The organism is Providencia sp. PROV252 (genome assembly GCF_033676005.1).
GTDB lineage: Bacteria > Pseudomonadota > Gammaproteobacteria > Enterobacterales > Enterobacteriaceae > Providencia > Providencia vermicola.
Map to the genome: position 1 here is coordinate 865070 of NZ_CP096294.1, position 57671 is coordinate 922740.

The following is a 57671-nucleotide window of genomic DNA, read 5'->3' on the forward strand; positions in this document are numbered from 1 at the left end:
TTGAAATATTATTTTGTTATTTTATTCAAATTGGTTATACTTTTTTCAATTCCCACATCAAAAAAAGATTCTCCAATTTCAAGTTTTTTAAATATGTTATTAAACATTGCCTTATAGGTCATAATTATGATGTTCTTACGCTACTTAGTTAGCTTTATATTTGTTTTTTCTTTAATCGGCTGTGAAGGGAATAACACGAAGCCAGGTGAAAAAACACTGAATAGTAAAACTAGCCATAACAACCAAACTGTTGATTCAGGAAAAATCGAAGGGCGTGTTGTGATTGTGCAGAGCTCTGTTATACCTGCAGGTGCGGTTATGACTGTTACGCTTGCAGATACTTCAATAACGGATTTGCCTGCGCTTATTTTGTCTCAAAAATACTATGATTCATTCAATAATCGCCCGACCATACCTTTTGAGTTAACTTATCATAAAAATGAGGTAAGGCCTGAAGGTAAACTGACTGTGAATGCAACGGTTAATGCTGATGGAAAGCTGCTTTATATCACGGATTCTGTGGTTGAAGTGATTAATAATGGTGTCACCAAAAATATTGAATTATTAATGGTGCCTGCCAATTAACGTTATTTTTATCGCACCTAATTTTTCGATTTTACGGTTAATAGGTTGTCTTTTTTGTGTAATAAATCAGCACTTAGCCGCAGTATTCTTGCTATTTAAACGGCGATCGAGCATAATGCATTTGCTTCGAAAGAAGCATTCAATGGGGGCTCTGTTGGTTCTCCCGCAACGCTAACTTGTTAACTTGGTCAGGTCCGGAAGGAAGCAGCCATAGCAGGGGTCGTGTGTGCCGGGATGTCGCTGGCAGGGCTCCCACCCAAAATTTCATTTCTTACTTTATCCTTTAATATTATTTAAATACATTCAACCCAGTGCTAATAACTAATAAAGTTACCTTTAATTTATTTAACATTTAAATTTTATATAAGTGTTAAGGTGGTTTTGTGTTTTTAAATAATGCCTAATATATAAATAGAACAAAGTTAAAAATATCGCATTAATTGTTAAAATGAGTTGCTTTTTAAGTTTGAGAGGAAAATAAACAGCGTAAAAGGGGTATTAGCATTAAAATAATGCCAATAATTGTGTTTGAATAATAATGAGTTCAGCCGATAAATGTTGTTACCGGCTATAACCATTTACTATCTGTGCGTGTTTCTAAGATATTATCTAACAAATTTCCAAACAGAAGCTGGAATTTTATCGTAGAGTTTATTCATTGTCAGTTCAGCAAGGCGATGATCTGCTGCTGAGTAGAACAATTCCAATTCATCATCAGATAATTCATACTTGTTTTTTTCAATCACTCGCTCAAGTGTTTCAATTGTTGTGCATTTTCTTAAACGCATCAGATAATCAGATTTGGTCATAACGCCCTTTCTTTTATGAGAAATAACTCGGTAATATACAATATGATAGTTAGACTAAAGATAAATAAAGCCTTTAAGTTTTGCTGGTTAGACATTTTAGATCGTCATCCAGCACAGCGACAAGGTTTTGATTCATTGTTTCCCAATCAATAATTTCACTCAATGTGATGACAGGGCTACCAAATAAATCGTAAGTCTCATCGAGATATTCTTCGATTAATGAAATAACAAGATTTTCTTTTGGATATTTGATTTTAAATCGCCAAACAAATGCTGCGATGTGCTCTATGAGTTCATTAAGCGCCGCGCTTTGGTCAGAGCTTAAGTCATTAATCCAATGTGTATTTGTTTGTTGTAAACTTAAAATAGCGTCCCGATTCAGACTATTACATAAGTATTTAAGTTCTGCTATATCATGTCTTTTGGGTGAGTATTCATCCATAATCACCTCCGCAGGCGAATCTGACGTTTGCTATGTATCTTTTTATATCAATAATACAGCCATAATAACTAATTAAAAGCACTTATGTTCAATGTAAAAACATGGGTTGTTAATATATTGAAAAATATAAGGTTATTATAAAAACATTGAATGTTTGAAGGTTTATACTATTAACATAAGTAATATTCAAATACAGACTAGCAGTGAAAACCGCCTCAGTGTAAGAGCAATAATATCACTATTATGACATAAGTCACCCTCTATTAACCACTTTTTTCTACTTTAGAGGGGATACGGGATTTTCTGACTAAACACAATTTTATAGTGTATTTAAATCACCCGTGTATTTTAAATACAATCAGAGATGAAAGTTGACATAAGACATCTTATAAAAAGTATTACTCCATTCAGAGTATTTAAATAGTTTTATTCAACCTATTAGATGAGGTATTTAAAAACCTTCACAAAATGAAGTAAAGGTTTTTAAATTAGGTTGCAACTTAGAGATAGAGATTTAATGTAACGCCAGGTTTCAGGTCTGCCATTTTGACTCCAGAGTTCCAAGTCATTAAATCATTCAGCTTGATCCCGTGGCGTTTTGCAATACTGTAATAAGAATCACCCTTGCGAACTTTGTACACTGTGCTTTTACGACTATTAGCGACTGGTGCGGCACCTGAAACTTTGAGCATTTGGCCTGGTTTAATCACGCTAGCTGTTTTAAGGCCATTTAGCTTCTGAATGTTTTTCGCTGTCGTATTGAATTTTTGAGCAATACTGGCGATAGATTCACCTTTGCGGACTTTATACGTGGTGACCTTGGCACGATTTTGGCGAGCCGTTGAAATCGCTGTTGGTTGTGTTATTGCTTTAATTTGTTGATTTTGCACAGTGGCAAGGCGAATTGTTTCTAAAACCTCTTGGTCTGTTAGTGAGGTTTTAAATTGCTCTGCTTTTGCAGTAGGCAACATAATATAGTGTGGCCCTGTGGGAGATGTAATCCCTCGGGTATAACCAGAGTTGTAGGTTTTGACGGATTCAACTGTTAACCCTGCCAGCTCAGCCGCTTGGGATAAGGTAATTTGTTGACCGACATCCACTTGTGTTAGTGCTCTATTTTTATTGCTTGTCGGTAAATTAACTTGATACTGCTCTGGATTTTTTAATACTTTACTTAGTGCTAAAATTTTAGGGACATACTGTTTAGTTTCTTTCGGTAATGATAGTGACCAAAAGTCAGTTGGAAGGCCAGCTGCTTCGTTCTTTTTAATCGCGTTTTGCACACAACCTTCACCGCAGTTATAAGCCGCTAAAGTGAGTGCCCAATCATGGCCGAACATCACATTTAGGTTCTCGAGTAAATCAAATGCAGCATTGGTAGATGAAAGAACATCTCTGCGCTCATCAACCCATTGAGTTTGTTTTAACCCATAAGAGCGGGCTGTGATTGGCACTATTTGCCACAAGCCAGCGGCTTGTGCTGGGGAGGTCGCTTTGGGATTAAATGAACTTTCAATAATTGGGATTAAAGCGAGTTCCATCGGGAGGTTACGTTCATTAATTTCGTCTACGATGAGGTACATATAAGGCTCAGCCCTTAATGCCACATCGTAGACAAAACTTTGTTTATTCATATAACTGTTGGCCATTTCCCTAATTTGTGGGTTATCAGGGATGTCCATTTTTAATTCATCACTAATATAGCCCCATAAGTCATAATCAACTTTAGATTGTTGTCGACTAGCCGCTTGGTTATGTGAAGCAATGGTTTCAATTGTATGATTTACTGTGGGTTTATTCTGCTTAACTTTTTTCGGGGTAGTTTGGCATCCAGCCAGCAGAACAATGGCGATAAGCGTCGCGATTATCTTCATTTTTTCTATTGTTCTTCATTTTAATGTTTAAAAGTCGAACAATAATACTTACCCCACCCCGATATGACAATCAATAAACTTCAATATTGGTCTTTTAATTGACGTAACAGGGTAAAAACGGCCCTCAAAGGTGGATTTTGCATATTAATTTGCAATTTTTTCTGTAATTGCTGATTATCACACTGAAGAAAAATATTTATCTTTTTCTCTGTTTTCAATGTGGTAGGTACTGTAGGTTGATGTTTGTCACGCATTTGCGTTATCTTTTGTAAATATTGTGTAATTGCTTCATTTTCAGGCCAAATATGATGCGCAAACTTTAGATTTGATAAAGTATATTCGTGGGCGCAACAAATGAGAGTGTCATCGGGCAGGGCAGCAATTTTCTGAATAGATTGATACATTTGTTCTGGCGTACCTTCAAAAATACGGCCGCAGCCTGCGGAAAATAAAGTATCACCGCAGAATAAATAAGGTGCTTGATAGAAACCAATATGGTCAGTGGTATGCCCAGATAAAGAGATAACCTGGAAGTTGAAGTGATTGACGACGACGTTATCGCCATCTGCAACTAATTCAGTAGCGCCTTTATCTGCGGTTTCTTTTGAACCAAATACAGGTAACGTTGTAAATTTGTTTAAAATATCTTCCACACCACCGGTATGATCATTATGGTGATGGGTTAATAAGATGGCGACAGGGGTTAAGTGCCTCTGGGTGATTATTTCGAGCACAGCCTCTGCCTCCGCAGGGTCAACGATGATACACTGTTTTTGGTTATCTGCTAAAACCCAAATATAGTTATCATTTAAAGCGGGGACTCGAATTAACTCCATAATGACCTCGAAAACTGTTTAATAGGGGAATGTCATGAAGCCTGCGCGTATTGATAAAAAAATTCAAATGCCCGTTAGTTGGTCTGATATTCCTTTTGGCGAACAATACCAGCAAGCCCTGGAAAACCAGCTTCGTCCTTGGTGGCCGAAAATGTTTGGTTTTCATCTCCTTAAGTTAGGGCATTTAAGCACTGAAATCCATACCGAAGAATGTCTAATCTCCCATCAATTCAATGTGGGGGAGAACGACCCCCGCTTTAACCTTATTGCGCAGCCCGATGCTTTACCTTTTACAGCAAAGTCGATTGATGCTTGTTTAGTCTCACATTGTTTAGCATATAGCCATGATCCACATTGGCTATTGAGAGAGGTTGACCGCGTATTAATCGATGATGGTTGGCTGATTTTTACAGGGTTTAATCCATTTAGCCTCGCAGGGTTAGCAAAGTTAGTTCCTGTTTTACGTAAAAGACAGCCTTATTGTAGCCGTTTCTTTCCATCGGTTAGGGTATTTGATTGGCTGAGTCTATTAAATTATGAAGTGTTATATCATCGGAATTGCCACGTAATTCCATGGATGAGCCCGCAGCGGTGGATCAATAAAAGCGGTGGTGGAATTGGTGTGCTTAGTGTCATCGTGGCGAGAAAACGAACATACCCGCTCACGCCAACACCATTAAAATTCAAACAACCGAAAATGAAAATTGGCACCGCATTAGGGGCAGCAAAAGAGTTAAGTAAACGCACGAAAAAGCCAAGTGCTTAGTCTTTTGCGGGTTGATATCCAGTGTCTTCTTTTGTTGGAGATGATGCAGCTTCGCGTGCTAACTCATCACATTTTTCATTTTCAGGGTGGCCTGCATGGCCTTTCACCCAGCGCCAATCAATCGTGTGGGGTTGGATTGCTTCATCAAGACGTTTCCATAAGTCCACATTAACGACTGGGGATTTATCGGCTTTTCGCCATTGCTTACGTTTCCAGCCATGGATCCATTGAGTAATACCTTGGCGAACATATTGGCTATCTGTGGTTAGGATGATATCACATGGTCTTTTGAGGGACTCAAGGGCAACAATGGCAGCAAGCAGCTCCATGCGATTGTTAGTCGTCATAAAATAGCCGTCACTGAGCGTTTTTTCATGTTGTTGATAACGAAGGACAACACCGTATCCACCTGGTCCTGGATTACCCAAACAGGAACCATCCGTGAAAATTTCTACCTGCTTTGTCATTTCTGGTACACTCTATAATATTCATTCACCTCTAGTTTGACACAAAATACCATTATGAGCACGGCGATAACCCGACAAATTGTCCTCGATACTGAAACAACAGGTATGAATAAGCTTGGTGTTCATTATGAAGGCCATAACATTATTGAAATTGGCGCGGTTGAAGTCATTAACCGACGCTTAACTGGTCGTAATTTCCATGTTTATATCAAACCGAATCGTTTAGTGGATCCTGAAGCTTTTGAGGTTCATGGGATCAGTGATGAATTTTTACAAGATAAACCCGTCTTTGCTGACATTGCTGATGAGTTTCTTGAATTTATTCGAGGGGCAGAATTAGTTATTCACAATGCGCCCTTCGATATCGGTTTTATGGATTATGAGTTCCGTAAACTCAATAGAGGGATCCCACCCACAGCCGATTTTTGTACTATCACGGATAGTTTGGTGTTGGCACGAAAGTTATTTCCAGGTAAGCGCAATAACTTAGATGCCTTATGTGACCGTTATTTAATTGATAACTCTAAACGTACGTTGCACGGCGCTTTACTCGATGCTGAAATTTTATCAGACGTGTATCTTGCGATGACGGGGGGGCAAACGTCGTTATCATTCTCGATGGATGCCGAATCAGCAAATAATGAGCAAGCATATGAAATTCAACGTATTGAACGACCTTCAAGTGGTTTAACTGTGTTATATGCTTCTGATGAAGAACTTATTGCTCATGAAGCTCGCCTTGATATTGTTGATAAGAAAGGTGGAAAACCTTGCCTTTGGCGGCAGTCTGATGAAGAAGAAACTTTGCATTAGTTTTGAGTGGTTTTTGCTAAGCGTAATAAAGGTGCGGTGATTTATCCTATTATTTGGGCTAAAAACTGTTCAACTGCGCGATTTTTCAAGAAAAAGTATTGACTGCTTAATGAAGTGTTCGTAATATGCATGGCGTTCCCAACAGGGAACATTCGGAGCGGTAGTTCAGTTGGTTAGAATACCTGCCTGTCACGCAGGGGGTCGCGGGTTCGAGTCCCGTCCGTTCCGCCAAACATTGAAGCCCTGAGCATTTGCTCGGGGCTTTTTTTTATCTTTTTTATGCGAATTCTACTTTGCATTTTATCGTAATTTGCCCTTCACATAAATTTTGTTTCATTAATTCATATCGTAACAAATTGGTGTTATACGCATAGAATGCGTTTATTGTTTTTGTATATGACGATTTTGCAACGCATACTGCTAGTAAGGCTCATATTTTTGATTTCGAACAGTAACACATTTTATTTCATTATTAATATAATGACGGTAATTAGGTGCTTTTTTATGCGTTATTGTGACGATTAAAAAATGTTTTTTTTTATATCATTGATGAACTATTTCAGTTTGAAATGTTATTCTAACAATCATTCTCATTTTTATAATGCTTAGAAAAGTTGAAAAGTAAAGAGTACATTTTCCTTTCCCAAAGATAAACTTGGCGTACTCGATCTTAACACTAGATATTGAATTTTTTTTAGGTGAAAAACCTTAATACTCGTATTTGGTGTTAAATCTCCATTCAAATAATACATTCCATGCCAATTTGTAACAAAATGAAAATGCCTATTAAATTAGGTGTCTCTAATATATATTTAAAAAAATAAGTAATTATATCTATAACTTAATTCGCGCATATTAAAAACAAAATAACAACATTTAAAATTAATCTATTAATCACATAGTTACTTATTAATTTAATACTCTGATTACGTGTTTTTTGTTGTTTTTAGATAGGGAAATGTTGCAGAAAAAATATTTTGATAGCCGTGGGCTATTAGTTTTTTGTTTTTTAATAGTTTTAAACATTTTTACACGATTTTGTATCCATTTATATTATTAAGAACAAATTAGTTACGAATAATTAATTTTTGAATTATTTAATCAAAAATATAAATATATTAATAATTAGCTTTTATAGAGTTATACGAATTATTTCACCGTTGGGAAAGTTTTGGAAATGCTTATGGAATCAAATAAGTTAAGTTATTATGCTGGTTTTTTCTTACGAAAATCTAGACGAGAAAAAAATCTAACTGGTAAGCAATTAGCAAAGTTAATGCGTGTAAGTCAGCAACAAATTTCTCGTTATGAAACAGGTAAAACACCGTTAACCTTAGATCAATTACATCAGCTATTATCTCTACTCGATAAAAGTTGGGTTGACCTTATTCTCTTTGTTCAAAATGAAAAAGAGAATGAGAATAATTTAAAAAACGAAATAGAAGAAAAGGAAAGCTATTCATTAGGTCGGTATTTAATGGATTTTGTATCTAGTAAAGAATAATAATTATATTACGTTAATTAAAGAACAGTGGTCAGATTATATTTTATAAAAAACACAAGAAAGTGTTTTTTATACTATGTAATTTTCTATTTGTTATATTTTGAATATTAATTAGAGAGAACAATATGTTTAATAAAAAAATGGCATCTGTATTATTATCTGGGATTATTGCTGCTTCTTTTGCTACTGTTGCAAATGCAGATACGCGTACTGCTCAAGCGACAGCAACATGGCAAGCAACTGCAATTAAAGACACAACAAGTATGTTAGTTGTTACCCCACTTAAAAGTTTGACTTTTAATTACGCTGAAGGACAAAAAAGCTTTAACCAGCAAAACGGTGCATTTGATATTGCTATCCAAGGCCAAGCAGGTGCAACTGATTTTAAATTAACATCAAAAATTATTGCAAATACCTTAGCAAGAACAACTGATGATTCTACATTAGAAGTTGGTGTTAAATGGAATGGTGCAGATTTAGACTCGACTACTGATACAACTTTAATTGATGTCGCACAAGGTATCACTTCAGGTTTAGACAACTTAGCTGCAAATGGCTCTTGGGATGTTTCAGACCGTTCAACAGACCGCGGTGAGTTTACTTTCGTTATTGCTAACGCGAAAGCAGCTGGTGTAGACGCAGAATTTAAAGATTTAGCTGATGGTGTTTGGGATGGTGATGTAAAAATTCAGTTTACAGCAAACTGGGAAGGTAGCTTCACTACTCCATAAGTTAGATCGTTAATTAAATAATAAATTTTATATTACGATAAAGAGAATATAAGGATGTTGATCTTTATCGTTTTCTATTTGAGTTTTTATAATGAATAAAATCACATTTACAGTTATTTTATTATCCATGTTACCGTTAAAAAATAGTTTTGCCGTTAACGTTGGTAATATTACGGAAATTATTTCTTCAGGTGAAGAAACCTTAGCAAAAGAAATTGAAAATACTGTTGATGCGGCAAGATTGGTTAACTTAAGTATTGAAAAGATAGACTCTCCACTTGAGGGTGGAAAGGTTATCCCTATTAACGATCCTAACGAAATACTGTCAACACCAGCGAACATTATACTTCCAGGCAAATCACGAGATATTTTTAAAATTATCTATCAAGGCCCGAAAGACGAACAGGAACGTTACTACCGGTTAAACTGGACAGATGACCCAATTAGTGAAAGCGGAATGACTAAAAGTACCAAGTCAGCGTCTGCAACGACATCCGCAACAATAAGTACAATTTTAGTCGTAGCACCAAGGATTGAAAGTTTTAAATATAATTATGATAAAAATAAAATAGCTAATTTAGGGAATAGCTCTTTTCGGGTTGTTGCATCAGGCCCTTGCTTAACCGAAAAGTTAAAATATGGCGCAGAAGGTATTTGTCGTGAACGTTATTATCTCTTACCTAATTTAGCCGTTAACCTTCAGTTGGTTGATATAAATAATAAAAAAACAAGTATTGGTATTTGGCACAAAGGGGAGTTTATTGTTGTCAAATAATTAGGGTTAGGTCTTAATTATGCGTAAAAGTGTTATCGCGTTATCAATAATGAGCTTTATTTTTTCAAGTACTCTTTATGCTAAAGATATTAAGCGAATTAAAATTGGTGGGTATGTTATTCCTCCTGCTTTTGTTTTGGCTTTAGAGGAAGGAATGTCGGTGCCTGTGTTTCTACGTTTAAAATCAGATGATGGGAAAAATCAAAGTGAAGATAAAATTGCAGATGCCATCATCATTATAGCTGAAGGGAAGATTAAACTTGCCAATATTCATTTTATCGACACAAATAAAGGCCCCAAAATACAACCTTTGCTGATTGAAAGTTTAGAACAAAAAAAAGATGTTTTCTTTAATGAGCTTAATAATATTGTCGTTGATAAAAATGCAGTGCTGCAATTGAATATTGCTTCGTTTAATTTATCTCTCGATGTTAATAAAGAAGCGATTGCCGCTAATGAAAAAGTCAGACAGTTTGCATTAGGTGATTCTTCCGTTGACACTTTTTCGACGGTTGCGAACTATGATCTCGGTATTTTTGAAAGTCAGGTAAAAAAAGGAAAAAATTCATCAAGCAGCTATTTTAACTTAGACACGTTATTTGCGATTGCAGAGCACCATATAAACGTGAATGCATCAGCATACAGTATTGGTAAATCGAACTCTGATATTGAGCTTTATCGGGCAATGTATGAGCGTGACTTTAATGGCCTACGTTTTGCCATCGGGTTAATGAGTACGTGGAACTTGCAGTCTATTGCGAGTTTAACAACCTTAAATCGCAGTAAAATATATGCGGCATCTATTGGAAATAATGCTTCAAGTGTCGTAGTCAATAAAAAATACTCCCTGACACCAATTTATGTCTTTTTAAATAGTCCAGGCGAAGTACGAATTTATCGTGATGAAAAATTATTAAATATCCAGAACTTTCCAATGGGAAGTTATGAAGTGGATACCAGTATTTTGCCCTTTGGTATTTATGACGTAATGATTGAAACTGTTGTTGATGGCAAAATTGTGACATCACAGCGTCAAACAATTAATAAGTCATTTAGTTCAAGTGGTGCTGATTTTGACAAGCTTAGCTGGGAAGTTTATGGCGGATATATCGATTTTGATAAAAAACGTTATGTCAGAGGGAAACAAGCAGAACGCCAACCATTAGAAAAAAGTTATTTGTTCGGGGCGTCTGTTGCAAAAAATTTCCCAGTGTTGTCTGGGATAAATTTTCAAATGTCGAACTACGGTTATGACAATTATTTAATTAATGAAAGCAGTATTAACCTTTCATTGAACCAATATGTCTCAATTTCTTGGCAAGGTATGGTGGAGAATCATGGCAGCTTTAGGAATATTGCGACAGTATCAACCAGTGTGCCAGACGGCTATGGCTCTGTTTGGGCTTCGAAAGAAAAAGCGGTTATTAAAGGTGACCTGCCTATTTATGATTCAAATAGCGAATCTTATGGTGCGACGTTGAACCTTGATAAGCTTGTTGACCGAGCAGGGTCATTTACCATTAGCAGTACAACAGATAAACGTATTGGTAGTGATTCAATTAACTATGAATATTCAAATACACTATTTTCAGGCCGCTATGGCACGATTGGATTAAGAACAGGCGTCCAGCGTTACCATTATGATGACCAAAAAAGCCTGAATGAAAAATTTATCAGTCTTGATTTTTCATTACCGTTATCAACATGGTTAAGTACAGGTCTATCTTCAAGTAATGGCAATATGAAAGCCAATATTTATGCAAATAAACGTTTCGAAGATTCTGTTATTACCGATATCGGGGGATCTGTTTCTAAATTAGTGCGCGATAAAAATAATGGAGAGTCTGATTTCTCAACGATGGGTTATGCCTCCTACGAAACGAAATATAACTCAGGGATGCTAACGGTTAATCGACCTGATAATCAAAGATTGAATGGTAACTTTACATCTCGTGGTTCGTTAGCCTATAGCGATGGAACCATTATGCCCAGCGGGCAACAAGGGAAGTCGGGCGTCATCATTAATTCGGATATTTATGGGGCAGGGAGTATGACCGCTCGAGTTAATGGGCAAAGTTACCCAATTAGTGGAAAAAATACGTTTATCCCTTTATCACCTTATTCAGACTATGACATTCAATTAATGAATGATGAGAAGTCTAAAGACAGTTTTGACATTGTGTCTGGGCGAAATAAGTCTGTCACTTTATACCCTGGGAATATTGCTATCTATAAACCAGAAGTTAGGCAGTTAGTAACGGTATTTGGCCGTTTGAAATCCCCTAATGGTGAATTTATTAAATATGCGTCTATTCGTAATCATATTGGTCGTACGAAAACGGATCACAATGGTGAGTTTTCAATGGATGTTGATGTGCGATATCCCGTTATTTCTCTTTTACAAGAGGATGAGCAAACTATATGCGAAGCTGATTTAAATTTAGAAGGTGCTCGAGGCGCGTTGTGGCTAGGCGATGTGACTTGCGACCCGCAGCGTACAGTCGCATTAAGGCAATGAGAATTTTATGATGATTAAACCGATTTCTTTTCTGTCTCTTAGTAGCATGATATTCAGTGCTTTATTCAGTTCAACGGTGGGTGCCGTTGCACTGAGTAATTCCATTGTTTTTGTTGAGAATGGTGTGGATGATGAATATTTTGTCACACCGAGGTCGTTAGACCCCCGCTTTACTGGCGCAAATAAATTTTCTCGTTATTCAGCAAAAAACCAAGAAAGTTTAGGGTATATGGGCTACACCAATACTTCGATTCGAGCAAATCAGAATGTGGATATTTGGTTTGAAAATTCCCCTATTGATGGCCCATTTATCGGCAACCGTTGTATGCGTAATTATTGCAACCGAGATACAGGTTATTGGCCTGCACAATACGTTGGTCGAAATGGTGCATATAAAATTGTGCAGGACAATACATTGGGAGAAGGGGCATACGCGCGAGGTATTTTTAGCGAATCAACCTATCAATATTTTAGACAGATGGCTGTTGGGGCGGTTGAAACCTACAGTTATCGTGCATGCATGACCGACTTGGATTATGACCCAGCGAAAGGGGAAAGTTGCCAAAGTGTTGGCGGGCGAATTATTGCATCCCACGAATTTACGATTACTAAATCTGCCCATATTAAGCTCAGCTCTACTGGGGCAATGCAAGAGGTTTACATTGACAGCAATGGGAACCCAAGCTTAGGCCCTGGCGAACAATTTTGCCGAATTGGCGTTGTCGCTAATGTCAATGGCTTGATTTGCCAAGTTGTAAAACACGAGACATCAGGGGATGTTTTTGCCAATGTTATATTGAGTTTAAAAGTTAACTCAACGCTGATCCCATTTACTGTTGCGGGCGCATCAATAAAAATTGGGCCTGATGATGGCTCGAATATTTGGCGTAATTATAATTCAACATATGCTGCCAATACGTATTTTAAAAGTTCGAATCAGTATGTTTCTATCTTTTTTTCCAATACGTTCTTTAAGCAGTTAATAACGAATAATGTGGATTTTACCAATAGCCAAGACTTTTTTACCTTTTCGTTTACTAACCCCGCAGCGGCGCCGCAGTCAGGGTATTATGAATTTACGCCATCAAACCAGCTAGTGATAAAACCACGCGATTATAGTATCAGTATTGTGCCTGCGGATTATATTCCAAACCCGTCAAAGACAGGAAAGATTGGCCCAGAAGAACCGCCGATTGAGTTTAACTATATTGTGACGACCAGTGGGCCTCGGCAGGCTGACTCTATTACCGCAAGAGTAGAAGGCCCAACGGTAAATGTGAATGGTCAAAACTTTTGTCTGTTCAGTTCAGACGATGATAAATTCCGCGTGCCATTCTCGGCTTATTTATCATTTAAAAATGCTTCAGGTACAGAGGAATCTTATCGTTCAAGTTGTGATGGCACAGAAATATCGATGAATGACGCCTTATGGGCAGAAACGCCGTGGGATATCCCTAACCAAGATTTAGGCTCCTTCTATCGAACCTATCTAGATTTACGTTTTCCGATGAATGACTCTAATTCGTTGTTTACTTTGGATGGCATTGATTGGTTAGGAACGGTATCGGCCAGTGGAACCGTTGTTGTGAAAGCGATTTGGACGGGGCCTGATGTGCATCTATAAGCATGAATTGATGGTGTTATTGAAAAATAGTATGAGAAGAATAAACACAAAAAAAATTTTCGGCTTTGTATTATTTGGGGCGATATTTTCATTCTTTGGTCAGGCGCATGCACTGTATTTGAGCTCAGATATTTCAGCACTTGAGCCGAATAAAAGTTTTTTTTCGAAGGCCTACATCAATGATACAAAAAAGGTGAATTTATATACATTTAGTGCCTATCAAATAGATAAACCAGATATTCAAGAGCAGGGAAAGCCAATAGAAGATGGCGAAATTATTTTTACGCCCTTAAAGAAAATCTTATTACCTGGCGAGCAAGAGTATTTTAAAATTTTTTATCGAGGTAAAGAAGATAATCAAGAACGGTATTATAAAATTGTAATTAGTGAAACATCACTTGATGTCGAAAACGATCTCGCACAAAAACAACAATCGTTATTTTATCCAACAGTGAGTTTAGAAACTTACTTTGTCGTTAGACCGAAAAATATTAATTTCCAATATGCTATGGATGCTAATGAGGGAGTGTTAAAAAATACAGGGAATACTTATTTCAGGGTATTGGTTCACGAAAGCTGTGAGGTAAAAGATGATGAGCAGCCATTGGTTCTCAATCTGTTACCACAACAAGAGTTTCGCCATAATATTCTAAAGAAAAAAAGCCGTAAGTATATTGTTATATTTGATAAATACCATTCTATAGGCAACTGCGATTAGCCTGTTTAAAGTTTCATATTATATGATTAGCCAGTAATGCTTATTGTTACTGGTTTTTTTTTAATTCAGGTTACACATTGTTTTTTGATAATAGCTAACATATTTCATTTTAATGCTCAGCATGAAGATTATGTGAGAATTAATTTTTATCTAATCATTAGATTCTCATTTGAATTTAATATCGTGTGCTTTTCTTTATCTGATAATTCAGGAGGAAAATAATTATGGCATTAAATAGTGAATTAAAAAATTATTTAGAATCTACGATTAATACCGTAAATTTACCTGAAACCCCTTATTTTAAAGCATTATGTGCAGGTGAATTATCTCAAGAGCAATTTGTAGAAACGCAAAATGAGTTCGCGACAATGGTTTTTTTCTTTAGTCGCCCAATGGCACAAATTATCGCAAACGTTCCTGATGCAATACCGCGTATTGCCATTGTCGAAAATCTTTGGGAAGAACATGGGCAAGGAATTAAAGAAAATGTTCATGGTAATACGATCTTAACATTAATCTCTCGTCTTGGTGGTGATACTGCCAAAATCAATATTCACCAGCCGCCATTGAATGCGCGTATTTTTAACGAAACAATCCGTAGTGTTTCTTCGTTCTCAGATTACCGCTTTGCATCAGCGGTATATGCAGGTATTGAGCGTACATTTGTTGATGCATCAACTCTCATTTATGAAGCAATCAAGAACCATGGTTGGCTTGAGGAGAGCCAAATTACCCACTATGGATTACATAAAGAAATTGATATTGAACATGCTGAAGATTTTTTGAAAGTGGTCAATGAAAATTGGCTTGAACCAGAGGCTCAAGATTTAATTAAAGAGGGGATTAAATTTGGGAGTCATTTACTGACAAACGCTTATACAAGCTTCTATTACAGTTTATCGTAATCCGAGAGCTATTTTCTGCAATTTTATTTTCAAATAAGGTGCGAATTATCGCACCTTATTTGCTATTTTTGTTATTGGAAGGCGTGTTTTTACGTAAACTCAAACAAAAATATTCGGGCATATTGAGGCACTTTTTTGCTTAAAACTTTGTCAATTATCACTAATGTGGCAGCTAAATGTGCTAGATGCATAAATCACCTTGATCCCAGACAGTGAACTCAGGTTTAATAAGGTTAGTCACTTGCGCAAAAATGTAAGCCTTAAGGGATATTTTGCGCAATGGAATGGATTCAGCTTTGCGGCAGTTCAATTTATTAGCGATCTGCTGCCATGAACATAGCAAATATTGCGGTATGGGTAGAATTGGGTTACTTTCAATCGCTCTATTCGTGAAATGCTCAATTTCTTGTTGATACGCTATGGTCCTTAGAAAAAGGAACATGGGGTGATGTATCGGTAAATTGGTGTTTTTCGTTATAGCGAAATCAAAGTAGCACTATCCGTATTGCGTTGTAAAAATTGGTTTAAGTACGTTTTTATCCTACCTGGAGTATACTGATGACGACTCGTAAAACCCTTGCTAATGCTATCCGCTTTCTAAGTATGGATGCGGTTCAAAAAGCAAAATCAGGGCATCCTGGCGCGCCAATGGGCATGGCTGATATTGCTGAAGTACTGTGGCGTGACCATATGAATCATAACCCAGCAAACCCACACTGGGCGGATCGTGACCGTTTTGTGCTGTCAAACGGCCATGGTTCAATGCTGATTTATAGCTTGCTGCACCTCACTGGTTATGACTTATCTATCGAAGAGTTAAAAAACTTCCGCCAATTACATTCTAAAACACCGGGCCACCCAGAATATGGCTATACTCCAGGTGTTGAAACAACAACGGGTCCTTTAGGTCAAGGTATCGCAAACGCAGTCGGCTTTGCGATTGCAGAGCGCACATTAGCGGCGCAATTCAACCGTCCTGGCCATGATGTTGTTGATCACCACACTTATGTCTTCATGGGTGATGGTTGTATGATGGAAGGTATCTCGCACGAAGCATGTTCTTTAGCGGGTACACTGAAATTAAATAAACTGATCGCATTCTATGATGACAACGGCATCTCTATTGATGGTGAAGTTGAAGGTTGGTTTACTGATGATACCGCTGCGCGCTTTGAGTCTTATGGCTGGCATGTTATTCGTGACATCGATGGTCACGATGCATCGCAAATCAATGCTGCCGTCAATGAAGCGAAAAAAGCAGATAAACCAACGCTGATTATGTGCAAAACCATCATTGGTTTTGGCTCACCAAATAAAGCGGGTTCTGAATCTGTTCACGGTGCGCCATTAGGTGATGCTGAAATTGCAGCAACACGTGAAGCACTGGGCTGGAAATTCGGTCCTTTCGAAATTCCACAAGATATCTATGACGCTTGGGATGCGCGTAAAGCAGGCGAAGCGAAACAAAAAGCGTGGGATGAGAAATTTGCAGCTTATGCGGCGAACTTCCCTGAACTAGCGGCTGAATTTACCCGTCGTATGAACGGTGAATTACCTGCAAACTTTGATGCAGAAGCGAAAAAATTCGTTGAAACACTGCAACAAAACCCTGCCAATATTGCTAGCCGTAAAGCATCACAAAATGCATTGGAAGCTTTCGGTAAAGTATTACCTGAGTTTATGGGCGGTTCTGCTGACTTAGCACCAAGTAACTTAACCATGTGGTCAGGCTCTAAAGCACTGAACGTAGACCCTGCGGGTAACTACATCCATTACGGTGTACGTGAATTTGGTATGTCTGCTATCATGAATGGTATCGCATTACATGGCGGTTTCATTCCTTACGGTGCAACCTTCCTGATGTTCGTTGAATACGCGCGTAATGCTGTGCGTATGGCTGCGCTGATGAAAATTCGTAGCATCTTTGTTTACACTCACGACTCTATCGGTCTGGGTGAAGATGGCCCAACTCACCAACCTGTTGAGCAACTGGCAAGCCTGCGTGTGACGCCAAACGTCAGCACATGGCGTCCGTGCGACCAAGTTGAGTCTGCGGTTGCATGGAAATATGCAGTTGAGCGTAAAGATGGCCCAAGTGCACTGATTTTCTCTCGTCAGAACTTAGAGCAGCAACCTCGCACCGCTGAGCAATTAGCGAATATCGAGAAAGGGGCTTACATTCTGAAAGATAGCGCAGGCACCCCTGAGCTTATCTTTATCGCAACAGGTTCTGAAGTTGAGTTGGCAGTGAAAGCCGCAGACCAACTAACTGCCGAAGGCCGCAAAGTTCGCGTTGTTTCAATGCCATCTACGGATGCATTTGATAAACAAGATGCTGCGTACCGTGAAGCTGTTTTACCTGCAAATGTTAGCGCTCGTGTGGCTATCGAAGCGGGTATTGCAGACTACTGGTTCAAATACACGGGTTTAAACGGTGCTATCATCGGTATGCATACCTTCGGTGAATCTGCGCCAGCGGAAGAACTGTACAAAGAGTTCGGCATCACCGTAGAAAAAGCAGTTGAAGCAGCGAAATCTCTTCTGAAATAAGTAAGTTAATGATGGGGTATTCATGCGTTGAATGCCCTGTATGTGCTTATTTTGCTGAACAACGCCTAGCTAATCGTTAGGCGTTGTTTTTTTGTGCACTAATCAATGATTTTCTATTGCGTTCTGTTACTTTATCCCTTAATCTAACCTTAGATTAGCTGAACCGTTTCAGTGAAATGAAATTCAATGAAAAAATTTTTAAAAAGTGTAGGTTACAGCACACTTTTAACCTTTAACTGCTAAAATGAGCAGTAGAGTTGGTGTGAGTCAGTTATCCTTAGCAACCGTGTGATTTTGCTCATATACAAGGTATGGAATGGCAATCAGGGTGGCAATAAATGGCTTTGGTCGAATAGGTCGAAGTGTTTTAAGAGCGTTATATGAATCGAGCCGTCGGGCAGAGATCGTCGTTGTTGCAATTAACGAACTTGCTGAACCAGAAGGTATCGCGCATTTGCTGAAGTATGATTCCAGCCATGGGCGTTTTGCGTGGGATGTGAGACTTAATGGCTCACTCTTGCAAGTCGGCGATGATAATATCCGCTTATTTCACCAAACCGATATCCGTGATTTGCCGTGGAAAGAACTCGGTATTGATATTGTCCTTGATTGCAGTGGGGCATATGGCTCCCGTGATGATGGCTTAATGCACATCGCGGCAGGCGCCAAAAAAGTGCTGTTCTCTCACCCAGGTACTGATGACCTTGATGCCACTGTTGTCTATGGCGTTAACCACGAAAGCTTAACGGCTTCAGACAATATCGTGTCAAACGCATCTTGCACCACTAACTGCATTATCCCGATTATTAAATTGCTTGATGAGGCATTTACGATTGAGTCAGGAACCGTTACGACGATCCACGCATCAATGAATGACCAACCCGTTATCGATGCCTATCATAAAGATTTACGAAGAACGCGCGCTGCCAGCCAATCTATTATTCCAGTTGATACGAAATTAGCGGCGGGAATTACGCGAATTTTTCCGAAGTTCAAAGATCATTTTGAAGCCATCTCTGTCCGTGTACCGACAACCAATGTGACAGCGATTGATTTGAGTGTTACCGTACATGACGATGTCTGTGTTGAAAAAGTGAACCAACTACTGAGAAGCGCCGCACAGGGGCATTTTCGTGGTATAGTGGACTACACAGAACTGCCGTTAGTCTCGATGGATTTTAATCATGATCCACACAGTGCTATTATTGATGGTACGCAAACGCGAGTTAGCGGAAAACATTTAATAAAAACCCTAGTTTGGTGTGATAACGAATGGGGGTTTGCTAACCGGATGCTAGATACAACGCTAGCGATGGCAGCAACAGGTTTAAACTAATTGGCTACTGACAGACAGCAGGGCATGATAACCTTTTCGCCTCTGCCCAGTAGTTGATGGAAACTTTATAGAGAATCAACAAGAGGATTCACCATGTCTGTAATTAAGATGACCGATTTAGACTTAGCGGGTAAACGCGTTTTTATTCGTTCTGACTTAAACGTTCCTGTCAAAGATGGCAAAGTTACTTCTGATGCACGTATCCGTGCTTCATTACCAACAATCGAAGCTGCTCTGAAGCAAGGCGCTAAAGTCATGGTCACTTCTCACCTCGGTCGCCCGACTGAAGGCGAGTACAACGAAGAGTTTTCACTGCAACCTGTTGTTGACTATCTGGCAGATAAAATCGATTACCCTGTTCGTTTAGTCAAAGACTATTTAAATGGCATTGATATTGCCGCTGGTGAGTTAGTCGTTCTGGAAAACGTTCGCTTTAACAAAGGCGAGAAAAAAGACGACGAAACACTGTCAAAACAATACGCTGCATTATGTGATGTGTATGTGATGGATGCATTTGGTACGGCTCACCGTGCTCAAGCGTCAACTCATGGCGTGGCAAAATTCTCACCCGTTGCATGTGCAGGTCCATTATTAAGCAATGAGTTAGAAGCATTAGGTAAAGCACTGGGTAACCCAGCGCGCCCAATGGTGGCGATTGTTGGAGGTTCTAAAGTCTCCACAAAACTGACCGTGTTAGATTCACTGTCTAAAATCGCTGACCAACTAATTGTGGGTGGGGGTATTGCAAATACCTTTATCGCAGCAGAAGGCAACAATGTTGGTCGTTCATTATATGAAGATGACTTAATTCCTGAAGCGAAAAAATTACTGGCTAACTGCCAAATTCCAGTACCGACAGATGTTCGCGTTGCTACTGAGTTCTCTGAAACCGCAGAAGCGACACTGAAATCAAGTACTGAAATCAAAGACGACGAGCAAATTCTGGACTTAGGCGATGAATCAGCGCAGCGTCTGGCTGAAATTCTAAAAAATGCCAAAACCATTCTGTGGAATGGCCCAGTTGGTGTATTTGAATTCCCTAACTTCCGTAAAGGAACTGAGATCGTTGCAAAAGCCATCGCAGACAGTGATGCATTCTCCATCGCGGGTGGTGGTGATACATTAGCGGCTATCGATTTATTCGGTATTGCAGACAAAATTTCATATATCTCTACGGGTGGCGGTGCTTTCCTTGAGTTCGTTGAAGGTAAAAAGCTCCCTGCCGTTGTGATGCTAGAAGAACGTGCTAAAGCGTAATTAATTGTTCATACACAACAGGCAGCGTAGGCTGCCTGTTTACCACAGGACCTTTTCACATGTCTAAAATTTTTGATTTTGTTAAACCGGGTGTTATCACGGGTGATGATGTACAGAAAGTTTTCGCAGTTGCCAAAGAAAATAACTTTGCATTGCCAGCGGTGAACTGTGTTGGTACGGATTCAATTAACGCCGTACTCGAAGCGGCCGCGAAAGTGCGTGCGCCTGTTATTGTTCAGTTTTCAAACGGCGGTGCAGCATTTATCGCAGGTAAAGGTTTGAAGGCAGAAGGTCAACAAGCAGCGGTTTTAGGCGCGATCTCTGGTGCTTATCATGTGCATCAAATGGCTGAGCACTATGGTGTGCCAGTTATTCTGCATACTGACCACTGTGCGAAAAAATTACTGCCATGGATCGACGGCTTGTTAGATGCAGGTGAAAAACACTATGCGAAAACAGGTAAACCACTGTTCTCTTCTCACATGATTGACCTGTCAGAAGAAACGCTGGAAGAAAATATCGAAATCTGTGCTAAATACTTAGCGCGTATGGCTAAAATCGATATGACGTTGGAAATCGAATTAGGCTGTACGGGTGGTGAAGAAGATGGTGTTGATAACACAGGTATGGACAGCTCTGAACTGTATACTCAACCAGAAGATGTTGCATACGCATACGAGAAACTCAATGCAGTAAGCCCACGTTTCACTATCGCAGCATCTTTCGGTAACGTTCACGGTGTTTATAAGCCAGGTAACGTTCAATTAACGCCAAAAATTCTGCGCAACTCACAAGACTACGTTTCAGAAAAATATAACCTGCCACACAACAGCTTAGACTTCGTATTCCACGGTGGTTCTGGCTCAAGTGCTGCTGAAATCAAAGAAGCAGTTAGCTACGGTGTTATCAAAATGAACATCGATACTGATACTCAGTGGGCAACTTGGGATGGTATTTTACAGTACTACAAAAAGAACGAAGGCTATCTGCAAGGTCAGTTAGGTAACCCAGAAGGTGCAGATAAACCTAACAAAAAATACTACGACCCGCGTGTATGGCTGCGTAAAGCACAAGATTCAATGGTTGTTCGTTTAGAACAAGCTTTCAAAGAACTGAACTGTGTTGATGTTCTGTAATTAATACAGACTCAGTTTTGAATTGAAAATCCCCCAGTAAGGTGACTTGCTGGGGGATTTTTTATGGTTTTTCACTGGCCTGTGAAAGTAATTTTAAAAATAATGCTTCACTTTGTGCCAGTGGTTTGCTTGATTCGGTTATCGCACAAATACGGTTTTGGAAAACAGGGGAATTAGCTACTTCAACGAGGGCATGACGTGCATTAATATGAGAGGCATAGTTTTCTGGCAAAATTCCAACATAGTGTCCAGAAGCGATAAATGCTGCAACAGCTTCTAAACCTGCTGCATCAGGGCCCTTATTAAACTCTCCAGAAGCTAGAACACTTTCAGTGAACGGATGTGGGCGATAAACCAATGCCAAATTATGCTTATTTTTAGCACTACTTTCTGAAGTATACAGTTTATGCTTTTCAATAAATAAAAATTGATAGTTGAAGCGGCTATTTTCATGAAATTGACCACGTATACCAATTTGAATTGTCCGATCACTCAAAGCTCGATTTAATTGATTATGATTGAGCACAATGAGTTCTAGCTTTACATGTGGTGCCGCTTCAGTGAATTTAGCAATAGCAGAAGAAAGGTGACATTGTGGGTTAGTCAGTATATGTTCAACAACACCAATAACCAGCACGCCTGATAAGATCCCTTGTAGTTCATCGACTTCTGTTTTTATATTATCGAGTGCCTTAAGTGCAGTGTTGGCTTTTTTAATCACTAATAGCCCTGATTCTGTCAGCTTAAAGCCGGATGGTCCTCGTTCACAAAGTTGAACACTTAGTTTTTCTTCGATTTCACGTATATGCCGACTGATAGATGCTTTGGACATGTTGAGTTTTTTTTCAGCAATCGAAAAACCGCCAGCTTCGGCAACAGAAATAAAAACACGTAATGATTTTAAATCTTTTTCTGTTAGTTTTTTATTATGCATATTTTTACCTATTGCGTGAATTCAATCACTTATTGCTAATCTATCTCAATTTTTAACTAGATACAAATAGCCTAAATTTACTGTTTTATTTTAATGATTAAAATTGTTTTTATTAATTTTAAAAGGTTTCATTTTATGAAACCAAGGGGTCAAAAATATCACTTTTATTATTAAAAAACATGTATATCTTAAAGTTGTAGTTGTTAATAAATTATTACTAAGGTGGCGCCAAAATAATAATTAATCCAAATATATATAAATACAAAAGGATTCTAATTTATGGTCACAGATGAAATGTTAACAATAAAATTAGATATGATTACATTTACAGCATTAGGTGCTTTGTTGTTAATTGCTAGTAATATAATCATAAAGAAGTTTCCATTTTTTATGAAGTATTCAATACCTAGTCCTGTTATTGGTGGGTTTTTATTTTCTATCATGATGTGGTTAGCGTATCAATTTAATATTGTAGAATTAGGATTTGATAATACATTATATGATTTAGCTATGTATGTATTTTTTGTCACTATCGGACTCATGACAGGAGTCAAATTATTAATCAGTGGTGGGAAAATATTACTTATTTATATGGTTATTTGCTGGGGGCTAGCATTTGCCCAAAACGGTGTCAGCATTGGGTTATCCTACATATTAGATATAGAGCCTTTGGTTGCAATGATGGCAGGACAAGCCTCAATGCAGGGAGGGCACGGGATGGCGGCTTCATTAGCACCACTCGTTGAGTCATTTGGTTATGACCAAGCGCTTAATGTTGGGTTGGCTGCATCAACATTTGGCTTAATTGCAGGTTCGATATTAGGCGGGCCAGTCGGTAATTGGCTAATCCAAAGAAATAAATTGAAAATTGAAACAGACCATGTTGATTTAAATAATTTAGCTGCAGTTGATGCCCAGGAAGATAAAATTAGCGCACAGAAATGTATTGTCGCTGGTGCAGCCATTTTAACTATTCTTGCAATAGGAATGCCAACTGCTAAATGGATAAGTGAAATTACAGGGTTTACAATACCAGGGCATATTTTTAGTTTATTTGTAGGTGTTGTTTTTCATTCAATTAATGAAAGAAAACCGATTATAAAAATATCAAAAAATACGGTAGCTCTAATTTCAACTATTTCATTAGAAATGTTTTTAGTGATGGCAATGATGAAATTAAAATTATGGGAGCTTTATGAGCTAGCTCTGCCATTAACGATCATATTAATATCTCAGGTTATTGCTACCATTCTTGTTGCTGTATTTATCGTATATCGTGCATTGGGTAAAAATTATGATGCGGCAGTGATGTCTGCTGGTTTTATTGGTCATGGATTAGGTGCAACACCAAATGGCTTAGTTGTTATGGATGCTATCTGTAATAAATATGGCCTATTTTCAAGGAAAGCATTCATTATTATTCCTATTGCAGGAACAGTATTAACTGACATTGTCGGTGTCCCTCTATTTGTATTTTTAGCCAATACATTTGGCGGCTAATAAAAATAAAGAATAAATTTAAAGTTTAATAAGGAAAAAGTAGATGAAAAAATTAACGACAGCGCCACATGTTGGCCATAAAACATTTTTATATTCTGAACTTGCGACCGATTTAAATAATATCGAAGCCGATATTGCGATACTTGGAATGCCATTTAGCTCTGCCTATAGCGCTCATGCTTTTACAAATGATCAATCAAGAGCACCACAATATTTACGTGATATGAGTGACCGAATTGTTCGGCATCCAGATCATTATGACTTTGATATTGATGGCCCACTATTGCAGGGACGTAAAGATATTAAATTCGTTGATTGCGGTGACGTTATCCCTGATTTATCTCAACCACTGGGTGAACATCATGAAAGAGCCGCAGAAGCAATCAGGCAATTATTAAGGGTGAATGCGTTGCCGATTATTTTAGGTGGTGACCACGGTATAACTACGCCGATTTTACAGGGATTTGATGAAGTTGGCCCAGTCACTTTAGTTCATATTGATGCTCATTTAGATTGGCGTGAAGAAGTTAATGGTGTAAATACAGGTTTGTCTAGTCCAATTCGTCGTGCATCGGAAATGAAACATATCGGTGAAATTTTTCAGATAGGTTTACGTGCTCAAGGGAGTGGACGTCCCGCAGATTATCAAGCAGCTAAAGATCATGGTGCTCATGTTATTCCTGCCTATGAACTGCATGAAGTAGGAATGCAGGCAATTTTAGACCGTATCCCAGATAACTCAAATTACTATATCAGTATTGATGCAGATGGTATCGACCCAAGCATTATGCCAGGTGTAGATGGCCCTGCACCAGGTGGAGTAACTTACTTACAAGCGCGTAGCTTAATTCACGGTTTAGTGAAAAAAGGTCGGGTTGTGGGTATGGATATCGTTGAAATCACGCCTGCAAAAGATATCCCCTCTAAACTAACAGGCGTTACTGCTGGGCGCTTTGTGGTGAATTTAATAGGGGCATCTATTCGAGCAGGGTATTTTGATAAAAAATAACGGAGTTAATTAATGCTGAACTAACAATAAAGTGGGAGATATTTCCCACTTTATTGATTATCTGTTGGCGTCCCCTGATGAAACCTCAGTTGCCATTTATTTGCTGAATTCTTTAACCATATCGATGAACGATTGGTTTGCCTTATTTTTTCCCCTTGTTGTAATTCATAACTCATATAAGCCATCAATACCGTGTGCTCACTCAATAATGTGCAGTGATAGCCTTCTGAATAAATCGTTTTTGGGGCCTCATCAATCAAAGAGGCTAAGGTATCGGGTTTATCTGTTGTGCCACCAGAACGGCCAAATTCAAAAAAATCAGGGTGTAGGATATCTTGAAGAAAATCGATATTTTGTCGATTAGCGGAAAAATGCAGTTTTTTTTCTAACTCAATCAGGATATTAAATAACGTTTCCACGATTAGCGTTGCTCCAGTTGTTGTGCTAATTTTTCAGCAAGTTCCGTGAGGGTATCTGAGGCATTGCGATGAAAGTGCATCGCAATTTCCATTTCTTGAGCAGCAGGGAAACCTTCCTCTTCCGTTAAAATGCGGTGCTGTGGCAACTTAGCACGCTGGGGCAGTAAACTGATCCCTAAGCCATCCGTAATGGCGCTTTGAATGCCTGCCAGGCTTGAACAAGTATAAGTGATGTGCCAAGGGCGTTGCTCGTTATCTAATAACTTAAACATATCATTGCGATACAAGCCATTTTCAGGGAAAACGATAAGCGGGACAGAATCACTATTGAGTGATTGACGTTGATTGCTTGTTAGCCAGCATAACGGTTCAGGCCAGCTGTAATCACTCTTAAATTCCCCTTTTTTCTGTTTAACGATGATTAAGTCTAATTCCCCATGTTGATAGCGCTGATGTAGCTGGCGGCTTAAACCGCTTGTGACTTCTAAGCGCACATTGGGGTTTGCTTGCATAAAGGCGGCAAGGGTAGGGGTAACTTGCCCTGACGCCAGATCTTCAGGAAAACCAAGACGAAGCGTGTGGATCACCGCACTGCCCGTGATCTTCATAAAAAATGTGTCGTTTAATGCTAAGATTTTTTTCGCATAGCTCAGTAGGATTTCACCTGTTTCGGTCAACGTTAAGATGCGGTGGCCTCGAACAAACAATGGCTGCCCCACTAGAGTTTCTAAGCGTTGAATTTGCTGACTCAATGTAGATTGCGTTGAATTTAAATGCTGTGAAGCCACAGTGAAATTCCCTGTTTCGGCAACGGCGACAAAGGTGTTCAATAGGACTAAATTGAGCAATGGATTCATTTATTTAATACCTATCATTTGGTTATTTAATTTCTAAATAGCATACTTTTTGAGTAGATTAAATAGATGAGAAGGAGATAAATCATGAAAACAACATTGTTACGTGTTAAGTGGTTGGTTTATTTACTGGGTATTCTTTCAATTTCATTGATCTTTATGGTGAAAGGAATGGCAACATCACAATCTAATATACTGGTTAGCGCGGCTGAGCAAGGCAATTTATACCAAGTTCAAACGCTAATTGAGCAAGGAGCTAACATCGAGCAACGGGATTTGCGCCAACGTACTCCATTAATGGCAGCTACTCATGAAAACCGTGTGGATGTGGCGCGCTACTTAATTGAGCATGGCGCAGATGTGAATGCGAAGGATAATATGCAAGATTCACCGTACCTTTATGCAGGAGCGCGTGGGCTGCAAGATATTTTATTATTAACCCTGAAAAATGGGGCTGATTTAAACAGTACCAACCGTTATGGCGGTACGGCGTTGATCCCTGCGTCAGAACGTGGCCATATCGACACGGTTAAAACCTTGATTGATGCGGGTGTGGACGTAAACCATATTAATCGCCTCGGGTGGACGGCATTGATTGAAGCGATTATTTTGGGGGATGGTAGCGACAAGTACGTGCAAATTGTCACGCTGTTGATTGAAGGCGGGGCGGATGTCAACTTAGCGGATGGCTCAGGGATATCGCCTTTAACGTTAGCAAAAAGTAAAGGCTACCGTAACTTGATTGAAATCCTTGAAAAAGCAGGAGCGAAATAATGTCGGATAGGCAATTTTTACAGCAGGCGGTTTCGCTTGCTGAAGAAAATGTGCAGGCGGGTGGTCGCCCATTTGGTGCTGTTGTTGTTAGAGAAGGTAAAGTAGTGGCAACAGGGGTAAATCAAATGCTTGAATTACACGACCCCACCGCGCACGCGGAATTAATGGCATTACGCCAAGCGGGGAAGGCATTGAACCGCGTTAAACTGGATGATTGTATTGTTTATGCCAGTGGGCAACCCTGCCCAATGTGCCTTGCTGCAATGCGCATGGCGGGGGTTTCTCGCGTGGTATATGGTTATTCAAACCAAGATGCAGAGCCCTTTGGCTTATCAACCGCGGAAATTGCCAAGGCGTTACGTGTGGCACCTGAGCAACAATTGGGTTTTAAATTTGAGCAATTGAGGCCAAATGATGCACCGCGCTCAGCGCTGTACCAAATGTGGTGGGAACAGCAAAAATAATGGGTAAAACAGCGTCGTACTCCCTCGCGTTAGTGGTCACTATTGTGTTAGTTGGGCTGAATTTACGGCCCTTTATGACAGGTCCTGGCCCTGTCATCGACAATATTATTCACACGACAGGAATGAGCTACCAAAGCATTTCGCTTCTGACGTTATTGCCCATGTTATTGATGGGGATTGGTGCATTGGTTGTCCCCGCATTAAACCAACGAATAGGCGAGCGAAGTGGAATTGCTTTGGCGATGTTATTGCTATTTTTCGGTTCTTTTTTCCGTTATTTTGCCGAAAATGGTCACATATTATTGTTTACAGCATTTTTGTGTGGTGCCGGTGCCGCTTATATTCAAGCGGTTTTTCCTGGTTTTATTAAAGCGCATTTTCCACAAAAAATGGCCATGATGACGGGGCTCTATTCTGCAACGTTAATGGCGGGCGGTGCGATAGGCGCACAGTTAACCCCTATTTTAGAAAGTGTAACAGGCCATTGGCAAAGTGCGTTGGCATGGCTAGCACTCCCTGCGCTGATCGCGTTAATTGCTATCCTATTAAATATTCGCACGATGAATAAAACTAGCGTTGGTCACGTTTCCGTATTCGCTTTCTTTAAAAAGCCACGGGCCTGGTTATTAATGGCGGGGTTTGGGTTAATCAATGCGGGTTATGGAACAGTTGTCACGTGGTTAGCGCCTTTTTTCCAAGAACAGGGAATGAGTGCTGCACAAAGTGGCTCTTTTGTTGCCATGCTGACGGTGTTTCAGGCCTTATCAGCTCTGATGATCCCTGTACTCGCTTCTCACAATATCGATCGTCGTTTCTGGCTTATTACGACGTTAAGTTGCCAAGCCATCGGGTTTATTGGGTTAATGTTGTTTGCCCTTGATGTGCCTTTCTTATGGATAGCACTATTAGGTGTTGGGTTAGGGGGCTGTTTTGCGCTTAGCATAATTACAGCACTGGATCATATTCCCCATCCAGTTAGCGCGGGGGCATTAACGGCATTAATGCAAGCGGGCGGGTTTATTATCGCTGCATTTGGCCCACTACTCGCGGCATGGTTACACCAGTTAAGCCAAAGTTTCACTTGGGTGTGGGGAATGCATGTTATTTTTGTGCTAGTGACATTGCTGCTTTATTTACGTTTAAACCCGAAAGGATATAGCCAACTATTTGCTTTAAAATAAAAAATTCCCGTTATTTTATTACGAACGATGGTTATTGTTGTTTTGGTGTTTTTTGCCCAGATAGCGACATAGTTGTTTATTCAATATGAACGACTATGCCGCAACGTATTGGAAAAACATTCACTCAAACCCACTCAACATAGGAAGAACACTGTGTTGGGGCGTTTCTTCGTGTTCGCAGAGGGGGTTCTGATTAACCGCGATTTTGGCATTTCATGGATGCTTCGTTATCTCACCAAATCAACTCAAAAAATAATAGCCTATGGATATAGTGAAATTAACCTAAAGTTATCTTACTCTATTTTTATATAATGAGTTAGCTATTGAAATAATAAAATTAATTTTAATTATTAATAATCATATTATTTTTAATTAACGTTATATTTTTTATATTATTTTTATTTTCTTTTTTATTTTTTAATATGTATTCAAAAGGTATCTGGTTTTTCATGGCCTTATTTGTTTTTATTAGTTTTATCGAATCATGTTTATGGTAAGGTGATGAATTATGGAAAATTTTGATTCAATAGATATCTCTCATCAGGTTTTAAAAGAATTATTAAAATATCGCCGTTGCTTTTCTCAATCAAATGAGTGTGATGAATATGAGGAAAGAAAGGTATCTGAAATTCAAATTCCAAGGATCCGTGCATTTATTGAAAAAAGGCAGCCTATTGAATTTATTTTACCTGCTTTTCCGACTAAATCACCCAACCCTAAGAAGGTATTAGGAAAGATACCAGATATGGCAGAAAAGTTATCGCTTGTTTTTTTGAATTCGCTTTGCCAGAAAATAAAAGATATTTACTCATTAGGTGCTAAGATTATTATCTGTTCTGATGGGCATGTGTTTAGTGATCTTATTTGTGTTGATGATAATGACATTACGCTTTATCAAAAAGAATTTAATAAATTATTATCTAAACTAGATGGGGAGAGTCTATATTTATATTCCCTTAGTAGTGTTAAAGAATTAACTCAATATTCTCAAGATTATACCCAATTAAGGTCGTTATTAATTGAAAATTACGCAACCTCTATTGATGAAATAAAAGGAGAACTCAAGCAGACGAATGGTGGTATTCAATTATATCAAGCTATTACGCGTTTTTTATATGAAGATAGCTTTCTTCCCGATTACACGGGGTCGAAAGCAGCTCTGCAAAGGAATGCTAAACAGCGTGCTGTAGGCGTTATTCAACGTAGTCGAGCATGGGGGAATTTGTTATCAACAAAGTTCCCATCTGCGATCCGTCTTTCCATTCATCCGCAACCCGCGGATAGTATTAAAATGGGTATTCATTTAATGCCAACCAGAGATAATTGGTTAACACCATGGCACGGTGTTGCCGTTAATATAAATGGCCGATTTATATTAATGAAAAATGAAACAGCAAAGAAAATGAACGGAAAACTTGTTGAGGTTGACGGTTCACCCAGCCATTACGTAATTGAATCTATTTAATCGAAGTTTATTTGTATTAATAAAAATAAATATATAGGTAAATAATAACGTGAGGTTTTATGAATATAAGCTCAATAAATTGTCATGTTAAATTAATTAATCCTTTTGGGGTGTTATTAACACCATGTTTTTTACATCAAAACATTACAGCATTGCCAATAAGCCTATTACGTCACTTAGCTCGTCAATATTCACTGGTTATACTGCGGGGGTTTCAGTCAGGTTTTACAGATGAAAATAAACTGATTGAATATTCAGAATGTTGGGGGGATATTATGAAATGGTCTTTTGGAAGTGTATTAGATATTCAGGAGCGCTCGAACCCTTCAGACCATGTTTTAGATAATGGCTACATACCGTTGCATTGGGATGGGATGTATCGAGAAACTATTCCAGAATTCCAAATTTTTCATTGCATACATGCCCCAGTGATATCTCAAGGGGGGCGAACAACGTTTGTTAATACAGAAAAGCTCCTTAATGAATCCAGTTTTGAAGAGGTTCAATTATGGAAAGACACCATTATTAGCTATAAAACAAAACAGGTTACCCACTATGGGGGCGAGGTTGTGTCACCCCTTGTTTGCTTACACCCAAATAACAATAAGTGGGTGATGCGCTACAACGAACCTATGAAAATTGATGATGATAAATATGCAGATCATCACTCTTTAACAATTAAAGGAATGTCTAGAGAAAACCAAACCCTGTTTGAAAAAGAACTAAATAGCAGGTTATATGATCCCCGGTATTATTATGCGCATAGCTGGGAAGAAGGGGATGTGGCTATTTGTGATAACTTCACGTTATTACATGGTCGAGAGGCTTTTATTTCTAAAGCACCTCGCCAACTTCAGCGGGTTCATATTCATGGTGTACCTGTTTGTAAAAATGCTCATTTTTATTCTTTTACAGATTAAAAAATTATTCGGTAATCACTTATGCCACAGATAATATTAGCGGCGATTGCGACGCCAGGACACGTATACCCGCTTTTAACTTTAGCGAAAGGGCTTATTGGCCAAGGAAATGAAATTACTATTTTTACGGGGTCTTTTTTTCGGCAACAAGTGGAGGCGAGCGGGGCAAACTTTGTTTGTTTTGACAGTATGGTCGATATAGACCATCGTGATTTAGAACATCATTTTCCTGAACGGGGCTTATATCCCGCAGGTAATACCCAAATGGCACAAGGCTTAATACAATTTTTTGCACAACCTATTCCAGTCTTATCAAAGCAATTAATGCAATTAATTCAAGAAAAACAAGCTAACTTATTAGTTATCGATAATACCTTTTATGCTGCTTTACCATTGTTGCAACAAGCGCTTGTTAAGCGCATACCTGTTGTGGCTATTGGGGTAACGCCATTAGCTTGGCCCTCTGTCGATAGTGTGTTTTGGGGCGCTAGAATACCCCCTGAAATATTACCGGCAGAAATTACACGAGAGCAGCTAATTAATGAAGAAATACATTTATTAATTGAAAGTGTTAGAGAGAAATTTTCTCAGATGGTGACAGCAGCAGGCGGGTTACCATTGAAAACAGATCAAAATGAAGCATTGATATGCGGTGTAGATTGTTATTTGCAGCTTGCAACATCAGTATTTGAATTTTTTGATACAAGTTTACCGAGTCACGTTAAATTTATTGGGTCATTAGCGATAAAAGCGAGAGAAGATCATATACAAATTAATTGGAAAAACGAAAACCAGCCTTTAATTATCGTGACACAAGGCACATTAGCGAATGTTGATTTTAACCAATTACTCAGGCCAACGCTGAGGGCATTAGCAAACTTACCTGTACGTGTATTAGCTATTACAGGGGGGCGTAAGGTTGATTTGTCAGAGGTTCCACTTCCCGATAACGCTTATCTTGTTGATTATATTAATTTTGAAGACTGGCTACCCAAAGCATCAATCTTAATTACTAATGGAGGGTATGGTTCAGTGACATCTGCCATACGCCATGGTGTTCCAATGATAATGGCTGGGATAGGCGATGGTAAATTAGAAGCGATAGCCCGAGTCCTTAGGTCTCGTTGTGGAATTAGTTTGCAAACAGATATGCCGAGTGATGAACAAATATTAAATGCGGTCACTGAGATGTTATCAACGTCATTATGGCATCAACAAGCAAAAATTATGCAAGAGGCGAATCAGCAGTATAATACTTTAGAATTAGCACTACATTATATCAATAAGCTTTTATATTAATAATTAAGCTACTGTAAAAATTCATTCATAATGTTAGAGAGATAACTTAATTTTATAAAACGACAAACTAAGTTATCTCTATTAGTTATTAGCTAATAAAATTTATCTATATTTGCTATAGTTTCATTATTCTCTTGTTCAAGAAAATAGTTTAAATCACATTGCAGGATATTGGCGAATATACAAAGTCGACGAATGGTGAAATTTTGAACGCCGCGCTCGTAACGGGATATTTGCTGTTGACTTAAACCCGATTTTTGACCTAAATTGTCGCCGGTTAAACCCATTTGTAAACGACGTCTGCGCATTTTTTGCCCAATATAAAAATTTGAAATATCTGTATGGTATTTTGTCATAATGTAGCTCTAATCAAGTAATAATGAATCAAATTAGTGTGAAACTATTGGTATAAACTAAATAATTATTTAAGGTTTGTTAATTCGATATTGTTATTGGAGTGAATGTAATCATCGCCATTAAATAAAACCATTCCCGCAATAAAAACACTAAGCCCAATAATTGATATCATAATACTGAATAAGGCGGATAAATTTTTGTTAATATAAAAAAGTGATTGTTCTTTTAGTGAAAATGCTGAATCGGAAAAAGATAAAAATAATATGATAATACCCCAATGTAATACCGATAAAAGAAAAGGGTATTCAACATTGTTGTGGATTACAATAGGGAATATAGCAATGATCATCGCTAATGAATAACCATTGCCATTTTTTTTATATTTAATAAAAGATTGGAAAATAACGTAAATACTCCCTGTTATCAGTAGAGACATAAAAACCAAGTTAATGTGGCTACCTTTCATAATCCAAAGAAAAATTTCATTATGTGAATGTGGAACGATGTATTGTTCTGGACTTAAAAAGGGTAATGGTGTTCTGCCATAACTATCCTTAGGGATTATAGAAGGATCCCATATATCATCGGGTTGCTCCAAAAAGAGAGTAATCGAAAATCGTAGCATTTGTTTTAAATGAAACTGATTAATCACCTCAGTATTGATAAACTGAGGGCATAATTTAATGAGGTAAATACCAATAAACATAGCTACAGCCATGATAAAGTAGCTAGCAATCACTCTAAGCTGATTTTTTTTATAGAAAAAACAAATGAATATGAAAATTGCCACAATAAAACTTAACCATGTCGTGACGGACTGAAGTGTTACGAGAGTTAAAGTAAATAAAAAAATTGAGCAGCCTAAGGCAATCGCCCTCATTTTCTCATATTTAGGATTTGCTAAGGCAAATTGCGGCAAGATAAGTGTCATCATCGCGAGTAAGCATGATGCAGTTACACTCACTGACAATATATTAATTTGTTGCGATAAGCCATTTGACCGCATATCGCTTGCAAAATAGAAAATATCCGGTTGAGTAAAAAATTGGTAGCCCGTCAAAAATGCTTGAATGGCTGAAAATACAATATTGCAATAAATACAAAATGATTGTACCCGCCACCTATCTTTTATTTGGAGCCCAGTGATATAAAATAATACACCAATGGTAATACCGGACCAGTACCAAAAAATTAAATCACTATCTATTTCTGTTGAATAAGCTAAACCCAGTGCTAAAAAAATTAATGCAATAAAAAAACAAATCGCAGGTACGGTAATAACAATTCTATTTTTGCGATAAAAAACAGTAAATGAAACAGTTGAAATCAACATGGCAATAGCAAGCCAACTAATGATGTTTTGCGGGAGTGATTGGCGTAAACTCCCTAAACTATCAATATAAATTAGGCTGGCTAAATGCCAAATAATAAATATACCAATAAATAATGAGCGAGATATCATAATCATAGTGCATTACCACGGTATTAAATAAAGGTAGCGATTAACCAAGCATTGCCTTTGTAGTCTCCAGGTTCAGCGTCTGAACCTGAAAGCTGACTTTCAATGCGAATATTTTTGACCTTATCAATAGTGGTTTCAATTTCTTTCCCACTTTGGTTGGTTTGCTCATCATAAAGCGTGACTTCAGAGTAAATTGTATTATTGCCTGATTTTAGTGGAACGCGTTTTTCTGGGTCGGTGTCAGTTGAGTAATCTAATTTTAATTTCACTTTTACAGGCTGAACTCGTTCACAGGTATAGGTGACTGTGCGTGTTTCCTTACTATTAAACTCAAAGGCATCCAGTGTTTTATGGTCAATATTTAAATTATCAATATTAGAACGGCAATTTGATGGGTAATTAACCACCGATGTTGCGAGGTCTAATTTTACACTGGCTTTATCTGCTGGTACGTAAAGAGTTGGCGTGCCATAGTCTTGGAATAAACGGGTATAGCCTGCAATCATCGCATCAGGAATCACAATTTTGCCATCAACGGGGATTTCTTTAACGTAAACCCTCACTTCAAACGGAAAATGCACAGTAAAGAAAGAGGTCGCTAATGGTCCCATTTCTTCATTTGAGCACCCACGCCCAGGAATATTTCGCCACCCGCTAGTAATGCCGTTATCAGAATAAAGCGTAAAAAAAGTATTTGAGTTGATTTTATAGGCCGTTAGTCCTTTAAGTGAAAACCCCGCTTCTGGCATATATGCAAATACGCGGTGATAAGCATAACTCCAAGCAAGTCCTGAACTGTAGTTTCCTTCGAGGAAATTAACTGTGCATTTAACTTGACCAAAAGGTTGTGACGTTGTTTCATTAATAACAATCCCTGTACTATTTGGTGGCGCAATTAAATAATATTTATTGTTATCTGTGCCAATAGTTGGGGTTGTTGCCACAACCGAATTGTTCGAAATTAAACTCATTTTATAGCCACCACCAGTGCCTGCATAGCGGGTTGCTTGTGCTTGTAGGCTGCTTAAACACAGTGGTAGCAATAACAGTAATTGTGAATAAATTTTTAACTTTTTCATAAGTTTTCTCAATATTACAGGTAATCAACCATTACAGATAAAGCCGCGGTAAATGGCCCTGCGGTAAGGTTTTCTAGGGCTTGATTAGTCACAAGTTGCGACTGAATAACGATTTTCCCTGTATCACCACTGATGGTAGGGGCGATCCTTTCCCATTTATTCAAGTTCAGCGCCGTGCTTTTATTTTCTTCTGAAAAACGAATACCCAGCCCATTAATTGAGGTGGCCAGCACCGTTTCGTTATTGACAGTTAGGGTATTGCCTTCTCTCGGAGAAAGATAAACCTGTAAATTTTTACGAAGCTCACATTGCTTAATCAAAATGCCAAACGATTGTTTTTCTTCGGTTAACCTATCGAGTGCAACTTCTCTAAAATTGATAAATAGTTCTTTCTCGCTATTTTCCGCGGTTAACACACAAGGCGGTCGCACTAACTTGGCAGACAGTGACAGCAAGATATCGGCTTGGGTACCAAAGGAAATAAATAGCCCGACTAAAGGAAATATAAAACGTGTCAGTTTCATTCTAATTCTCCCTATTGATAATCAAGGTTGAACGTCACGGTTGAAGAAAAGCCGCCTGTTGTTAAACGCGCATTAAAGGGTTTTTGTGCATACACACCAAATGAAAGAGTATTAATTGACCCTTTTCCTGATTCAGTGACAGTACTGACGTCTATTTTTGTATTTAGGTCGAGCTCTTTGCCATTACTATCCGTAAGCGCCAGTAACACATTGGATTCACCTGTTGTTTTTAGGTAGTTAATGCCATTATGGGCTTCAGTATTTTGGGTATTTAAGGTGATTTTGATGGTTTTATTTAATGCCATCGCTGAACAGTCCACGATATCCAATTTAAAGGGCTGCATTTCAGAGCGCCCTAGTGTTTCGAGGGATGAAAAGCGTAACCCAGACAGGTAGACTTTTTTCTGGGCATCATCATCACTGAGGCGACAACCTAAAGGCACTAATACACCTTCAAAATAAACCGTTAGGCTGTTGGCAAAACTGCTATTCGCCGTTAGGAATAAAAGGCTAAATAATAATATTGAGTACTTAGTCATAATTTATTTCCAGACGTTGTGCTGTGTTATTGGCAGGGATAGATAACAAAAATGTGTTATTGTGCAAGGGTTGCGCTAACACATGCTTTTCTGCACCCAACTTCAAAGTAAAAGGGACCCAAGCGTGTCGTTTTGCTAATTGATTACAATGGGAAAAATTCATTTCTAATTGATAAGTTTGTGCCAGTAACGTATTTTCATTCAGTTTCATTGAAATCAGTGGTAGACAAGGAGCCGTGACAATACGTGCGTTGACATAGACTGTGCCCGTAGTGACTGGTGCAGTGGACTGCGCAAAAATAGGTGCCGCAAAAGCCCATAGCACTAAGTAACGTAATTTCATCGTTCTGCTCCTTTCTATTTTGACGCATTATTCAGTCACGCTGCACTGTGATACTTGGCACTTGAATGCCAGTGATGGCTTTCCGCCGTAATCATTAATGTATGTCAGGTAAGGCGTTGAAAATTTGGCTGATTTAATAATTTGATTCGATTTTGGTGGCACCATGATAGCCTCAAAATCACTCTCTTCAGATTGCTTTTGGCTGTTTCCAATGCCTATAACGGTTAAATAAAAAGGTGTTGGATTATTTAATGTATAGCCCGTTGCTGCAGGCGTTAGCGTGACGTGTTTTGCCCAATCTGTTTTACTTTGCGCCACAATACTTTCTGGGCGATAAAACAGTTTTACGCGGCTTTGTAACGCAATTTGCAATACACCAGCCTCTGATGATTTAGGTGGGATTTCGCGCAAGTTGTAATAAAACAGGGATTCTCTGTCTTGCGGCAATTTCACAATATCAGGTGCAGTACTTAAACGAACTAAACTGGTGGATTTTGGCTCCATACGCTGAATGGGCGGCGTGGCAATAATTGGGCCTGTTTCGAGCTTTTGCTCAGACGCATTTTCTAACCATGACTGCGCCAAGTAAGGCAGTTCAGGGTTGTCATTGCGGATGGTTATGTTGATAGAGGGTTGATTACCATCGAAAATAATACGAGTACGATCAAGCGTGACGGCGGCTTGAGCGGTGCTCAAGACGCTTACCGTGAGCGTAAAGGCTGTGGTTAAAAGTAAAAAGTGGCGGTTCAATTTCATTTCAATTCTCTTATTAACGACAAATGATAGTAGGGTAAACGTCCTGAGGGCTAATCACGTCAGGAACCTGTGCACTGCACTGAAGTTTGTTTCCCCAATAGATATTTAATAATTCCTTGGCGCGGATACCGACAATCCACGTAATGCCCTGTTCACCGACAATGCCTAGCTCAATATTGCTGCTATTGCGCACGCTGGCACCAAATGGTGGATAGCTGTTATCGGTAAGTTTTAAACGTGCAAAAGTTTTTTCACCTTGAATAACATTCAGGCTGCGATAGCCAATGGCTCCACGGGTTAACGTGGCATCAGTGACGGTCTCTAACGCTTCGACGTCTTTTGGTAACTTACTGGTATTAATTGATGCGCTAGTTTTCCGATAACTGCTTACATTCGGTAATACAGCAAGGCCGAAGTGGTTGGTTTTGTATACCCCACCACTGAGTGGTACGTTAGCGGCGCCTGGAGTTTCTACTACGAGGCGTGTTCCCCCATAGGCTGCTTGGTGCATAGCAATCCCTTCTTTAATTAAGGTAATGCCGCCATTAATTGAGCCACCCACGCTGTGGTATTCATTCGGCACATAGCTGGCATTCCCTGAAATCGAGGCATAAGGGAGGTTTTGGCTTAAATACCCGCTAAAGCTAGTTTGATCATCTTGATTATTTCCAGTTTGGTAACCCACATTCAGGTTATAGCTGCGTTGTTCGCTATATCCGCTGTAGCCCACATTGTGGGTTGAGCTGTGCTTGCCATTTTGATCCCGTGTGTAGCCTTCAGAAAAGCTAAAGCTACTGCCTTGGGATAATGGGATCGTAAAATATAAGCTGATCGCATCATCTTGATAGCCTGCTCTTTTTGAACGGGTTGCAGATGCGGTGAGGTTAACGTTTTTCAGCCCTAGCGCCGCCCAATTTAATAGGGTACTCAGGTATAAGCTGTACTGTTCCTCAGTTTCACTATTCCAATATGTGTTGTATTGGTAGTTGCCACCCAAAGAGAAATCGTCAAAATATTTGTTGATATTCACTTGGTAGCTTTCTTTCTGGGCTTGTGATTCATTGCCAGTACGGCGTTCGTCCAAGGTTTGTTGCAATGAACGGTAAGTTTCATCAGAGAAACGGTACCCTGCGAACGTAATGTCAGTTCTGGCTTCGTCAAACGATTTTGAATAACTGAGACGGTAGCTTCGTCCTGTTAAGGTTTTATCAATCAACTGCGCATGCGACTGGGTGGCATCAAATGAAAGGCTACCGAATGTAAATAAGTCACGGCCAAAACCTGCTGAAAAAGCTTGGTAATTTTTTGATAAAACTGAACCACCATAGATAGACCACAGGTTATTTAACCCATAGGATAATTCGCCTGATGCGGTTAAATCACCTTCGAGTTCTCGGCCATTAAAGCGGGGTTTCCCCGCAGCAAATTTATAACGAATTTGCCCTGGCCGAGTTAGGTAAGGTAACGCTGCAGTGGTGATACTAAATTGTTGTTCTTCACCGTTTTCTTCACGCACGGTGACATCGAGCGTTCCACGAATGGAGCTATCCAGAGTTTGAATACGAAATGGTCCCGCAGGCACCGTTGTTTCTAACACAATGCGGTTATGGCTTTTGACAATAACGGTGGCATTAGTCTGGGCAATACCAATAATTTCAGGGGCATAACCTGTTAACTTTGGCGGCATCATGTTTTCATCGGTTTCAAGAGAAATACCGGTGTACTGCCAAGAGTCAAAAATAGCAGAGTAAAAGTAGTTTTCACCTAGAGTTAAAATAGATGCTATTGATTTAATTGAACGATATGCGAATAAGCGGCTAAACGAAGCATCGCTATATTGGTTCTCAAAGCTCCCCGTGGATTTACGGTAATTGGCTTGGTAATCACCCCGTAAGCGCCATGCACCAAAATTAAGGCCTGTTGTTCCATTGGCTGAAATATATGACTCTCGAGAGCCTGAGTTTCTACGTGTTAAAGAACCTGTGAGGTTGTAATCTAATAAAAAGCCATTAACACCTTCCTCCCAACGGGAAGGAGGAACCCAACTTGGATCAGTGTATTCTAAATAGCTTTGTGGAATTAAAATTGAGAGCGTTAATGTGGATAAATCAACATTCAGCGTTGCCCCCTCAAGTGCGGACAAATCCAAGCATTTTCCATTATCACGATATTGAACTAATTTGATTGCATCAGGCGTTAATCCTAAGCGATCCAAAATATTGAAAGGAATACAAACCGTATCGAATAAATTATTTTCTTGAGATTGCGGTGCGATTACTGTGATATCTTGTGCACTTCCCATACTCTCATTATTGACTTTGAGTGTTAAATGGTAAGTGCCAGGCATAATAAATCCGGCCTGAGAAAACTGGCTAAAATCGATATTCTGTGTGTCTTCGGTATCTAACATATCCGTATTAAATTCGACAGCATAGGCTATTGAAGAAATAGAAGATAAAAAAGACGTCACAATAATGTAGGAATAAATATTAAGTCTAACCATGATTTTTTCATCGAATTAATTATGTGTTTATTTATTAATCGTAAGTAACGTTGAATTTAATAGTGGTAAAATAATCCCCAGGCGTAATTTCATTATTACTTGTGCCTAATTCTGTTTCATATTTCAAATAGCTTTCTTTACTTTTATGATCAAAATAAATGTAGTTATTAGATATAGAATAAAGTTTATTTGGCATTAATAAGTTGTCATTACTATCGTAAATATATAGAACAACACCAGGCTTAGGTCCTGAAAGCTTTATTGCATTGCTATATATATCTTGCGGGGCAAAGAAGCGAATTTTAATGCCTTTGTGGTTATTATTGTCATATTCGCTAATACAGTTATTCAATTTTATATAAAATGGCTTACGCGTTATTTTTCTATCTTCTATTTCGTTAATACTAAAGTTAGATATATAGTCGTAATTGATATACTGATACTGGCTATCTGTTTCAATAGAGCAGGGGGCAGCAACAATATAGCCTTGCATTACCGCCTCACCACGAAGCCCATCTTGTACATGTCCTAAATTAGAATCTATTGCATAAGAATTAATAGAGCTCAATAATAAGGTGGTTAATATATAAATATTTTTTTTCATAATGAACCTTTTTATAGGGAGGAATAAAATCCTCCCTTAAAAAATTACTCGTATGTGATTTTAAAATCAGCAATAGAGCTAAATTCACCTTCAGTGACTGCAACAGCACCATCAACACGTTTAGCTAATGCAGTAAATTCTAAAACGTTTTCACCTTGTTTATTACGAATTTGGTTCATCACAGATTTAGCTTCATCAAATTTAAAGTCTTTAATCTGAACACCGATGTTTGTTGCAGAACCCGTAGTACCTAAGAATTCTTTGTTAGTACCCACATAGTTTTTACCACCAAAGGTAATTTTGATATCTTTAACTGCAACCCAGTTATCATCTTTATCTTTACTGAATTCATCGAAATTACAGTCTTTGATTTTAATCGCGATATCTTTTTCAGCTGCATTACCTGCTTCTAAAGATGCGCGAGAAAGTTGACCAAAAGGAACTTCTTGTTTAGTGCTTTCAGATTCAATATTACATGGCGCATTAACAACTTGGCCGCTGAAATGTAATTCGCCTGAGTTGCCACTTGCTAATACAGAGGTAGACAGTGTTGACGCAGCAAATAAAACAGCAACAGATAATTTATTTAATTTCATACTAAAATCCTTAAGAGAAAAATTAACAATTTCCATAATGAAGCCTCTTAACTAGCGGGCATTATAGGAATTGATTTACTTACCCATCATTGGGATGTAACTGGTTATATATAAAAGAAAAATTGGGCCTTTTATAAACCTGTATCCATTCGTACTTTCATATCAGGAAATGATATTTGAATATCAGTCTATTCGACGAGAGCTATATTACCCTTACTGAGTGTATAGCGAAATAAAATTCTTAATTTTTAATCTAATATGAACGTTTATTCTCTGTTATTGTTGTTTTTTAATGAGTTTTAATATTTTTATGCTTCGTTAATATTGAAGTAAATAATTAATTTTTGTGATTTTAAGGTGTTTTAATATGTTTCAATGTATGAATTTTTTAAAATACAAAAAAAATGCATCAGATATTAGAATATCTGATGCATTTTGTTGTTTTTTTGAGGGTTACTAACAGTGATTAGATTGTACAAATAAACATTGGCGAGTAATTTTCTTCAAAAATATAATTTTTATCGTTTAACCGTTTTACTCTAGTGAAGTAAATTTGGTTAAGCTGCGGGAGGCCTCGTATATAAACGTCATCGCCAGCCTGGTCGCTCGGGTCAATGTAAATATTTTTTACCTGAGAAAAAAAATGACTGCCTTGCCGTTTATACTCAATAAGCAGTTTTCGGGAGATAATGTATTTTTTATTATTAAATTTAACTTCTCCCGTCATGATAAAAGAATGCAGGTGATCATTATCCGCACTTGGAATGACACTCAGTAGGTAATAGCCGCTTAAGCTAGGGCGATCGTCTGAGATATCAATTTTTAAAGTTGCACGGCAGTCAGGTACAATAGGTGTATTAATTTGAATATATGTATATAAGCTAATTAAAATCAAAGTGATGGTGGTGAGGAGTAAAAAAACAAATCGTACAGCTTTGTTATTTGGCATAGAAATTCTCACAACTTATTGTAGCACCATCTTTTGCAGTTTTAGGGCAGTATGATAAAAATAGATAGTCATCATCGAAATTTTTATTTTGGGTGATAATTCCCACATTATAGTAAAAAATAGTAGCGGGTTTCTTGCAATTAATATTTAAACTTTTTAGCCTATCTTTTAGTACAGAAAAACTCATTGAGCGAGTATCTGCCTTATGGTAACTGTTTATATAACGAATTGAGCACTGATCAATTTGACCGACTTCTGGGTATTCAGTACGGCTAGCAAAAAAGTAGCTTTTAAATAAATAAAGCAAACAAAAGATAATAACGGCAATCAGTGTTATTTCTAGGTAGCGATTATTTAAAATATAAGCTTTTTTAACGGGGGTTTTGGCATTTATTTCGTTTTCTTCATCTATTTCTAAAGAAGACTCAGTCGATGGAGATAAGAGGGAGGGGATTTCTGAAATAGTTTCTTCAGGCTGTTCGTCGCTTATTTCAAAGGTTAAATTAGCTGAAAATTTTATTCCTACTTTTGGAATAGTTGAAATAATTTCTTCATCAAAAAAAGATGATAAATGGCGGCGCAAAACAGAAATACTGCTATTTAAATTATTGTCAGAAACAACTTGGTTATGTTCTTCCCATACACGACGTAATAAAGTTTCCCTATCTAAAACTTCTCCGTTATTTTGTGCTAATACTAAAAGTAAACGATTTAACGTTGTCGTCAGCTTAATTGCGTCGTCAACGTGACTCGTATACAACAGCCCCTGATTGCTGTCATAGGTAACATGCTGATTAATTAAATATTTCATTTTAGGATGGGTTTTATTTATAGTGGAATACAACTGTATGGTGTCAGTTTATACCCGTAATTCGGGATATGTCAATTAAACTGAATTAGAGTAATTTATTATATTATTTAAAGTGGAAAAAATAGAGTAAATGACCGGTTAAAATAAGTTAAATTTAATGGGGTTAAATGGCAACGTTAATATTTAATTAAATAAAAAAGCCCCGTTAGGGGCTTGTACGAATTTAACAATATCATTAAACCGTTGGCTCTAAAATCTGGTGCATAACCGGATGGAATTTACGTTTAAAGTAAACTAACCCATGCCCTGTATCATTTACAATGATTTGTTTCATTTCAACCATGTAGACAGAGTGCGTACCAATGTCCTGAACTTGCGTGATTTCGCCTTCAAGATTAGCGAGGGCATTTTTCAGTAATGGTTGCTGTAAAATACCGTTATCCCACACATTCCAGTTAAAACGCTCTTCCATTGTGGAACCTTTCATTCCCGCAAAATGGCACGCTAATTCTTCTTGGTCATGGCTTAGCACATTCACACACAGGCGGCCATTCTTTTGAAATACCGCATTCATTGCACTGTTGCGGTTGACACATACCATCAAAGTTGGTGGCGTATCCGTAACTGAACAGACTGCAGTTGCTGTAATTCCACAGCGACCTTCAGTACCATCCGTGGTGACTATGTTCACTGCTGCACCGAGACTAGCCATCGCATCTCTGAAACGCAGGCGATGTTCATTTTCTAAAGACATATTGACCTCCTGCTACTGATTACTTCAGCAGCGAATCTAACTGATTAATATCATTATTGTTATACAGGTGTGGACGTTTCCATCCGTGTTGATCGTAATCTGATAAGCAGCGATCAACCATATCTGTCATGGCTTTCATGTTGCCAGAACCTTGTGCATGACGCAGACATTGCAGACGAATTTCGTCTTGGCTTCCTGCGTAGTTAATTTCATACAGTTCATGGCGACCACCAAACTCACTACCAATTGCATCCCACATGAGTTTGAGGATCTTAATACGTTCGACGTGATCCATTCCGTTTGAACCGCGTACATATTTAGCTAAGTACCTATCAATTTCTGGATTATTCATATCACGAACGCTGGATGGCAAGTAGATCAGCCCACTCGTTACGTTACTTTCAATGATATTTTTAATTTTGGTGTAGGCCATAGGTGCCATAACACGGTATGTCTGGATAGCTTGGGTATCTGGTAGGAATGCCCCGCCTTCCCACGCTTTCGCTTCTGATGTCATTGCATCAGTCAATGACCAGAACAGGTTACGCCACGCGACCACTTCACCTAAATCAGCCTGTACACCACGGAAATCAATAACACCTGTACATTCTAAACTTTTTTGTAACAATCCGGTAATGAAGTCTAATTTAACGGCCAAGCGGACACAAGCTTGTAATGGGAATAAACGTGCGAACCCACCTTGTACAGCCCAATTACGAGCACGGTCAAAGTCACGGTAAATCAAGACGTTTTCCCATGGAATTAACACATGATCCATCACTAAGATGGCATCATTTTCATCGAAACGGCTGGAAAGTGGGTAATCAAATGGTGCGCCAGTTGCGCCAGCCACTAATTCATAAGAGGCGCGAGAGATTAATTTCACACCGTCGGCATCCATTGGTGCAACAAACATCAGTGCAAAGTCAGGGTTATCGCCCATCACTTGCGCAGAACCAAAACCGATAAAGTTATAGTGTGTTAAGGCTGAGTTGGTCGCAACCACTTTTGCACCGCTGACGATAATCCCTGCATCAGTTTCTTTTTCGAGTTTAATATAAACATCTTTCACTTCATCTGCGGGCTTATGGCGATCAATTGGTGGGTTAACAATCGCATGGTTAAAGTATAAGCCGCTTTCTTGAATGCGTTTGTACCAGTTGCGCGCGTTATCCGCAAATTGGCCGTAATATTCAGGGTTTGCGCCTAAACAGCTGGCGAATGCCGCCTTATAGTCTGGAGTGCGTCCCATCCATCCGTAGCTCTGGCGTGACCAATCTGCGATTGCATCACGTTGTTGGCGTAATTCGTCTGCACTTTTCGCGAAACGGAAGAACTTGTGCGTGTATCCACCATTACCTGTGTCGGTGTTCCAGCAAAGCTGGTCATGAGTCGTTTTATCATGGAGCGCATCATATAACTGTCCTATAGAAGCCGCTGAATTACGAAAAGCAGGGTGAGTGGTGACATCTTTTACGCGTTCGCCATAAATATAAATTTCACGGCCATCTTGTAGGCTTTTTAGGTATTCTTGGCTATTAAAAGGGCGTTTAGCATCTGAGCGAAAATCTTCTGGTTTCATGTCTACCTCGTTATCTCACAATGAGGGCTTGCATTGATAGGGGACAAAGGTGCAAGCGAATATGTTAATTTTATGTTTGTTTTGTGTTTATTAATTGAATCGCTTTCTGAGACAATTTTAAAGAGACTTTAGAAAGGTTTACTGGTACTTTTCGTTGGTATGGGAAGTTTATAAAAGAAATGTGATCCTATCGATATTTTAATGTTAATGTAATCATTGTTTTTAATTAAAATAATCTAAATATCATAATATTGAGGTTTATTTATATATTAACAATAAGTTATTTTACTTTATTCACATGCCTATTTTTTATCCTTTTATTTCACTTTTTGTTATTCTGGATAACCTTGTTTAAGTAAGTTAAAACAAAATTGATAAGAGATAAAAATGTTTTTAAAATGTAAAATAAAATTTATTGCCGCTGAATTGTTCAACGGCAATGAAACTTTTCAAGTGAAAGGGAAGTATTTGACCGCTTAATGGATATTTTGTTCACGCCAAGTGCTCGGTGAGCTGCCGACGAGTCGGTTAAAAAAGCGAGCGAAGTAGGCTGGGTCTTTAAACCCGAGTTGGTAGGCAATTTCAGAAACAGGGCTGTCCGAAAAAATAAGCAAACGCTTGGCCTCACGTAGAATACGGTCAAAAATGAGCCTTTTTGGCGGCCGATTAGCAAATCGGCGGCACATATCTTTGAGGCGCGATTCTGTTACGCCAAGTTTTTGTGCATATTCAGGTACGGCAAGGTGCTCATGATAATGTAAGTCAATTAATTGGTTAAACCGTTGGAATAGGCGATGCTCCCCTCGAACACCGCTAGTCGGGTGCCCATCTAATGGGATTGACCGTAGTAGAAAAGTAAAAAGTGCTTGCGCCAAAGAGGATAAAGCCTGATGTTTCCCTACATTGTTATTTGCTGATTCACGCGCCATCAATGCCCAGTAATGATTGAAAGTATCAATATCATCGAGCTTATCGGCAACAGATAAGCAAATAGCAGGAATATCCACTAAATCAGGATGAGCAGGATAAAGAGACTCAAGCAGTGGCATGATAAGATCTTGTCGCACAGTCAGTACATGCCCGTCCGTGTCTTCTTGAGTAAAAAAGGCATGGGCGACAGAAGGGGGAGTTAAAATAAACAACGGTGCTTGGACAGAATAGCGTAATTCGTCAAGCTGCAAGGTAATGTGGCCAGTGACCAAATAATGCAACTGGAAGAAACCATCATGGCGATGCGCCTGCATATCACGACCAAAAAAGGCAGCCATGTTGCCGAAGGTTTGGTAGTGGACGTCGTCAGTGCCTTGGGTTTCGTCGTAGTCTGTACTGATGTCGATATTCGTAATTAAAGTTGAGTTACCCTTCATTCTTCGGCTCGCAGCGTTGTTGGCCTCACAAGCCAACCCTAGTCACATACTTCAGTATGCTCCTAGGGATTAACTTGCTTGCCGCCTAGCTGCAAACCAAATTATTTTGGGTAACACCCTTTAATAATTATTTGCAGCATAAGTTATTAAAACATTTAAAACATTCGAACCATCAAAATTTTAAGGTGTTGCCCTTGGCCTTGAGTTTTTCATTGGGATAGCAATGACTAACAGCGCGCCGACCACCAGAAGGCCAGCCACAAAATACAGGCCAGAGTTAAAGCTGCCCGTTTGGTCTTTTAACCAACCAATCAATAGTGGGCTGACGGCAGAACCTATATTACCCGTTGCGTTGATAACCGCAATACCGATGGCGCGAGCACGTAAACTGATCGATTGGTCTGGCGTTGTCCAGAATACCGCCATCGCGGTGAATGAACCCGTTGATGCCATAATGATACCAATCAGCTGAATAATTGGGTGGCTAGTCATTGCAGCGAGAACCCAACCCGCGGCAGCAAATAAATACGGTAGGGCGGTGTGCATCTTCCGTTCTTGCAATCTATCTGAACGGCGGCTCCAGTAAATCATCCCCAAAATCGTACAGAATTGTGGGATAGCGGTAAGTAGCCCAATCATGGCATTACTACTGCCTTGGTTGAAGCTCTGCATGATTTGTGGCGTCCAGATATTAATCGCGCTTAACGTGTTGGTTAAACAGAAATAAGCGACGGTATACATCAAGATAACAGGGGTGAAAATCTCTTTCCACAAACTGGTATTTTGCAGGGCACTGTGGCTTTTTGACCCTTGTGGCTGCACGAGTTCCAGCTGGTCTTTATCCATCATTTCTTGCAGTGTGTCTTTATCTTCTTGCGTCAGCCATTTGGCTTTCTTCGGTGAATCATCAAGGTAGAACCAAACTAACACACCTAAAATCACGGAAGGGAAGCCTTCAAGCAGGAACAACCATTGCCAGCCTTTTAGGTCTAAAATGCCATCCATCCCTAAAATATAACCAGAAGCTAGGGATCCGAACGCCATGGTGACTGGCATCGCAATCATAAATAAGGCATTAGCACGAGCACGGAAATAGGCTGGAAACCAATAAGTTAGATACACCAGAATCCCTGGCAAGAAGCCCGCTTCAGCGATACCCACTAACATTCGCAGAACGTACAAACTTGTTGGCCCTGTGGCAAACATGGTTGCCGTTGAAGCAATCCCCCAAAGTACCATGATGGTGGCTATCCAGCGACGCGCACCAACAATCCCCAACATAATATTACTTGGAATACCAAAAATAACGTAGGTGGCATAGAACAAGGTGGCAGCTAAACCAAACATGGTTGAGGTCAGGCCGATGTCTTTCCCCATGGTGAGACCCGCAAAGCCAATGTTAATACGGTCTAGGAAAGAGAAAACAAACAGCACGAATAAAAAGACGATCAGCCGTTTGAATAATTTATTAATGACCCGCTGCTGCGGCTCAGTTAAATTTTTATGTTGTTCAGCAGGGTTAGTGCTTGCAAGTTGTTGATTACTCATTGTAGGGCCCTCAATTCTTTCTTCTGAAAATTATTATAGGTACAAGGGACGATGAGGCAGTCATGGTGGTGTCTGCCCTTTATTGCGATTTTAATATTTCACTCGTTTAGATAAGCCGTTTGTCTGTAGGGTAAAAAGTTATCTAAATAAGCAGGTTTAGTTAGTAAACACTAGGTGTGCTGGATGTCACTTCCGAGACCGTTTTGCCAAATTTTGCGGCAAGGGCTTCGGCGGTACGTGCTAGCAGCGTAGTATCAACGCCGACAGCGACAAACAGTGCGCCGAGTTTCAGATAATGTTCAGCAACCTCAGGGGCTGCCATTAAGATGCCAGGGGCGAGACCCGCAGCACGAATTTGTACAATCGCTTTTTCTATCACGGCTTTGACTTCAGGGTGGTTAGGATTTCCCGAAAAGCCCATGTCTGCACTGAGATCAGCTGGACCGATAAATACACCATCGACGCCTTCTACTTTTAAGATCTCTGGCAGGTTATTCATTGCTTCGCGGGTTTCGACCTGCACGATCACGCACATTTCATCGTTGGCACGAGTGAGGTAATCAGGGACTCGATTCCAGCGAGATGCACGTGCTAGTGCACTGCCAACACCGCGGATCCCTGCGGGTGGGTAGCGTGTTGCGCGTACTGCTTGCTTCGCTTGTTCGGCATTTTGTACCATTGGCAGCAACAAAGTTTGTGCGCCAATATCTAACAGTTGTTTAATGATCACAGGATCATTCCATGGTGGACGCACAACGGGTTGCGATGAATAAGGGGCGATCGCTTGCAATTGCGATAATGTTGTCTGTACATTATTTGGTGCATGCTCTCCGTCGATCAGTAGCCAGTCAAAGCCAGCACCCGCTAACAACTCGGCACTATACGGGCTGCATAAACCCAGCCATAAACCAATTTGAGGTTGGCCACTTTTTAGCGCTTTTTTGAATTTATTTTCTAAGATGTCCATTATAATTTCCTTATACAAAACGGCAGCTTATAGAACCCATGTTGCCGTAATCGACGTGGAACACATCGCCTTTACGTGCGGGAACTGGGCGGGTAAAGGACCCGCCAAGAATGATCTGGCCGGGTTCAAGTTGAACATTATGTGGCGCCAATTTATTGGCTAACCATGCAACGCCATTGGCAGGGTGATTCAGCACTGCTGCCGCAACGCCAGATTCTTCAATGACACCATTGCGATAAAGCAGGGCGCTGATCCAACGCATATCTAAATCGCGTGGTTTAATTGGGCGTCCGCCTAAAATGACCGCGGCGTTTGCGGCGTTATCTGAGATAGTATCGAACACTTTACGTGGGCGATTAGTTTCAGGATCATTGTTATGGCAACGGGCATCGATCAGCTCAAGCGCGGGGATCACGTAGTCTGTGGCGTTATAAACATCAAAAATTGTGCAGTTTGGCCCACGCAGTGGTTTTGCTAAAACGAACGCGAGTTCAACTTCAATGCGCGGTACAATAAAGCGGTCGGTTGGGATGTCACAGCCGTCATCAAAAAACATATCATCAAGTAGCGCACCGTAATCTGGCTCATCAATTTGTGAGCTGGCCTGCATCGCTTTTGATGTCAGCCCAATTTTATGGCCTTTGAGCACGCGCCCTTCAGCGATTTTTAACCCAACCCATTCTTTTTGAACGGCATAAGCATCGTCGATCGTCATTTCAGGGTGATCTAAAGAAATCTGGCGGATCTGCTCACCGCTTTTTTCCGCTTGATTTAGACGCTGCGCTATTTGCAAGATTATGTCTTTCTGTAACATCTTATTTTCCTTTTGTACCTCAGCTCGTCATGCTTCGAGTGAGAACTGCATTAACTGCCTTGTTCTCACTCGAATTATTTAGAGCTAACAATTTGGATTTAAAATCATCCGTTCAAGTTATACTTCGAGCTTAGGTTTTATCTGCAATTTATTGAAAAATAGTCTGCTAATTAACTAGTTAGAAAGACCGCCAAAGCAGAGGTATTTCACTTCCAGATAATCTTCAATGCCGTAGCGCGAACCTTCACGCCCCAGTCCAGACTGTTTAATGCCACCAAATGGGGCGACTTCATTCGAAATAATGCCTTCGTTGATACCCACCATGCCGCTTTCTAATGCTTCAGCAACGCGATAGATACGGCCGATATCCCGTGAATAGAAATAAGATGCCAAGCCAAATTCAGTATCATTGGCAAGAGCGATAGCGTCTTCTTCATCACGGAATTTAAATAGTGGTGCTAGCGGGCCAAAGGTTTCTTCTTTGGCGACTTTCATGGATTTTGTCACGCCAGTGATAACAGTAGGTTCAAAGAACAAGCCACCTAAACTTGCTGCTTTACCGCCAGCAACCACTTTTGCCCCATGAGAAACAGCATCTGCAATGTGCTCTGAGACTTTGTCGATAGCCGCTTGGTTAATGAGAGGGCCTTGTTGGGAGTCGGCTTGTGTTGCAGGGCCAATTTTGAGTGCATTAACCGCTTTGGCTAAGCGAGCTGCAAACTCATCATAGACACCCTCTTGCACTAAAATGCGGTTTGCACATACGCAAGTTTGGCCACTATTACGGAATTTCGCGGCTAAAGCACCTTGAACTGCGGCGTCTAGATCAGCGTCATCAAATACGATAAACGGTGCGTTACCACCAAGTTCTAATGACATTTTTTTCACGGTGTTGGCACACTGTTCCATCAATAATTTACCAACACGGGTTGAGCCAGTGAATGTCAGCTTACGCACAATTGGGCTTGATGTCATAACGCCACCAATAGCCTGCGCGTCAGTCCCTGGAACAATATTAAATACCCCAGCAGGAATACCAGCCTCTTCACCAAGAACCGCTAGAGCGAGGGCTGACAGTGGCGTTTCAGCCGCAGGTTTCAGCACCATCGTACAGCCTGCCGCAAGGGCTGGGCCCACTTTGCGCGTGATCATCGCATTCGGGAAGTTCCATGGTGTGATGGCTGCGACAACGCCCACAGGCTGTTTGATGGTTACAAGGCGGCGACCTGGTAATGGGGACGGAATGCTTTCACCGTAAACACGCTTACCTTCTTCAGCAAACCACTCAATAAAGCTAGCACCGTAAGCAATTTCACCCATCGATTCTGTCATCGATTTGCCTTGCTCTGCGCTTAGCAGTTGCGCTAACTCTTTTTGGTTATCCATCATTAAACGGAACCATTTATTTAAGATTTGGCTACGCTCTTTGGCGGTTTTTGCCCGCCAAGCAGGTAAGGCTTTTTCGGCCGCTTCGATAGCGCGTTGGGTTTCTACTGCGCCCACATTGCTGACTTTGGCAATCACCGTGTTATCCGCAGGGTTGGTCACATCAAATACGCTTTTATCTTGGGCATCAACCCATTGACCGTTGATATAAGCCTGTTGGCGGAATAATGTAGAATTGGTGTTTATGCTCATTTTTCGTTTTTCTCCGAAGACACGGATTGAATTTGTGGGCGGATGTTTTTAGCCGATAAACGTTGGCTCGTAAAACTTAATCCAGCACAAATCGCCATCACAAGTGCCATAGCAAAAGGGGATTCATCCTGTAAGACAGAAACTGCAACGCTCGCCAGTGCCGCCAACGCAAATTGAATTGAAATCGCAAGTGCGCTTGCACTGCCAGCAATTTTGCCGCGATGTTGCAGTAACAGTGACAAACTGTTGGTGCCGATAGCGTTGACCATCGATAGGAACAGCACCACAAGAATAACAATTATGGGGAGATTTTGTTGGTAAAAAAGTAGCAAAAGCAGACCAAATGCTAATTGAAAGCCACTTTGCATGGTGAGTATGCGTGTTAAACTGTAAATTTTTAGCAGTTTCACATTTAGCAATAACATCACAATCATCCCCAAAATATTGCAGCCGAACAACAAACCATAATGCTGTTCAGATACCCCAAAATAGTTGATGTACACAAACGGTGAACCACTGATAAAGGCAAACATTCCTGCAAAAGAGAAGGCCATGGTGCCGATAATACTCAGTGCTTCTCGGTCTGTGAGCACCTGCGTGTAGTTTTTAAACGCCACACAAAGTAAATTCTCTGACGAGCGCTGGTGGACTAACGTTTCGGGCAACAGAAGGAAAATTGTACTCACCGAAACTAGACCAACTAACGCCAACAGATAAAAAATTGCCTGCCACTGAAAATGAATCAACAAAAAACCGCCCAGTAGGGGCGCTAGCAAAGGCGCAATCATGGTGACTAAGGTCATCAATGACAGCACTTTGGGTAATTCATTTGCAGGGTAAACATCCCGCGCGATTGCCCTTGCCATGACAATTGCAGCACCGCTACCAAACGCTTGTAATGCTCTGAAAATAATCAAGGTATTGGCATTAGTCGCTTGAGCACATAACAAGCTTGCCACGGTAAAAATAGCCAGCCCGCTTAACAACATTTTTCGGCGACCCAGTAGGTCACTGAGTGGGCCATAAAACAGCATGCCCACACAGAAACCCGCAAAGAATGCTCCAAGGGTATACTGCATTTGTCCTTGTGTTGCCTGTAGAGCTGTCCCCATTTGAGGTAGGGCAGGAAGATACATATCGATAGACAATGGCCCAAATGCCACCAATGATCCTAATAATGGGATCAGCCAGTGTGGGATGTGTTTATCGAAACTTTTGACCATCGTGCCCTCGCTTTCTTCGCTCAACGATTACGCTTTGAATAAAGTGTGAACGTTGTTTTGTTTGTAGTTCAATATGGGGTCAAGCTCTTCCATGGTAAATGACAGCGCTAATAGGCGCTTTGCCGTTAAATCTGCAAAATGCGCCTTGATTAGGTCGAAAAGCATTTCCCCTGTTTTTTGCCTGTCATCGAGGGAACGACCTGCACCAATTTTTAGCGTCATATGCACGAAAGCATAGTCATGTTTACCATCCGCCATTTGCCATGTATCTAACCAAATTGCACGGCTACGAATGCCGCCCAATGGAAAAATACCTGTACCCGCAAGGGCTTCATTTACTTTGGCAAATAATTCGGGAAGCTTAGCCTCTTCACGGATATTTTCGGTACATTCTGCATAAAAATGTGGCATAACAATTCCTTACGCAGTTTCAGTTTGCTTGTCAGTGATATAGCTTGGTAGTGGGAAAACCGCATTGAGCTGCCCTGTACCTGAGCTGGCGAATAAATCGGTTAAGATTTCTACGTTCTCTGAATATTTGTCCCAACCTAACATGCCAAGCAACATAACTGTGTCATGCATATGGCCTTCGCCGTAGCAGTAGTCCGCGTATTCAGGCAGCATTTTGCAGAACTCTTGAAAACGGCCTTCACGCCATAATTTGACGACACGCTTGTCCATTTGCTCATCAAATTCACGGGTGTAGCTATTCATGCCATCTTCCGCTTTTTGGTCATCGATAAAGCGGTGTGATAACGAGCCACTGGCTAATACCGCCACCGTACCATCGTATTTTTCAATGGCAGTGAGGACGGCTTCGCCTAACTTGCGGCTGTCTTCAAAGCTATGTGACGTACAAAATGCAGAGATTGAAATGACTTTGAAGTGGCGATCGCTATTCATATAGCGCATTGGAACTAAGGTTGCATATTCGAGAGTTAAGCTTGGAATTTCATGTGCTTGAGCACGAACACCGAGCTTACGCGCCTCTTCACCTATCATCTGGCCTAAGGCAGAGTTGCCATCATATTCATATTCCATATCGCGAATGAAATGTGGAAGTTCATTACTAGTATAAATACCTTTGAAATGATCGGCACAGTTGATGTGATACGCGCTGTTGACTAACCAGTGAGTGTCAAAAACAATAATGGTATCCACGCCTAATTCACGGCAGCGACGGCTAATTTCTTTATGGCCATCGATAGCGGCTTGGCGGCACCCATGGTTTTTACCTGGTAGTTCAGATAGGTACATGGATGGGACGTGTGTGATCTTTGCAGCTAGTGCCAACTTACCCATTTTCTTCCCCTTATTCGTCATACTTCACGTTGTAGCGTTGTTGACCGCTCGCGCTAACCCTAGTCACATACTTATGTATGCTCCTAGGGATTAGCTTGTTTGTCGCCTAGCTACACCGCGAATTATTTAGAATAAGTAGCTGAATTAATTATCATTGATTCAAAATTACTTAGAATAAAAAATGGTGTAGCTTGCTACGGAATAATTTTGCTTTTTATTACACACCCCAGCGTGGGATGTTGTGGTCTCCGTAGGAGATACACACGTTCTTCATTTCGGCGAACACTTCGAAGCTGTACTCGCCACCTTCACGGCCAACACCAGAGGCTTTTACACCGCCGAATGGTTGGCGCAGGTCACGGACGTTTTGGGTGTTAACAAACACCATACCTGCCTCGATGCTGCGAGATAAACGCAGAATTTTGCTGACATCTTGCGTCCAAATATACGAAGCCAGGCCGTACTCCACATCGTTCGCCATACGTAGACCATCTTCTTCAGTCTTGAATGGGATCAAACAAGCGACGGGCCCGAAGATCTCTTCTTGTGCAACGCGCATACGGTTATCCACATCAGCCAGAACGGTTGGGCGCAAGAAATGACCATTTTTCAGGTGATCAGGTAGATCAGTTGGTTTATCTGGGCCACCCGCTAACAGAGTTGCGCCTTCTTCCATGCCGATGCGGATATAACCAGACACTTTGTTCCAGTGCTGTTGGCTGATCAATGCACCGACTTGTGTTTTCGGATCGTTCGGGTCACCAACGATCAGACGGTTTGCGCGTTCAGCAAAACGTTTTACAAACTCAGGATAAATGCTTTCTTGAATGAAAATACGTGAGCCCGCGGTGCAACGTTCACCATTAATAGAGAAAATAGTAAACAGCGCCGCATCCATTGCGCGCTCAATATCAGCATCTTCAAAAATCAGGACTGGAGATTTACCCCCTAATTCCATTGAATATTTTTTTAGCCCTGCGTTTTGCATAATGGCACGGCCTGTTGCTGTACCACCGGTGAATGAAACTGCGCGCACATCGTGATGTTTCACCAGTGCATCACCTGCCGTTGCACCATAACCTTGTACTACGTTCAGGACGCCTGCAGGAATTCCTGCTTCAAGCGCTAACTCCCCTAAACGGTTTGCAGATAGCGGAGACAGTTCAGACATTTTCAGCACGGCAGTATTACCCAGTGCTAAACAGGGTGCCGTTTTCCATGTTGCCGTCATAAACGGTACGTTCCACGGAGAGATTAATCCACACACACCGACGGGTTGTATCAGGGTGTAGTTCATCATTTTGTCGTCAACGGGATAGGTGCGGCCGTTCATTTGTTGGCAAATTTCAGCAAAGAATTCAAAGTTGTGTGAAGCGCGTGGGATCAACACATTTTTGGTTTGGTGAATTGGCAAACCCGTATCTTTGGTTTCCATTTCTGCAATTTGCGGTACGTTTTCGTCGATCAATTCACCTAAACGGCGCATTAAGCGAGCACGTTCTTTCATTGGGGTGTTAGCCCATTTTGGAAACGCGTCTTTCGCGGCGGCAACGGCTTGGTTGATTTCGTCTTGACCGCCAGAGGCGACTTCAGCGAGTACTTCACCCGTAGCTGGGTTCGTCGTTTGGAAATACTCTTTGCTGGCAACGTTCTTACCGTTGATCCAATGATTAATCTTAGTCATTACACTCGTTCCTCATAGTCTTTTTCGCTGATAATGGTGTTAACCAGTCGGCCAACGCCTTCAACTTCAACAATGACTTCGTCACCTGGTACCACATCTGACAGCCCTTTCGGCGTGCCTGTGGCGATCATGTCGCCTGGTTGCAGTGTCATAAAGTCACTGAGGTAAGCAATTAAAAATGGAATATCGAAAATTAAATCAGCCGTGGTGCCTTTTTGGCGTAATTCCCCATTCACATAGGTATAAAGCGCAAGGTTATGCGGGTCTTTCACTGCATCTTTATCAACAATCCAAGGGCCAATAGGTGTCAATGTATCGCGGCTCTTAACACGCAGATTGGGGCGATAGTAATTTTCCAAATAGTCGCGGATCGCGTAGTCATTACACACGGTATAACCCGCGACATAATCCATCGCATCTTCTCTTGAAACCTTGTGAGCCGTTTTGCCAATCACCACCACTAACTCAGACTCATAATGCATATATTCAACATTGTCTGGGCGTACAGAAACTTGGCGGTGGCCTGTTAAGCTACTTTCTGCTTTTAAGAAAATTAATGGTTCTTCAGGTGGCTTAAATTCTAACTCTGCGGCATGGTCAGCGTAGTTCAAACCAAGAGCGAATAGGGTACCTTGCGCAGGGGGTAACCACGTCACATCAGATGAATCCCCAGCAACAACATTCCCGTTTGGTAATGTGATGGCTTCGTTATCGCCAACAGTGACGGCATATTCTGTCCCTTTAAAAAGGATTTTTGCGCGTTTAGTGATAGTAGACATTATTTTCCTCCTGCCGCGACAACCGTGTTTTTCAGACTTGGGAAGCCTTCTGCTTGAACCACCACTTCATCACCTGGTTTGATAGTGATGCGTTGTTGTGGGGTTCCCATCAGGATCACATCGCCTTGTTTTAAGGTGGCGAAATCACTGAGGGCAGCAACTAGCTCACTGGCATCACGGATTAAATCTTTTGTTGACCAACGGTCGACTTCTTTGCCATTCACTTGAGTGATGATATCAACAGGGGCATTTAGTGACGTTTTCACCATCTCACCAATTGGGCAGAAAGTATCACGGCATTTTGCTTTGATAGCAGGGCGGTAGAAGGTGTCTTCCGGCAGGCTCACTTCATTCGCGAGAGCAAATCCAGCAATAAATTTCATTGCATTCGCTTTGCTGACTTTGCGTGCATCTTGGCCAATCACCAGTGCAAGGGTTGCTCCACTTTGCACTTCTTCGCCCGCAGGGTGCAAAATTTGCTCGCCAGAATTGATGCGCGTATTGCGCGGCTTAATAAACCACACTGGGGTTTTGGGTGGGGTTTTATAAGGGGCTTGCTGGAATGCCTCGAGCCAATGGCTAAGTTGGCTTTGATGATTGAGGGCAACGGCAAATACTGTGCCTTTCATTGACAACTCCTTAATGAAAAGAATTCAACTTTCGAGTAATTATTAACATATTAATAAAGTATAATTTTGAAATTAGCAATACCTTTATAGAAATGTTAATTTTAATTGTGATCGCATTAACAAAATGCAACTGCTAATGTGTAAGCTATTGTTATTAAATATTTTATTATTTTTTCAACTTTTTTTTAATTACAATTATTTAACTTGAATGATAATTAAAAAATTATTTACTCATTAATATTTTAGGGTTTTTCTTTGAGATTGTTATTTGAGCGTGCTACTCTTTAACAGAGGTGAGCAAGGTGTATTGAAGTCAGGGTGAAAATAGTGTGTTTTTATTAACAACAAGCCCAAAAGCATAACTTCAAAGCACCTAAATAGGGATTAAATAACATT

At 39.9% G+C, this 57671-nt stretch carries 55 protein-coding genes, 1 tRNA gene and 1 other RNA gene; 24 read left to right on the plus strand and 33 right to left on the minus strand.

What is annotated here, in order from left to right:
- Positions 1–126: 126 nt before the first annotated feature.
- Positions 127–585: a YbaY family lipoprotein gene (locus M1F05_RS03715; protein ID WP_206084618.1), complete on the plus strand. Its 459-nt coding sequence runs from the start codon at positions 127–129 to the stop codon at positions 583–585.
- A gap of 152 nt (positions 586–737) precedes the next feature.
- An RNA gene (ffs, locus tag M1F05_RS03720) (signal recognition particle sRNA small type) lies at positions 738–834 on the plus strand.
- Positions 835–1190: 356 nt separating this feature from the next.
- Here the strand turns inward: ffs and M1F05_RS03725 are convergent.
- From M1F05_RS03725 to gloB, 4 genes are all read right to left on the minus strand, one after another.
- On the minus strand, positions 1191–1394 hold the full coding sequence (locus M1F05_RS03725; RefSeq protein ID WP_004905417.1) for an HHA domain-containing protein: 204 nt from the start codon (positions 1392–1394) through the stop codon (positions 1191–1193).
- A gap of 73 nt (positions 1395–1467) precedes the next feature.
- The gene (tomB, locus tag M1F05_RS03730) at positions 1468–1836 is read right to left on the minus strand and encodes an Hha toxicity modulator TomB (RefSeq protein WP_225820328.1); all 369 of its coding nucleotides are present in this window, start codon (positions 1834–1836) and stop codon (positions 1468–1470) included.
- 500 nt (positions 1837–2336) lie between these two features.
- A complete protein-coding gene (mltD, locus tag M1F05_RS03735; RefSeq protein WP_206084622.1) occupies positions 2337–3710 on the minus strand; it encodes a murein transglycosylase D in 1374 nt (457 codons plus the stop codon).
- Between the two features lie 80 nt (positions 3711–3790).
- Positions 3791–4546: a hydroxyacylglutathione hydrolase gene (gloB, locus tag M1F05_RS03740; protein WP_206084624.1), complete on the minus strand. Its 756-nt coding sequence runs from the start codon at positions 4544–4546 to the stop codon at positions 3791–3793.
- Between the two features lie 34 nt (positions 4547–4580).
- On the opposite strand from gloB, the gene M1F05_RS03745 reads away from it, so the two are divergent.
- A complete protein-coding gene (locus M1F05_RS03745; RefSeq protein WP_318825972.1) occupies positions 4581–5312 on the plus strand; it encodes a class I SAM-dependent methyltransferase in 732 nt (243 codons plus the stop codon).
- Here the strand turns inward: M1F05_RS03745 and rnhA are convergent.
- The gene (gene rnhA, locus M1F05_RS03750; protein ID WP_206084630.1) at positions 5309–5779 is read right to left on the minus strand and encodes a ribonuclease HI; all 471 of its coding nucleotides are present in this window, start codon (positions 5777–5779) and stop codon (positions 5309–5311) included. The genes M1F05_RS03745 and rnhA overlap by 4 nt on opposite strands.
- Before the next feature lie 54 nt (positions 5780–5833).
- Here rnhA and dnaQ point away from each other — a divergent pair, with 54 nt between their 5' ends.
- The 13 genes from dnaQ to fbaA all read left to right on the plus strand — a co-directional run bounded on the left by dnaQ (position 5834) and on the right by fbaA (position 21646).
- A complete protein-coding gene (dnaQ, locus tag M1F05_RS03755) occupies positions 5834–6592 on the plus strand; it encodes a DNA polymerase III subunit epsilon (protein WP_206084632.1) in 759 nt (252 codons plus the stop codon).
- Positions 6593–6746: 154 nt separating this feature from the next.
- Positions 6747–6823: transfer RNA gene (locus M1F05_RS03760), tRNA-Asp, on the plus strand.
- 952 nt (positions 6824–7775) lie between these two features.
- Positions 7776–8096 (plus strand): helix-turn-helix domain-containing protein, encoded by a 321-nt coding sequence (locus M1F05_RS03765; protein WP_206084634.1) that lies wholly within the window; start codon positions 7776–7778, stop codon positions 8094–8096.
- A gap of 125 nt (positions 8097–8221) precedes the next feature.
- Positions 8222–8827, plus strand: coding sequence for a common pilus major fimbrillin subunit EcpA (gene ecpA, locus M1F05_RS03770; protein WP_206084636.1), 606 nt, complete (start codon positions 8222–8224; stop codon positions 8825–8827).
- Between the two features lie 91 nt (positions 8828–8918).
- Positions 8919–9602, plus strand: a complete 684-nt coding sequence (locus M1F05_RS03775) for a hypothetical protein (RefSeq protein ID WP_206084638.1) — start codon at positions 8919–8921, stop codon at positions 9600–9602.
- Between the two features lie 19 nt (positions 9603–9621).
- Entirely contained in the window at positions 9622–12120 is a 2499-nt protein-coding gene (locus M1F05_RS03780; protein ID WP_206084641.1) for a TcfC E-set like domain-containing protein, read from the plus strand.
- A gap of 7 nt (positions 12121–12127) precedes the next feature.
- A complete protein-coding gene (locus M1F05_RS03785; RefSeq protein ID WP_241017468.1) occupies positions 12128–13744 on the plus strand; it encodes a fimbrial protein in 1617 nt (538 codons plus the stop codon).
- A gap of 31 nt (positions 13745–13775) precedes the next feature.
- Positions 13776–14462 (plus strand): fimbrial protein, encoded by a 687-nt coding sequence (locus tag M1F05_RS03790; protein ID WP_206084646.1) that lies wholly within the window; start codon positions 13776–13778, stop codon positions 14460–14462.
- Positions 14463–14686: 224 nt separating this feature from the next.
- The gene (locus tag M1F05_RS03795; RefSeq protein ID WP_206084647.1) at positions 14687–15367 is read left to right on the plus strand and encodes a TenA family transcriptional regulator; all 681 of its coding nucleotides are present in this window, start codon (positions 14687–14689) and stop codon (positions 15365–15367) included.
- Between the two features lie 558 nt (positions 15368–15925).
- Positions 15926–17917 (plus strand): transketolase, encoded by a 1992-nt coding sequence (tkt, locus tag M1F05_RS03800; protein WP_206084648.1) that lies wholly within the window; start codon positions 15926–15928, stop codon positions 17915–17917.
- Between the two features lie 316 nt (positions 17918–18233).
- On the plus strand, positions 18234–19253 hold the full coding sequence (gene epd, locus M1F05_RS03805) for an erythrose-4-phosphate dehydrogenase (RefSeq protein ID WP_206084649.1): 1020 nt from the start codon (positions 18234–18236) through the stop codon (positions 19251–19253).
- A 93-nt stretch (positions 19254–19346) separates the two neighbouring features.
- Positions 19347–20510 carry a phosphoglycerate kinase gene (gene pgk / locus M1F05_RS03810; protein ID WP_206084650.1) on the plus strand — a complete coding sequence of 388 codons (1164 nt, stop codon included), beginning with the start codon at positions 19347–19349 and terminating at the stop codon, positions 20508–20510.
- Between the two features lie 59 nt (positions 20511–20569).
- Positions 20570–21646 (plus strand): class II fructose-bisphosphate aldolase, encoded by a 1077-nt coding sequence (fbaA, locus tag M1F05_RS03815; RefSeq protein ID WP_206084651.1) that lies wholly within the window; start codon positions 20570–20572, stop codon positions 21644–21646.
- 61 nt (positions 21647–21707) lie between these two features.
- Here fbaA and M1F05_RS03820 read toward each other — a convergent pair whose 3' ends face one another.
- Positions 21708–22580: a LysR family transcriptional regulator gene (locus M1F05_RS03820; RefSeq protein WP_206084652.1), complete on the minus strand. Its 873-nt coding sequence runs from the start codon at positions 22578–22580 to the stop codon at positions 21708–21710.
- Between the two features lie 279 nt (positions 22581–22859).
- Here M1F05_RS03820 and M1F05_RS03825 point away from each other — a divergent pair, with 279 nt between their 5' ends.
- Positions 22860–24080 (plus strand): sodium/glutamate symporter, encoded by a 1221-nt coding sequence (locus tag M1F05_RS03825; RefSeq protein WP_206084653.1) that lies wholly within the window; start codon positions 22860–22862, stop codon positions 24078–24080.
- Positions 24081–24123: 43 nt separating this feature from the next.
- Positions 24124–25089: an agmatinase gene (locus M1F05_RS03830; RefSeq protein ID WP_206084654.1), complete on the plus strand. Its 966-nt coding sequence runs from the start codon at positions 24124–24126 to the stop codon at positions 25087–25089.
- Between the two features lie 50 nt (positions 25090–25139).
- On the opposite strand, the gene M1F05_RS03835 is transcribed toward M1F05_RS03830, so the two are convergent.
- Both M1F05_RS03835 and M1F05_RS03840 read right to left on the minus strand, forming a co-directional pair.
- Positions 25140–25508 (minus strand): DUF4440 domain-containing protein, encoded by a 369-nt coding sequence (locus M1F05_RS03835; protein WP_206084655.1) that lies wholly within the window; start codon positions 25506–25508, stop codon positions 25140–25142.
- Between the two features lie 2 nt (positions 25509–25510).
- Positions 25511–26365, minus strand: coding sequence for a LysR substrate-binding domain-containing protein (locus tag M1F05_RS03840; protein ID WP_206084656.1), 855 nt, complete (start codon positions 26363–26365; stop codon positions 25511–25513).
- 84 nt (positions 26366–26449) lie between these two features.
- Between M1F05_RS03840 and M1F05_RS03845 the strand changes: the two genes are divergently transcribed.
- The 6 genes from M1F05_RS03845 (at position 26450) to M1F05_RS03870 (ending at position 32465) form a co-directional block, all read left to right on the plus strand.
- Positions 26450–27136, plus strand: coding sequence for an ankyrin repeat domain-containing protein (locus M1F05_RS03845; protein WP_206084657.1), 687 nt, complete (start codon positions 26450–26452; stop codon positions 27134–27136).
- A complete protein-coding gene (locus M1F05_RS03850; RefSeq protein WP_206084658.1) occupies positions 27136–27600 on the plus strand; it encodes a nucleoside deaminase in 465 nt (154 codons plus the stop codon). The genes M1F05_RS03845 and M1F05_RS03850 overlap by 1 nt, the downstream gene beginning before the upstream one ends.
- Positions 27600–28781 carry a cyanate transporter gene (locus M1F05_RS03855; protein WP_206084659.1) on the plus strand — a complete coding sequence of 394 codons (1182 nt, stop codon included), beginning with the start codon at positions 27600–27602 and terminating at the stop codon, positions 28779–28781. Before M1F05_RS03850 ends, M1F05_RS03855 begins: the two co-directional genes overlap by 1 nt.
- A gap of 508 nt (positions 28782–29289) precedes the next feature.
- Positions 29290–30246 (plus strand): L-tyrosine/L-tryptophan isonitrile synthase family protein, encoded by a 957-nt coding sequence (locus M1F05_RS03860; RefSeq protein WP_206084660.1) that lies wholly within the window; start codon positions 29290–29292, stop codon positions 30244–30246.
- A gap of 59 nt (positions 30247–30305) precedes the next feature.
- Positions 30306–31166 carry a TauD/TfdA dioxygenase family protein gene (locus M1F05_RS03865; RefSeq protein WP_206084661.1) on the plus strand — a complete coding sequence of 287 codons (861 nt, stop codon included), beginning with the start codon at positions 30306–30308 and terminating at the stop codon, positions 31164–31166.
- A 21-nt stretch (positions 31167–31187) separates the two neighbouring features.
- Complete coding sequence (locus M1F05_RS03870; protein ID WP_206084662.1) at positions 31188–32465, plus strand: glycosyltransferase; 1278 nt, start codon at positions 31188–31190, stop codon at positions 32463–32465.
- A 92-nt stretch (positions 32466–32557) separates the two neighbouring features.
- Here M1F05_RS03870 and M1F05_RS03875 read toward each other — a convergent pair whose 3' ends face one another.
- The 25 genes from M1F05_RS03875 to M1F05_RS03995 all read right to left on the minus strand — a co-directional run bounded on the left by M1F05_RS03875 (position 32558) and on the right by M1F05_RS03995 (position 57275).
- Complete coding sequence (locus M1F05_RS03875; protein WP_206084663.1) at positions 32558–32821, minus strand: helix-turn-helix domain-containing protein; 264 nt, start codon at positions 32819–32821, stop codon at positions 32558–32560.
- A 65-nt stretch (positions 32822–32886) separates the two neighbouring features.
- Positions 32887–34290 (minus strand): O-antigen ligase domain-containing protein, encoded by a 1404-nt coding sequence (locus tag M1F05_RS03880; protein ID WP_206084664.1) that lies wholly within the window; start codon positions 34288–34290, stop codon positions 32887–32889.
- Positions 34291–34307: 17 nt separating this feature from the next.
- Positions 34308–35363: an adhesin gene (locus tag M1F05_RS03885; protein ID WP_206084665.1), complete on the minus strand. Its 1056-nt coding sequence runs from the start codon at positions 35361–35363 to the stop codon at positions 34308–34310.
- Positions 35364–35377: 14 nt separating this feature from the next.
- Complete coding sequence (locus tag M1F05_RS03890; RefSeq protein ID WP_206084666.1) at positions 35378–35887, minus strand: fimbrial protein; 510 nt, start codon at positions 35885–35887, stop codon at positions 35378–35380.
- A gap of 11 nt (positions 35888–35898) precedes the next feature.
- On the minus strand, positions 35899–36426 hold the full coding sequence (locus M1F05_RS03895; protein WP_206084667.1) for a fimbrial protein: 528 nt from the start codon (positions 36424–36426) through the stop codon (positions 35899–35901).
- Positions 36419–36769 carry a hypothetical protein gene (locus tag M1F05_RS03900; protein ID WP_206084668.1) on the minus strand — a complete coding sequence of 117 codons (351 nt, stop codon included), beginning with the start codon at positions 36767–36769 and terminating at the stop codon, positions 36419–36421. The genes M1F05_RS03895 and M1F05_RS03900 overlap by 8 nt, the downstream gene beginning before the upstream one ends.
- Positions 36770–36796: 27 nt before the next feature.
- On the minus strand, positions 36797–37525 hold the full coding sequence (locus M1F05_RS03905) for a molecular chaperone (RefSeq protein WP_206084669.1): 729 nt from the start codon (positions 37523–37525) through the stop codon (positions 36797–36799).
- 13 nt (positions 37526–37538) lie between these two features.
- Positions 37539–40028, minus strand: coding sequence for a fimbria/pilus outer membrane usher protein (locus M1F05_RS03910; RefSeq protein ID WP_206084670.1), 2490 nt, complete (start codon positions 40026–40028; stop codon positions 37539–37541).
- A gap of 34 nt (positions 40029–40062) precedes the next feature.
- Complete coding sequence (locus M1F05_RS03915) at positions 40063–40632, minus strand: fimbrial protein (RefSeq protein ID WP_206084671.1); 570 nt, start codon at positions 40630–40632, stop codon at positions 40063–40065.
- A gap of 44 nt (positions 40633–40676) precedes the next feature.
- Complete coding sequence (locus M1F05_RS03920; protein WP_206084672.1) at positions 40677–41228, minus strand: fimbrial protein; 552 nt, start codon at positions 41226–41228, stop codon at positions 40677–40679.
- A 466-nt stretch (positions 41229–41694) separates the two neighbouring features.
- Entirely contained in the window at positions 41695–42177 is a 483-nt protein-coding gene (locus tag M1F05_RS03925; protein WP_206084673.1) for a FidL-like protein, read from the minus strand.
- Positions 42167–42988 (minus strand): winged helix-turn-helix domain-containing protein, encoded by an 822-nt coding sequence (locus M1F05_RS03930; protein WP_206084674.1) that lies wholly within the window; start codon positions 42986–42988, stop codon positions 42167–42169. The genes M1F05_RS03925 and M1F05_RS03930 overlap by 11 nt, the downstream gene beginning before the upstream one ends.
- A 235-nt stretch (positions 42989–43223) precedes the next feature.
- On the minus strand, positions 43224–43742 hold the full coding sequence (hpaC, locus tag M1F05_RS03935) for a 4-hydroxyphenylacetate 3-monooxygenase, reductase component (protein ID WP_206084675.1): 519 nt from the start codon (positions 43740–43742) through the stop codon (positions 43224–43226).
- 19 nt (positions 43743–43761) lie between these two features.
- On the minus strand, positions 43762–45324 hold the full coding sequence (gene hpaB / locus M1F05_RS03940) for a 4-hydroxyphenylacetate 3-monooxygenase, oxygenase component (RefSeq protein WP_206084676.1): 1563 nt from the start codon (positions 45322–45324) through the stop codon (positions 43762–43764).
- A 476-nt stretch (positions 45325–45800) separates the two neighbouring features.
- Positions 45801–46691, minus strand: a complete 891-nt coding sequence (gene hpaA / locus M1F05_RS03945; RefSeq protein WP_206084677.1) for a 4-hydroxyphenylacetate catabolism regulatory protein HpaA — start codon at positions 46689–46691, stop codon at positions 45801–45803.
- Between the two features lie 180 nt (positions 46692–46871).
- The gene (gene hpaX, locus M1F05_RS03950) at positions 46872–48239 is read right to left on the minus strand and encodes a 4-hydroxyphenylacetate permease (RefSeq protein WP_272516356.1); all 1368 of its coding nucleotides are present in this window, start codon (positions 48237–48239) and stop codon (positions 46872–46874) included.
- A 160-nt stretch (positions 48240–48399) separates the two neighbouring features.
- Positions 48400–49206: a 4-hydroxy-2-oxoheptanedioate aldolase gene (hpaI, locus tag M1F05_RS03955; protein ID WP_206084679.1), complete on the minus strand. Its 807-nt coding sequence runs from the start codon at positions 49204–49206 to the stop codon at positions 48400–48402.
- A gap of 10 nt (positions 49207–49216) precedes the next feature.
- The gene (gene hpaH, locus M1F05_RS03960) at positions 49217–50020 is read right to left on the minus strand and encodes a 2-oxo-hept-4-ene-1,7-dioate hydratase (RefSeq protein ID WP_206084680.1); all 804 of its coding nucleotides are present in this window, start codon (positions 50018–50020) and stop codon (positions 49217–49219) included.
- A 174-nt stretch (positions 50021–50194) separates the two neighbouring features.
- On the minus strand, positions 50195–51658 hold the full coding sequence (locus M1F05_RS03965) for an NAD-dependent succinate-semialdehyde dehydrogenase (protein ID WP_206084681.1): 1464 nt from the start codon (positions 51656–51658) through the stop codon (positions 50195–50197).
- Positions 51655–52881 carry a Bcr/CflA family multidrug efflux MFS transporter gene (locus tag M1F05_RS03970; RefSeq protein ID WP_206084792.1) on the minus strand — a complete coding sequence of 409 codons (1227 nt, stop codon included), beginning with the start codon at positions 52879–52881 and terminating at the stop codon, positions 51655–51657. Before M1F05_RS03970 ends, M1F05_RS03965 begins: the two co-directional genes overlap by 4 nt.
- A 27-nt stretch (positions 52882–52908) precedes the next feature.
- Positions 52909–53292 carry a 5-carboxymethyl-2-hydroxymuconate Delta-isomerase gene (locus tag M1F05_RS03975; RefSeq protein WP_206084682.1) on the minus strand — a complete coding sequence of 128 codons (384 nt, stop codon included), beginning with the start codon at positions 53290–53292 and terminating at the stop codon, positions 52909–52911.
- Between the two features lie 9 nt (positions 53293–53301).
- Positions 53302–54183 carry a 3,4-dihydroxyphenylacetate 2,3-dioxygenase gene (hpaD, locus tag M1F05_RS03980; protein WP_206084683.1) on the minus strand — a complete coding sequence of 294 codons (882 nt, stop codon included), beginning with the start codon at positions 54181–54183 and terminating at the stop codon, positions 53302–53304.
- Between the two features lie 217 nt (positions 54184–54400).
- On the minus strand, positions 54401–55867 hold the full coding sequence (gene hpaE, locus M1F05_RS03985; RefSeq protein ID WP_206084684.1) for a 5-carboxymethyl-2-hydroxymuconate semialdehyde dehydrogenase: 1467 nt from the start codon (positions 55865–55867) through the stop codon (positions 54401–54403).
- Entirely contained in the window at positions 55867–56646 is a 780-nt protein-coding gene (locus tag M1F05_RS03990; RefSeq protein WP_206084685.1) for a fumarylacetoacetate hydrolase family protein, read from the minus strand. Before M1F05_RS03990 ends, hpaE begins: the two co-directional genes overlap by 1 nt.
- The gene (locus tag M1F05_RS03995; RefSeq protein WP_206084686.1) at positions 56646–57275 is read right to left on the minus strand and encodes a fumarylacetoacetate hydrolase family protein; all 630 of its coding nucleotides are present in this window, start codon (positions 57273–57275) and stop codon (positions 56646–56648) included. Before M1F05_RS03995 ends, M1F05_RS03990 begins: the two co-directional genes overlap by 1 nt.
- Positions 57276–57671: the final 396 nt, after the last annotated feature.

Bases quoted from the DNA above. Each gene is read 5' to 3' on its own strand.
- M1F05_RS03820 (WP_206084652.1), bottom strand. From the start codon at position 22,580: ATGCATAATAAAAAACTAACAGAAAAAGATTTAAAATCATTACGTGTT.
- M1F05_RS03840 (WP_206084656.1), bottom strand. From the start codon at position 26,365: ATGAATCCATTGCTCAATTTAGTCCTATTGAACACCTTTGTCGCCGTT.
- M1F05_RS03995 (WP_206084686.1), bottom strand. From the start codon at position 57,275: ATGAAAGGCACAGTATTTGCCGTTGCCCTCAATCATCAAAGCCAACTT.
- hpaB (WP_206084676.1), bottom strand. From the start codon at position 45,324: ATGAAACCAGAAGATTTTCGCTCAGATGCTAAACGCCCTTTTAATAGC.
- M1F05_RS03790 (WP_206084646.1), top strand. From the start codon at position 13,776: ATGAGAAGAATAAACACAAAAAAAATTTTCGGCTTTGTATTATTTGGG.
- M1F05_RS03845 (WP_206084657.1), top strand. From the start codon at position 26,450: ATGAAAACAACATTGTTACGTGTTAAGTGGTTGGTTTATTTACTGGGT.
- pgk (WP_206084650.1), top strand. From the start codon at position 19,347: ATGTCTGTAATTAAGATGACCGATTTAGACTTAGCGGGTAAACGCGTT.
- hpaX (WP_272516356.1), bottom strand. From the start codon at position 48,239: ATGAGTAATCAACAACTTGCAAGCACTAACCCTGCTGAACAACATAAA.
- M1F05_RS03930 (WP_206084674.1), bottom strand. From the start codon at position 42,988: ATGAAATATTTAATTAATCAGCATGTTACCTATGACAGCAATCAGGGG.
- M1F05_RS03725 (WP_004905417.1), bottom strand. From the start codon at position 1,394: ATGACCAAATCTGATTATCTGATGCGTTTAAGAAAATGCACAACAATT.
- M1F05_RS03920 (WP_206084672.1), bottom strand. From the start codon at position 41,228: ATGAAATTAAATAAATTATCTGTTGCTGTTTTATTTGCTGCGTCAACA.
- M1F05_RS03765 (WP_206084634.1), top strand. From the start codon at position 7,776: ATGGAATCAAATAAGTTAAGTTATTATGCTGGTTTTTTCTTACGAAAA.
- M1F05_RS03880 (WP_206084664.1), bottom strand. From the start codon at position 34,290: ATGATTATGATATCTCGCTCATTATTTATTGGTATATTTATTATTTGG.
- M1F05_RS03875 (WP_206084663.1), bottom strand. From the start codon at position 32,821: ATGACAAAATACCATACAGATATTTCAAATTTTTATATTGGGCAAAAA.
- hpaA (WP_206084677.1), bottom strand. From the start codon at position 46,691: ATGAAGGGTAACTCAACTTTAATTACGAATATCGACATCAGTACAGAC.
- M1F05_RS03780 (WP_206084641.1), top strand. From the start codon at position 9,622: ATGCGTAAAAGTGTTATCGCGTTATCAATAATGAGCTTTATTTTTTCA.
- M1F05_RS03830 (WP_206084654.1), top strand. From the start codon at position 24,124: ATGAAAAAATTAACGACAGCGCCACATGTTGGCCATAAAACATTTTTA.
- M1F05_RS03910 (WP_206084670.1), bottom strand. From the start codon at position 40,028: ATGGTTAGACTTAATATTTATTCCTACATTATTGTGACGTCTTTTTTA.
- hpaC (WP_206084675.1), bottom strand. From the start codon at position 43,742: ATGTCTTTAGAAAATGAACATCGCCTGCGTTTCAGAGATGCGATGGCT.
- hpaH (WP_206084680.1), bottom strand. From the start codon at position 50,020: ATGTTACAGAAAGACATAATCTTGCAAATAGCGCAGCGTCTAAATCAA.
- M1F05_RS03900 (WP_206084668.1), bottom strand. From the start codon at position 36,769: ATGAAATTACGTTACTTAGTGCTATGGGCTTTTGCGGCACCTATTTTT.
- M1F05_RS03890 (WP_206084666.1), bottom strand. From the start codon at position 35,887: ATGAAACTGACACGTTTTATATTTCCTTTAGTCGGGCTATTTATTTCC.
- M1F05_RS03975 (WP_206084682.1), bottom strand. From the start codon at position 53,292: ATGCCACATTTTTATGCAGAATGTACCGAAAATATCCGTGAAGAGGCT.
- M1F05_RS03855 (WP_206084659.1), top strand. From the start codon at position 27,600: ATGGGTAAAACAGCGTCGTACTCCCTCGCGTTAGTGGTCACTATTGTG.
- fbaA (WP_206084651.1), top strand. From the start codon at position 20,570: ATGTCTAAAATTTTTGATTTTGTTAAACCGGGTGTTATCACGGGTGAT.
- M1F05_RS03885 (WP_206084665.1), bottom strand. From the start codon at position 35,363: ATGAAAAAGTTAAAAATTTATTCACAATTACTGTTATTGCTACCACTG.
- hpaI (WP_206084679.1), bottom strand. From the start codon at position 49,206: ATGGACATCTTAGAAAATAAATTCAAAAAAGCGCTAAAAAGTGGCCAA.
- hpaE (WP_206084684.1), bottom strand. From the start codon at position 55,867: ATGACTAAGATTAATCATTGGATCAACGGTAAGAACGTTGCCAGCAAA.
- rnhA (WP_206084630.1), bottom strand. From the start codon at position 5,779: ATGACAAAGCAGGTAGAAATTTTCACGGATGGTTCCTGTTTGGGTAAT.
- M1F05_RS03925 (WP_206084673.1), bottom strand. From the start codon at position 42,177: ATGCCAAATAACAAAGCTGTACGATTTGTTTTTTTACTCCTCACCACC.
- M1F05_RS03870 (WP_206084662.1), top strand. From the start codon at position 31,188: ATGCCACAGATAATATTAGCGGCGATTGCGACGCCAGGACACGTATAC.
- M1F05_RS03895 (WP_206084667.1), bottom strand. From the start codon at position 36,426: ATGACTAAGTACTCAATATTATTATTTAGCCTTTTATTCCTAACGGCG.
- tkt (WP_206084648.1), top strand. From the start codon at position 15,926: ATGACGACTCGTAAAACCCTTGCTAATGCTATCCGCTTTCTAAGTATG.
- ecpA (WP_206084636.1), top strand. From the start codon at position 8,222: ATGTTTAATAAAAAAATGGCATCTGTATTATTATCTGGGATTATTGCT.
- M1F05_RS03990 (WP_206084685.1), bottom strand. From the start codon at position 56,646: ATGTCTACTATCACTAAACGCGCAAAAATCCTTTTTAAAGGGACAGAA.
- M1F05_RS03715 (WP_206084618.1), top strand. From the start codon at position 127: ATGATGTTCTTACGCTACTTAGTTAGCTTTATATTTGTTTTTTCTTTA.
- M1F05_RS03785 (WP_241017468.1), top strand. From the start codon at position 12,128: ATGATGATTAAACCGATTTCTTTTCTGTCTCTTAGTAGCATGATATTC.
- tomB (WP_225820328.1), bottom strand. From the start codon at position 1,836: ATGGATGAATACTCACCCAAAAGACATGATATAGCAGAACTTAAATAC.
- M1F05_RS03970 (WP_206084792.1), bottom strand. From the start codon at position 52,881: ATGGTCAAAAGTTTCGATAAACACATCCCACACTGGCTGATCCCATTA.
- M1F05_RS03860 (WP_206084660.1), top strand. From the start codon at position 29,290: ATGGAAAATTTTGATTCAATAGATATCTCTCATCAGGTTTTAAAAGAA.
- hpaD (WP_206084683.1), bottom strand. From the start codon at position 54,183: ATGGGTAAGTTGGCACTAGCTGCAAAGATCACACACGTCCCATCCATG.
- M1F05_RS03775 (WP_206084638.1), top strand. From the start codon at position 8,919: ATGAATAAAATCACATTTACAGTTATTTTATTATCCATGTTACCGTTA.
- M1F05_RS03745 (WP_318825972.1), top strand. From the start codon at position 4,581: ATGAAGCCTGCGCGTATTGATAAAAAAATTCAAATGCCCGTTAGTTGG.
- M1F05_RS03850 (WP_206084658.1), top strand. From the start codon at position 27,136: ATGTCGGATAGGCAATTTTTACAGCAGGCGGTTTCGCTTGCTGAAGAA.
- M1F05_RS03965 (WP_206084681.1), bottom strand. From the start codon at position 51,658: ATGAGCATAAACACCAATTCTACATTATTCCGCCAACAGGCTTATATC.
- M1F05_RS03825 (WP_206084653.1), top strand. From the start codon at position 22,860: ATGGTCACAGATGAAATGTTAACAATAAAATTAGATATGATTACATTT.
- M1F05_RS03865 (WP_206084661.1), top strand. From the start codon at position 30,306: ATGAATATAAGCTCAATAAATTGTCATGTTAAATTAATTAATCCTTTT.
- M1F05_RS03915 (WP_206084671.1), bottom strand. From the start codon at position 40,632: ATGAAAAAAAATATTTATATATTAACCACCTTATTATTGAGCTCTATT.
- mltD (WP_206084622.1), bottom strand. From the start codon at position 3,710: ATGAAGATAATCGCGACGCTTATCGCCATTGTTCTGCTGGCTGGATGC.
- M1F05_RS03795 (WP_206084647.1), top strand. From the start codon at position 14,687: ATGGCATTAAATAGTGAATTAAAAAATTATTTAGAATCTACGATTAAT.
- M1F05_RS03905 (WP_206084669.1), bottom strand. From the start codon at position 37,525: ATGAAATTGAACCGCCACTTTTTACTTTTAACCACAGCCTTTACGCTC.
- gloB (WP_206084624.1), bottom strand. From the start codon at position 4,546: ATGGAGTTAATTCGAGTCCCCGCTTTAAATGATAACTATATTTGGGTT.
- epd (WP_206084649.1), top strand. From the start codon at position 18,234: ATGGCAATCAGGGTGGCAATAAATGGCTTTGGTCGAATAGGTCGAAGT.
- dnaQ (WP_206084632.1), top strand. From the start codon at position 5,834: ATGAGCACGGCGATAACCCGACAAATTGTCCTCGATACTGAAACAACA.